Genomic DNA, 57,671 nt, shown 5'->3' on the forward strand with positions numbered 1-57,671 from the left:
GACGTCGCTCAAGTCGTTCGACTTCATGGCATTGATTCCCGTGGTCGAGGGCGCCGGCGGAATCATACGCGACTGGGATGGGCGGCCCCTCACGCCGGACTCCGACGGACGCGTGATCGCCGCAGCGAACGAGAGCCTGCTCAAACACGCCCTGACTGTCCTGAAGCAATAGCCGCGAGAGGCGGCTGGGACCGGCGCCGGCTCACACCAGCCGCAACCAGCTGTCCCAGCGCGGGTCATACATCACGTCGTGGGCGCGCATGTATTTCCAGACGCCGTACTTCTGGTAGTCGAAATCCCAGGTGTTGAGCTTGCGGTTGACGACCGCCCAGGAGGCCCATTTCATGTCCGCGAGCGCACGGTTGAGAATGACGCGCGCAATCATCTGCGGACGGACCTCGCCCAGATATTGCTCGATGAGGGCTTCCGTCAGCTTCTCATCAAAGAACATTTCGGCAAACAGCACGCCGAGCTCGTAGCTGCGCTCATTGTTGGAGGCAAATTCGTAGTCGATCAGCTTCATCGGCCTGGGCGCGCCGGTTTCGGCCGAAATGAGGAAATTCCCCGGCATGGGGTCGTTGAAGCACGGTACGAGGTCGAGGCCCGACGCCAGGAAGGCTGACTTGGCCTGATTGTAGCGATGCATCAGCCAGGGCATGTCCTGCGGGAAATGCGACCCCAGTTCTTTGCCCTGCTCGATATGTTCCTCGATCATGTCGAAGATCGTCTTGGTCTGGCCGAGCTTGGGGCCGCCATGCAAACGGCGATAGAGATCGAGAACGTCGGACTGGATCGCGGAATCACCGAAATCCGCATTGGTGCAGGCGCGATAGCCCTCCAGAAATTCGCTGATCTCCAGCCCGTCCGCCGCATCGAAGAAGATGACCTCCGGCCCGACACCCATGGCATGGGCATTGCGCGCGGCCTCGTTGGCGGTGGCGCGATTGATGAACATTTCCGAGCCCTCGCCCGGCACTTTGACGAAATAGCGGCGCGCGTCGCCAGAAATCTCGACCAACCAGTTCTGGTTCGATAGGCCGCCGACCAGCGGCGCATAGGCGCCCTCCTTGCCGCGCCATTGCGGGACGCGAGCGATTGCGGCTTCGACGTTGCGTTCGTGACGCGTGGTCCCCTCACCAACCTTTCTGCGAACAGTCATGCGATCCTCCGAAGCATCTCGCCAAAGCGGGGCTCCCGAACCACCATGCGGCAACGCAAGAAGCGCCAGCTGGCGAATTTGTAGAACTCCAGCGTATTGCGCGCCGATTTGGCGGCGAGCAGCGCGCCGATCAATCCCCAGCGCAGATCATCAGCCACGCCATAAATCCGCGCACGGTTGAATGCCCCCTCCTCGAACGTCCCGGTGCTGCGGGTAAAGACGTCGCGCGCCTCAGGCTCCTGTGCACAGGCCTCGACGAGAAAGCTGCCAATATCCTCCAACGGATCGGTCGTTGTCGCGCGATCCCAGTCGATCAGACGAACCTCGCCCGCGTCGCAGATCAGGATATTCGAAACATTGCCGTCGCCGTGGATCGGCACCGCTTTGATCTCCAGCGTCCGGAAGGCGTCGGCCGCAAAGCGCAACTCCTTGACCAGCCATTCGGCATCCGACGGCAACTGGGCTTTCGCGGCCGCCGCTGCAGCATAGAAATGCTCGATCTCGTCAAAGACACTCTTGCGACGTGGCAGCGGTGGTCCGGATTGAAACAGACGCATCGCCGTCATGACGGCGTCGACGATGCCGGGCTCGAGCATCCGTTCCAATGTACCGACCCGCCAGCCCTGGTTGAGATCCTCCATCACCAGAAGGCCGGCCCTCGGGTCAGCCATCAGCACTTTGGGCCCGATGCCGAGATCGGATGCGCGCTGCGCCGCCTCGAAGGCGCAGGCCACGTCGATATAGAGCTCCGCGTCACGATTCATGCTCTTGATAAAGATGCTTTCGTCATCGCCCTTCCTGGTGGCGCGCCAGGGAAAGCCGTCGACACCTCGCCAGCTTGGCGAAGCCAGGATCGGGATGGCAGGTTCGATCACGATGTCTGCGGACCCCCATCCGGGGAGCCCGGCAACGCAATTCCGGATAGTGGCCAGTTCCGTTCCAGATTGACTCATGGCGACTTATGATCTCTTGCGGTTGCCGTTCAGCCGACCTTCGTGTCCGCCAAATTTGACCAAGACAGATGCAAAAGGGATGCCTCGCGCTCCACCAAATCATGCCGTTGAAGCAGCGGCTCTACCCCAGCGCGGGCTATTTTCGCTATCCGGACAGTGATCCGGGACGCTAGCCATTGAGGCCTACATGTCTGCTGAAGAATTGATCGGGATGAGCCTTGCCGAGCTGACAGAGGCTTACGCCTCGCGCGCGCTATCGCCGGTCGACGTGCTGCGGGCCACCCTCAGCCATTCCCAGAACGTCAATACCGCAATCAACGCCCTGTTCTGCTTCCGCCCGGAGCACGCCATGGCCAGCGCGCAACACTCTGAAGCGCGATGGAAGGCCGGAGCTGCGCTAGGTCCGCTCGATGGCGTTCCAATGACCGTCAAGGACAGCGTCGCCATGGTCGGCTGGCCCTACTTTCACGGTATCGGGGCCAACCGCTCCCTGCCGCCCTCAAACTACGATTCACCACCGGCGATCGCATTGCGCGAAGCCGGCGCGGTGATCTTTGCAAAAACCACGATGCCCGATTGTGGCCTGATGGCGTCAGGCATCAGTTCGCTGCACGGCATCACCCGCAACCCCTGGGGGCTTGCCTGGAACACCGGCGGCTCGTCGGCCGGCGCCGCCGCGTCGATCGCGGCCGGCGCCGGATATGTCTCCGTCGGCACGGACATCGCGGGCTCCGTTCGCCTTCCCGCCGCACATTGCGGCCTCGCCGGACTAAAGCCCACCCACGGACGTGTGCCGCATCTGCCGGCCGATACCATGCGCATGGCCGGTCCCATGGGCCGCAGCGTCGACGACATCGCGCGCCTGCTGACCGTGCTGACGCGGCAGGACGAGCGCGACACCTGGAGCCTCCCTGCCGACGGCGTGCGCTATCACGAGCGCCTCGGGCGCGATGTGAAGGGATTGAAGATCGGCGTCCTCACCGACATGGGCTTTGGCATGAAGCCCGAGGTGATCGTACGCGAGACCGTCGAGACGACCGGAAGGCTGCTGGCCGGCGCAGGTGCCATCGTTGAGCCGTTCGTCTCGCCGCTCGATCATGACGCCTACGAAGCCATCGACCTGTTCCTTCAGGTCCGTGGCTATCTCGAATACAAGTCCCTCCCTCAGCACAGCGATGCTCCAAGCGACATCAATCCCTATGTTCGCGCGTGGAGCCTGGGGGGAGCCAAGCACTCGGGTACGGACCTTTACCAGGCACTGGGGCGGATCGCCAAGATGAAGGCGGCGCTGCTGGCGGCGTTCGAAGGCTGGGACTATGTCATCTCACCGACGCTGCCGGTGGTGAATTTTCCGGCCGAAGAGCCAGGCGTCTCTCGCGAGATGCCGCTGGAGCACACGCTCTTCACTGCCATGTTCAACCAGACCTGCCAGCCCGCCTCCACGGTCTGCATGGCGTTTGATTCCCGGCATCTGCCGATCGGTGTCCAGGTCATCGGCCACCGCTTCGACGATCTCGGCGTGCTGCAGGTGACCAAGGCGCTGGAGGATATGCGCGCCGTCGCGATGGATTGGCCGTTCAAGCCCCGGCCCTGAGCCGGGGCTCCCATGGCCGGACAACAAAAATATCGAAAACAACCCCATGCACAGTAGACAACCGTCGGTGCGACCTTGCGGATTTTGCGAACCCATTTGACACGTCGGGCAAAACACCGGCACAATGCCATCATTGCACGAAACTAGTCTCTAGGCGGCCGCCTGCGCCTGATCGCCATCGAGAAGGTGGCAGGCCGCGAAGCGCCCGGGCGAATGCTCGACGAGCCTCGGCGTCTCCACCCGGCAGCGGCCGAATGCCTTCGGACAGCGCGAGGCAAAGCTGCAACCCGCCGGGATGTCGATCGGGCTGGGCGGCTCGCCTTCCAGCAGGAAATCGGAGGGATCAAACAGCTTCTGCTCCAGCGTCGGGGCCGCCGACAGCAACGCCTTGGTATAGGGATGCTGCGGATCGAAAAACAGATCGTGGTTGTCGGCAATCTCGACCATCTCGCCAAGATACATCACTGCGATCCGCGTGCAGACCTTCCGCACCATCGCCAGATCGTGCGAGATGAAGACGTAGGTGAGGTCGTTCTTTTCCTGCAATTTCGAGAACAGCTCGATCAGCCTTCCTTGCTCGCGCTGGTCCAGTGCCGACAAGGTCTCGTCGAGGATCAGAAGCTTGGGATCGAGAATCAGGGCTCGTGCGATCGAAATGCGCTGGCGCTCGCCGGTCGAGAGCGCGTTCGGCAGTTGATCGTACAGTTCGGCGGCGAGACCGACTTCGGCCATCGCCGAGATCACCCGCTTTCGCAAATCGGCGCGCTTGATACTGCCACGGATCAGGAGGCTTTCCTCGATCATGCGGCCGACCGTGGTACGCGGCGGCAAGGCATTGTAGGGATCTTGCAAAAGAAGCTGGAACTCGTTGCGCTTGCGGATCAGGTCTCGCGATGACAGCGCACCGAGCGAGGTCCCGTTCAAGACGATACTGCCGCTGTCGGGCGTCTCCAGCCACGCCAGCAGACGAGTCAGCGTCGACTTGCCGCAGCCGGACTCCCCGACAATCCCGAAATTCTCGCGCGGCATGATGTCGAGCGTCACGCCGCGCACGGCCTGCACGTTGCTGTAGGTGTTGAACGTACCGCGCTTGCGGGCACGATAGGTGCGATGGACATTCTCCACCCTCATCAACGGGGCTTCGCCTTGAGCCCGATGGCGGGCAAGCGGGCCCTCCGCCGTCTCCCACATCCGCGGCACGCTCGCGATGGCCTTGCGCGTGTAGTCGGATAGCGGTGAAGTCAGCAGTTCGGCGAACGCCTGTTGCTCGACGAACTGACCCTGGTGCAGCACGGCCGTTCGATCGCCGAACTGACCGAGTGTCGGCAAGGAGGAGGACAAATAGATCGTCGCCATCTTGTGGCGCGTGCAGAGGTCATGGAGCAGCGCCACGATCTGCGCGGCAATGGTGACGTCCAGCGGCTGGGTCACATTGTCGGCGATGAGCACGGCGGGTTCGGCGCAAATAGCATCCACGATCATCGCGCGCTGCATCATGCCGCCGGAGAATTTCGACGGGTAGTCCCAGTAGCGTTCCTTTGGCGATGGAATGCGGACCTCGCCGAGCAGCTGCATGACCCTGTCGCGGCATTCGCGCCCGTTCCATTCAGGCCTGACGCTGTGCAGCTTCTCCGCGATCTGGACCCCGACCGGTATGGTCGGATCGAGCGAACTCTGCGGCTTGGAGCCGATATAGGCGATGTCACGCCCGATCCGGACTTCGCGCGCTCCGGCGCCGAGGATGTCGTGTCCAGCGAAGGCGACCCGTCCCGCGCGATATTCCAGGCTCTCCGGCAACCAGTTCGCCAGCGCACGGCTGAGCACCGTCTTGCCCGCACCGCTCTCCCCGTAGATGCCGAAAATCTCCGACGTGCTGAGGCTGAAGCTGATGTGATCCAGAATTGGAGCCGCGCCCGGCGTCGTGGCACCGACCGTCAAATCGTCGATTTCGAGAATGCGCGAGAGATCCATCTCAGAGACCTCCATAGATGCGGTTGCGCGCCTTTTCCAGCGCCGAGCCCATGAGATTGATCGAGGTGAGCGCGACGGCGAGGAAGATGCCCGGGATGGTCCCGATCCACCAGGCATTGAGCAGATATTTGCGGGAATCGGCGATGATGCTGCCAAAGCTTGGGGTCGGCGGCTGAATGCCGAGCCCAAGGAAGCCCAGGATCGCTTCGAAGATCATCATGCGGGCTACATCGAGCACCGCAACGAACGCGATCGGCGGCAGGATGTTGGGCGCTGCGAACAGCAGCAGGATTCGCCAATCCCCTGCCCCAAGCACACGCAAGCCGCGCACATATTCCTTGCCGCGTTCGGCGACCGCGGCACTGCGGGCCACTCGGGCGTAGAGCGGCCAACCGGACAGCGCCAGCACGATGATGATCGTCGGGACAGTCGGCCGCGATACACCCAGAATCGTGATGGCCAGGATGATCATCGGAATCGAGAGCTGGGCGTCCGTGATCCGCATGATGATGGTGTCCCACCACTTGCCCTTGAAGCCCGCGAACAGGCCGAGACCGCAGCCGATGACGAAGATCAGGAGCACCGTGACGATGCCGACCAGCAGCGAATAGCGCAGCCCGATCAGGCTGCGCATCAGGATGTCACGGCCGAGCTGATCCGTGCCCAGCACGTGATCCCAGGTCCATTTGTCGCCCAGATAGACCGGCGCCAGAAATTTGTCCTTCACCACCATCTTGGTGGCGCTGACCGAGGACACCTCGGGATAGATCGCGGACGCGAGCAGCAGAGCGATGAAGACGAAGAAACCGACCTTGAAGCTCGTCATGCCCCAGGCTGCAGCCAGGATCCGCCGATTGACGGACCGGATGCGGGCCAATCGAGGCTCGGGCTCCGCAGCAATGACCGTGGTGGCCGTCATGGTCAGATCTCCACGCGAGGATCGATGAGATAGGCGACCAAATCCACGATGATATTGATGAAGACAAACACCGCGCTGGTCGTAATGGCGATGCCCTGGATGACCGGAAAATCACGCCCGACGACGGAGACGACGGTCAAATTGCCGAGGCCCGGATAATCGAAGATGTATTCGATCACCAGCACGCCGCCGATCAGGGTCGAAAGCTGGATACCGAGCAGGTTGACCAGCGGCACGGCGGCATTGCGCAGCGCATGGGAATAGACGATGCGGCGGCGCGACAGGCCGCGAACCCGGGCTTCATCGATGAACGACGCCTGCATCACCTCGCCGAGTGACGTCGTCAGCGTCCGGATGATGAAGGGCGCGATCTCCACCGCCAGCACCAAGGCCGGCAGAATGACATAGGAGAAGCCCTGGTAGCCGAGCGCCGGAAGCAGCTTCAGTTTGATCGACAGGAACAGGATCAGGACGATCGCGAGCCAGAAATTCGGGATCGACACGAACAGCGACTGCATGCCGAACGCCAGGGCGTTCTGCCATCGATGCTGATGCAACCCACCGGCTATTCCGACCGGAAACGAGATCAACAGCGCGAACAACAAGGCCATACCGCCCAACTGCAGCGTGAACGGTAAGCGTTCGAGAATAAGGTCGGTCACGAGCGCCATGTCCGACTTCGTCGGATCGACATATTGTCCGCCGGCAGCAATCATGCCGCTACGCGGCCGAAGATAGGATTGTCCGAGGTCGCCCTGGAGCAGACCGCGCATATAGCGGCCGTATTGAACGATGATGGGATCGCGCAGCCCCATCTTGGTCGCCACCCTCTCGACCACATCGGGCGGCGCCATGCCGCCGACGATCAGACGGACGGGGTCGCCCGGAACCACGCGCAACAGCGTAAAGATGATCAACGAGGTGATGAAGACGATCAGGAGGCCCTGCGCGATCCGCTTGACCAGGAATTCCAGGATCAACATCAGGAAGAGCTACCCTTGCATTCGTTGGGCGTTCCGGCAGGCAGGGTTGTCTGGCCTGCACCCGACCAGGGAAAACCGGCTGGTCGGACAAGTCCGACCAGCACCTGACCTCAGAAAAACAGGCAGGTCGGACAAGTCCGACCTGCCTGAGCAATCATCATGCCAGTGTGGCTTTGGTCATGTCCTGCATGCCGTTCGGGTAGATGTAGAGGCCGTCGAGCTTCTTGCTGTAGGCGTGGATGAAGACCGACGTGAACAACGCAAGTGCCGGCGCCTTCCTGGCGATGGTCGGCAGCGTCTCGGTCTGGAGGATCTTCTTGCGCTCTTCGATAGAGGTGGCGTTGCGCTCCTTGTCGAGCACCGCGTCGATGTCCTTGTCGACGATGCCGGTAATGCGCTTCGACGACGAGTGGAAGTGGGTGCGCAGCACCAGATCCGGCTCGGGCGAACCCGTGCACCAGCCGCAGTCGATCATGTTGCCTTCGCCACCGCCCGGCTTGTCATAGAGCAGATTGCCCCAAGCCGCGACTTCGAGGGTCTGGAGATTGACCTTGAAACCCTGTTCCTGAAGCATGCCGGTGATCAGTTCGGCATATTCCTTGGTCTTCGGATAGAACCCGACCGAGGTGTAATAGGTGAGTTCTGGAAGCCCCTGGCCCTTCGGGAAGCCGGCTTCCGCCAGCAGCTTCTGGGCCTTGGCTGGATCGAATTCTGGATAATCGGCGACCTCCGCATAGCCGAACTTCACCGGCGAGATATGCGCCTTGGAGTAGGTTCCGGAGACGCCGAGCACCTCCAGCACCTGCTTGCGGTCGATGGAGTGGCATGCCGCCAGCCGGATGCGCGGATCGTCGAACGGCTTCTTGGAGCAGCGGAAGAACAGATACTTGTTCTCGACCGACACCGCCTTGTGGATGTTGAATCGAGCATCCTTGGAAATCGTCTCGACCTGCTCCTGCTCCAGCCGCTCGATGATGTCCGCCGAGCCATTCAGCAACGACAGCGTCCGCGTCGTGGTGTCGCCGACGAAATGATATTCGACGCCGGGAATCTTCGGCGCGCCGAGGAAGAAATCGGCGTTGGCGGTGAGAACGGTCGTGTCGCCCTTCTGCTCGACGTATTTGTACGGCCCGGTGCCGTTCATGCGAGCCGACAACTGCGCCTTGTTGGCAACGTCCTTGGCAGACATGATCGGCAGGAAGGAGGAGAGATAATAGTAGAGCGCCGCCGGATAGCCGTGCGCCTTGGTATTGATGCGGCAGGTGAAATCATCGACGACGTCGACGGTGACGAGACCCGGATACCACTGCGCCGGCCGGTCGGGCTGGCAGCCATACTCGTAGGTCGCCTTGACGTCAGCTGCCGTGAACGGCGTGCCGTCATGAAACTTGACGCCCTTCCGAAGCTTGACTTCCATCGTCGAAGCATCGATCGGCGTCATGGACTCAGCCAATTCGAAGATCAATTCATCCGGCTTATCCGGCCGCATCGGCGCCCGCGTCAGATAGCCGAAGACGAATCCCTCGACGATCAACTGACCCAGATTGGTGTGCGTGGTCGGATCCCAATTGCCAGACAGCGCTTCGGCGCCAAGAAAGCGCAGCGCCTTGCCTTCAGCCGCAAAAGCGGAATTTACCAGAAAGTCCGGGTTGACCCGTCCGAAGCCGAACGCTGCGGCACCGGCAAGCCCCCCTAACATCACGTCTCTACGGTTGATCATGTCATATCCCTCGATGATTCTGGCAATGCTGAAACTGCTGCCGAGGGCGCGGGCACTCAGCCGTTTCGATCGTCTCGCGCCACTTGCCTCAACTTGCAAAGCGTAGACCAAAGGTCACGCCTGCCCGATTCCTGCTGCTCCACGATTCCGTTGCTGACACTCCCGAATGCGACGATTGCGCACGGCGTCTCCTGATCACCCAGAGCGCACCGCCCAACTCCGAGGCAGCCGCGCCTCTCCACTGTGCAGGACAGGAATGATGGAAGCTCGGAACAACGGTCCGGAGACGGTGAACCTATAATTCCCTTGTTTCGAAACGAGCGGAATCCCCGGCCTTGAAAAAACAGGAGTCCCTGACCCGCCACATCATTCGCGGCATCATTTCAGACCTCGACGGCGTGGCTTATCGAGGAGACACCGCGATCCCGAGTTCGGTAAGAGCGTTTCGCGTCTGGCATGAACAGGGCGTGCCGTATGCGTTCGTCACCAATAATTCGACAAAATCTGCCGCACAGTTTGCGGCGAAGCTGACCAGCATCGGCATTCCGGCAGAACCACGGCAGGTCTTCAACACCATCTCGGCAGCGATGGCCCTGCTCGCAAGACGCTGGCCGCAAGGCACTCCGGTCTTTGCGATCGGCGAACAGCCGTTGCTCGCAGCCATTGAAGCAGCCGGCTATGATCTGACCTCTGCGGACCCAGAAGTCGTGGTGCTCGGCTTCGATTCGACGCTCGACTACGCCAAGCTGCGGACAGCTATACGAGCCGCCTTGGCGGGAGCAGTGATCATTGCGACCAATCCCGACGTCCTCACGCCCGTGCACGATGGATATGACCCTTGCGTCGGCGTGCTGACCGCCGCGGTGGTCGCTGCGGTACCAAGTGTGACGCCGGTCGTTGTCGGCAAGCCACATCCGTTCCTGATCGAGCGGGCGCTCGAGTATCTCGGCACCGCAAAGCACGAAACGATCATGATCGGCGACCAGGTCGCGACCGACATCGCGGCCGGTAACGCCGCCGGCCTGCGGTCTATCCTGCTCGCCAGCGACGTGCCGTTCAATGCGGCCACAAGCATCGTCCCCGATCGCATCGTCTCGAGCCTTCTTGATCTCCTCGATGCCACTTCCGAGAGGGCCGGCTCACTCTCATGATGACTCCGAGCTTGATCGAGAGCATGCAGACCGAGCTCGGCGCAGCCTTGCCGCTCTGGGATCTCTCGTCACAATCGACGGTCTCCTTCCTCAGCCATTCCGAGAACACGACGTTTCTGGCGCAGGAACCGGCATCTGGACGGAGGCTGGTGCTGCGCGTGCAGCGGATCGGCTACCACACGCCCGCCGAGATCAGGTCCGAGCTCGCCTGGATCGATGCGCTGATAGCGGAGGACATTGTCGTCACGCCTCGCCCGGTCGCCGATGGTAAGGGGCGATCGCTATGTCCGATCATCCTGAACGGCTCGCCGCGACAGATTGCGGCGTTCGAGTTTCTCGGCGGCAAGGAGCCCGATCCATCAGACGATCTCGTCGCCTGGTTCGGCAAACTTGGAGTGATCAGCGCCAGGCTTCACGCGCACAGCCGCCGATGGAGGAGGCCGCCGGACTTTCAGCGCAAGGTCTGGGACTTTCACGCCATGGGCAACCGACCGTTGTGGGGCGATTGGCAGTCGGGCCTTGGTCTTCGCGACGATGGCCGAAAATTGCTGCAGAGGGTCGCCTGCGCACTCGAGCAACGTCTCGATACCTACGGAAACACAGGCGACCGATTTGGCCTCGTCCACGCTGATCTCCGATTGGCCAATCTTCTCGTCGACGGTGCGCGTCTCGGCGTAATCGACTTCGACGATTGCGGCTTCTCATGGTTCTTCTACGACTTTGCCGCCGCCGTCAGCTTCATGGAGCATGAGCCGATCGTGACCGAACTCCAGGCATCATGGCTCGACGGGTATCGCGCGATCGCGCCTGTTTCGCGCGAAGACGAACTCATGCTGCCCGTTTTCGTGATGCTCCGGCGCATGCTGCTGACGGCATGGATCGCGTCGCATTCGGACACCGAGACCGCACGACGGTTGGGAACGGATTACACCGATGGAACCGTCGCGATGGGCGAGCGATTCCTGCAAGCGCTCTGATGGCCGCCCGCGACGAGACCGGGTCGCTTGTCTTCTTCTCCAGCCTTTCCTTCGCCAGCACCTCAACCATGTCGGATAAGCTGCGAAGATGCACCTCCCGCCGACCTGGCGCGGCGCTATCGCGTACTTCAGAAGGCCTGCTCTCATTGGCTGATGCCGAAGAGTGGGCGAGACAAGCCGTCAATCTACGGACTAATGATCGCCTTGATGATTCCATCTCGCCGCGCGACCTGTTGCTCGAACGCGGCAGGTGTTTCGTCGAGCGAGAAGCGATGCGTGGCCAGCGGCGCAAGCTTGACCTGCCCCCCCTGCGCAAGCGCGATGGCCCGCGGATAGACCTCCGGCATGCGGCGTGAGAATTTGATCGACAAGCCTTTCCGGCGCGATTCGGCGCCGCTCAGGATGTACTGGTTGTTCTCGGGAATGCCGACGAGAACGACCCGGCCACCGATACGGGCGCAGCGCGCCGCATGCTCGAAGCCGTGCGAGGAGTCGGTCGCCTCGATCACCAGATCTACGCCGCGGCCTTCGGTGACGTCCCCAACCCCGGCGTAGCTGCGGCACGCCACATCCGCGCCGAGGTCGCACGCAATCGCGGTACGCTGCTCGACCGGGTCAATCGCGATGATCTTTCCGGCACCGGCGAGCCGCGCGAGTTGCACCAGCAACAATCCCACCGGCCCGCAGCCAAGCACCACCACGGTTTCCAGAAGTCGCGGACGCGCCAGATCCATGGCATGGATCGCAACGCCGAGCGTCTCCAGGATCGCTGCGCCGGCCGGGTCGATGCTGTCAGGCACCAAATGCACGGCGGATCTGGGCACGCAAACGAATTCGGCCATGGCGCCGTTGTGTGGCGCATAGCCGAGGAACCTCACGTTGGGGCACAGATTGGTGTGACCGCGGCGGCACCACTCACAATGGCCGCAGGGAATGGAAGGGTCGACCGCCACCAGCACATCAGTCGACAGTCCCGCCTTGCGCGCCGAGTCCGGCGTGAGGACGCCCGAGAATTCATGGCCCAGGACGAACGGCCTGACCTGCGTCGGGCCGGTCGTTCCGCCCTCGAGGTAGGAATGCAAGTCGCTGCCGCAGACGCCGACAGCCTTGACGCGAACGATGAGGTCGTCCTCCGCGACCGGCCTCGGTTCGGGGATATCGAGGATGCGGATATCGCGAATGTCCTGAAGCACCGCAGCGCGCATGTCGACGCCATCCCTCTCTGAGCAATTGTCTTGGTTACATTACATATGTCACCTCGACGTGACAAATGCTTTTGCGCACTCCGGAGCGCAGGTGGGCGGTCACGCCGGCATCAGCGTCGAAAGCGCGGGTCCAATGTTCGTTTGCGAAAAGAGCGGCTATTTCTGCTTGTCGATCAGTTTTAGCGCGGCGACGGCGGCGTTCTCGTCCGTCACCAGCACCTTGCCGATCCGGCCGCGCAGCACCGCGGCGATGATCGGCGCCTTGTTGAGACCCCCGGCGATTAGCATCGAGGTCGGCACGCGCGCCAGCTTCTCGAGCGGAAGCGCGATGGCACGGCTGTTGATGCCGTGATCGATGGGCCGGCCGGACTTATCGAGAAATTGTGCGAGCACGTCGCCGACGGCGCCCGCGGCCCGTAGATGCTCCGCACGTACGTCCGGCGGCAGCCCGTGCCGCACCAGCAGCGAGCGCGGCGTCAGATCTCCCATGCTCAATAGCGCAAGATCGATCCGCTCGACGCTCTTCAGCACCTCCTGATAGACCTCCTGGGCCAGGAAAGTATCGCGCGAGCGCCGGCTGCTGGCAAAAATGGGCGCGGCCAGATAGCTGCACTGGGCGTGCAGCCGGCGCGCGAGCTCGCCCGCGATTTCGAAGGTGTTGAGCTCGAGTCCGCGCGACAGCCCGCCCATCATCGAGACGATGGAGAGATCGGGATAGTCCGCGGGCGTGACGTAACGGATGGTCTCGCGCAGAGTCGCGCCCCAGCCGATACCGATGATGCGCGGGCGCTTCTGTTCGAGGAATTTCGACAGATACGCTCCGGCTGCCATCCCGATCAGGCTTCCGACCTGCTCGGGATTCTCCGGGCTCGGGATGACGACCGCGTCCTCGAGGCCGCATTCACGACGCAACCGGTGCTCCAGCTCCGTGCAGCTCGCAAAGGCGGAATTGAGACGGATGCTGACGATGCCCGTCTGCCGTGCATCCGACAGCATGCGATTGACGCGGGCGCGGGTCAGCCCCAGCCGCTCGCCGATCTCGGCCTGGGTCAAGTTCTCCATATAGTAGAGCCAGGCGACCCGCAGGATGGTTTGATCGGTCACGGCGCAGCCCCCGCAGCAGCCTAAAGCATGGTCAGACGTCGGATCATTTGAGGCGATCCTTCATCATTCGTCAAATGCGAGGCCGTGCGGGCGTTCGTCATGCGGCCTTCGCCCCCGGCGCGCCGTCCTCGACCACAAATGTCGTCAGCCGGCGCACGGCGCTCCTGGCGTCCCTGACGTCGTCGAGCGCCTCGAAACCCACGGTGCAATGCCGGGCGTCGAGCTCGACGGTCGCATAGCCGCGCCTGTCGCCGCGCGCATAGACGAGATGCGGATTCTCCGCCAATGCCTTGCGCACACTGCTCTCGCTCGGCCCGTCCGAGGTGATGGAGGTGCCGACGAACTCGGTCGCAATGGTCGGGCCATCGGGCCGGGCAAAATCATGCTTCAGATCGGCGGCAAAGAAAGCGTGGCGGTCGCCACCGATCACGATCGGGTTGCGGCGATGCGCAGCGAGCGAATCAAGCAGACGACGGCGGGCGTTGGGGTAGCCGTCCCAGCCGTCCATCCAGAAATGCGCGCCATCGTCCCCTTCCCGCTTGTCCTGCGCCATCAATGTCTGCTGCGCGACGATCGTCCAGCGACCTCGAGACTCGCGCAGGCGCGCATCGAGCCATTGTTCCTGTGTTTGGCCCAGCATCGTCCGCGTTTCGTCCGTCCGGCCCGCACAGTCAGTCACCCAGGTCGGACGCCCGTTTCCGACGCAGGCCGATGCCGAACGATATTGCCGGTCGTCGAGCAGCAGCACGTCGAGCATGTCGCCGAAGCGATAGTGCTCGTAGATCGTGGCATCCACGCCACGTGGGCGCGCTGTGGGCGGTAACGGCATGTGCTCGTAATAGGCCTGATAGGCCGCGGCACGGATCTTCAGGAACCGCGCGGTGTCGCGCACCGTGTAGGAACGATCATTGGCATAGTCGTCCATCACCTCATGGTCATCCCATACCGAAAGCCAGGGGAAGGCGGCGTGCGCGGCCTGCAGGTCGGGATCGCTCTTGTAGAGCGCGTAGCGGTTGCGGAATTCCTCGAGCGTTGTCGGGATGCCGACGCCGTGCTGGCGGACGTGGTGCGATCCCCAGGATTTCTCATAGATGTAATCACCGAGATGAACGACAAGATCGAGATCGCGCGCGGCCATGTCGCGGTAGGCGGCAAAATAGCCCTGCTCGTATTGCTGGCAGGATGCGAAGGCAAAACGGAACGGGCGCGCGGACTCGGCCGGCGCGGTTCGGGTCCGTCCGACCGGGCTAAGCGCTGGACCGGCGCGGAAGCGGTACCAGTAGACGCGATCGGGCCGCAATCCCGTCGCCTCGGCATGCACGGAATGCGCAAGCTCTGCTGTCGTCCGCACGACACCGCTGGAGGCGATCCGCGAGAAGGCCTCGTCATCGGCGACCTGCCATTCGACATCCACCGGAGCGTCGCCCATGCCGCCGCTGTCGAGAGGTTGTGGCGCAAGGCGGGTCCACAGGATGACGCGATCCGGCCGCGGACACCCGGACGCAACACCGAGCGTGAAAGGATCTGCGCTGAAAGAGATCGGCGCTCCTCGTATGAACCCGGCGGGCGCAGCGAAGGTGACGCTCGCCAGCGATCCCATGAGAAAGCGGCGGCGGGGAATCATGAATGCGCCGGCACGGTTTCAAGCTTGCGACGAATGCTCACAGCGAGATCAGGCCGATCGGTGGTAATCTGCCGCACCGGTTGGGCAAGCCAGTAGGCGATATCCTCCGGCTCATTGGTCACCCATGCACCGAGACGCCCGGATCCGAGCACGTTGAGGGCCAGCGGCAATGTGAGCCCCAGGAGCGATTTTTCGACCGCGACAATGCAGCCGGGAATGGCGGCAAATTGTGCCAGCGCGGACGCGATTCCGCCCATCATCTCCGCCGAACGGCGGTCGAGCGAGGCAAGCACCCGCGCCTCCGGCCACAGCCGGCGCACGGTCGTGATCACGCCGGGCACGAAGCAGGTGATGACAGTGCGCTGTTCCAGGCCCCGCCCCCTGATCTCGTCGATCAGCCGGGCCTCAAGGCCCGCATAGGAATTGCCGAGCGCGTCCGTCTTGATCTCGATGTGGAGCTCAAGCGTCGTTTCGCTGAACACGTCGAGCACCTCGCCGAGGGTCGGAATGCATTCGTCGCCGGCATCGCGAAGGCGCGTCGCCGTCAACCGTCTCAGGCTGCGCTCGCCAACCGGCCCGCTATCCAAGGTGGTGCGGTCGAGCAGCGGATCATGGATCACGACAAGCCCGCCATCCGCGCTCTGATGGACGTCGAATTCGACCGCATCTACGCCCTCCTTGCACAGGTTACGGAAGCCCGTAAGGCTGTTCTCCGGCCAAAGATTGCGCGCGCCGCGATGCCCGGCGATGAAAACCATGATCAATTCCTACTTGCTACTGTCGATAAGACCCTTGATGAACCAGCGCTGCAACAGCAGGACGACCAGCGCCGGCGGCAACATCGTGAGGAGCGCGCCGCTCATGGCGATATTCCAGGCCGGCTCGCTGTCGGAGCGGGGGATCAGGCCCTTCAGTGCAATGACGGCCGTTGCCATATCCTTATCGGTCGTGAACAGCAGCGGCCAGAGATATTGATTCCACCCGAACAGGAACAGGATGATGGCGAGCGCCACCATGTTCGGCACGGACAGCGGCAACAGGATGCTCCAGAAGAAATGCAGCGGCGATGCGCCGTCCAGCCTCGCCGCCTCGCACAGCTCGTCCGGGACCGTCAGGAAGAACTGGCGAAACAGGAAAGTGGCGGTGGCCGAGGCGATCAGCGGCAGGATCAACCCGGGATAGGTGTTGACCATGTTCCATTCGAGCGTGATCGCGACCTCGTGACCGCTGATCCAGCCCCACAGGTCCGCCAGATGCAGAATGTCGGCAAGCCATTGCAGCAGCAGCGCCGCATTGGCCACGGCCTCGAAAGTCGGCACGATCCGAACCTCGATCGGCAGCATCAGCGAGACGAAGATGAGCCAGAACGCGAGCATCCGGTAGCGGAACCGGAAGTAGGTGATCGCGAACGCCGAGAGCAGCGATACCGCGATCTTGCCCGCGGTGATGCCGAGCGCCACGACGATCGAATTGGTGAAGGTGCGGCTGAAATTGCCCTTGCTCCAGGCCAGTTGCAGGTTGTCGAGGAACTGGCCACCCGGGAGCCATGGCAGCGGCACCTTCTGAACCTCGGCCACCGTGAGCGAGCCCGCCACGAACGCGAAATACAGGGGTACGCAGACGGTCAGCGCGCCGCCAATCAGGATCACGTGACAGACCATGTTGAGGATCGGCGAGCGCTCCACCATTCGGCTAGACTCCGTAATTGACCTTGCGGTCGAAGTAGCGGAATTGCAGCAGCGTGCAGATCAGCGCGAAGCTCATCAAAAGAACCGATTGCGCGGCCGAAGAGCCGAGGTCGAGATTGACGAAGCCATCGACGAAGACCTTGTAGACCAGAATGTTGGTTGCACCGGCCGGACCGCCTTTTGTGACTGCATCGATGATGGCGAAGGTTTCGAAGAAGCCATAGATGAAGTTCATCACGGTGAGGAAGAAGATGGTGGGCCCGAGCATCGGCAGCGCGATCGAGACGAAGCGGCGGATCGGACCGGCGCCATCCACCGCGGCAGTCTCCATCAGCGACACCGGCACCGCGAGCAAGCCCACGACCAGAAAGATATAGTCGTAGCAGACGTGCTTCCATGACGCGGCGAGCGTCACCAGGATCAGCGCATCGGTCGGATTGAGGTTGGGGTCCCATGCAATGCCGAACCCGTGCAGCACCTGCGCGAGCGGGCCGACCGCCGGATTGAACAGGAAGGCCCACAGGATGCCAGCGATCGCGGGCGCAATTGCGTAGGGCAACAGGATGATGGTGCGATAGACCGAACGGCCGCGCACAATCCTGTCAGTGGCAAAGGCAAGGACGAGCGCACTCCCCAACGTGAGCACATTCTGCGCCACCGTGAACCAGAACGTCACCGCGATCGACTGGCGGTACTCGCCGCTCGCGAACAGTGCCTTGAAATTGTCGAACCACACGAACTGGACGTTGTTCCCAAAGGGATCGCTGAGCAGGACGGATTGCATCAGCGCCCGCAGCGACGGGATGAAGAAGAAGAACAGCAGGATCAGCAATTGCGGCAGCAACAGCAGCGTCGGCAGGCCGGGGCCGTCGCCGAAATTGGCTCGCTTAAGGCCGGCCTCTTGCTCGCGCCGACGCACCTTTCCAGACGTTCGGGATCCGCCGGCCGCCGCGCCCGTCCCGGCCTTGGACTGGTGGCCCCCGTGCCTTCTCTGAAGCACGGGTGCGCGCGTATCACGCCATGGGATGGACAGGCGCAACGTCATGGACGCTCGGTTTCCGGTGTCTTCCCGGCATTGAGCTTTTCGAATTGCCGCAAGATCTCGTTGCCCCGCTTGACCGCATCATCCATCGCCTGCTGTGGCTGTTTCTGGCCGGCAAAGACTGCCTCCACCTCCTGGCGCTGGGCCAGCATCGTCTGCACGAAATTGCCGAAGCGGAAGCCGCGCGAGTTCTCGTTCGGCGTACCACGTGAAAGCTGTAGAACGGCAATCTCTCTGGTTGGATGATCCTTGTAGTAGCCACGCTCCCGCGCAAGCGCATAGGCACGGTTGGTTGCGGGAACGTAGCCGGTCGCGCCATGCCACCACACCTGGGTCTCCGGCTGGGCGAGGAAGTTCAGAAAGGCCGCGACGGCGTCATACCGCTCCTGGGTATGCCCCTTCATGACCCAGATGGCTGCGCCGCCGATGGTGCTGTTGAGAGGCGGATTGATGTCGCTCTCGTGCGGCAGGAAGGTGGCGCTCCAACTGATGGTCGCATTGCGCTCGATATTGCCGTGCGATGCGGTCGAATTGACGAAGGTCGAGCACCGTCCCGACGTGAACAACTGCTCGGGGCTGAAGCCCTGGCCCGCGATCTGCATCACACCGTCATTAAGCCACTTCTTCAATCGCGCGACTTGCGAGACCACCTTCGTCTTGTTGTAGACGAACTCGGTACCGAGCCCGTCAAAGCCGTTTGCGAGCGTCCCGTAAGGCTGGTTGTTGATGGCGCTGTAGTTCTCGAGAAGGCTCCAGTAGAAATCGCCGGGCAGCACCGTGCCGCATTCGCTGATCCCTTTGGACTTGATGGTGTAAAGCTGGCTCTCCAGCTCCTGCCAGGTATCGGCCGGCTTGTCGAAGCCGGCCTTCTGGAAGTGGTCCTTGTTGTACCAGAAGATCGGCGTCGACGAGTTGAAGGGCATTGCCGACATCCGCCCCTTGTAGCTCCAGAAGCTTGCCACTGGCTTGATGAAGTCTGAAAAGTCGATCTTGTAGTCCTTCTGCTCCACCAGGTCCTGCACCGGAACAATGGCGCCCGAGAGCAGCATCGTCATGTAGCCGCGCTCGGCAATCTGCACCATTTCCGGCGGCCGCTTCGCGCGGTAGGCGGCGATCACCCCGTTGGTCACCTCATCGTAGTTGCCCTTGGCGACCGCGACGACTGTGTACTTGTCCTGCGACGTGTTGAACTTCTCGACGAGCTCATTGAGCCGATCGGCCAGGACGCCGCTCATGGCGTGCCACCACTGCACCTCGACCCGCGCATGTGCCGGACCGGCGAATGCCAACGCGCCGAACAAGGCCGCAATGAATGCGACTTTCCTACCCATGGGCAGCCCTCCCTGAAGTCCCGACTTATACATTTGTATTTCTATCATGACATATGTGTCGAGATGATGAAAGGGGGAGTCATCCCCTACGACAGGCAGTCGGGAAACGGCGCATTTTCCCGCGACGTGAATGCCGGTCGCGGCGGGGCGGAGCGGTCCCGCACCAGGCGGTAGCGCGGCGTGACCATGCTTTGGACGCGGTCGAGTTGGTGAAGGGAGTTAAGAAGCGCTTCTAATGGCCCGGCCGACTTTCTGCAGGGCCTCAAAGGCTCCGAAGCGCCGATCGCTCCAGTCTGCCAAAGTCGCCTGGGGCTGATGGACTTCTCCCAAAACCGACATCGCCTGCATCGCCTCGCCGAGACTGGCATGGTCACCCGAAGCAACTGATCCAAGCATCGCGGAGCCGAGAAGGACGGCCTCCGGAGATGCCGACGCGGCGACCGTCAAACCCGTCGTATCGGCGAGCACCTGTCGCACGAGGCGACTCTTTGCGGCGCCGCCGCTGACCACGATCGTATCAACCTCGATGCCCTTTTCCTGCTGGGCCCGAACGATCTGCCGGGCCCCGTAACCAAGACCGCACAATCCTGCAAGGTAAAGCGCCAGCAGGCTCTCTAGATCCGCGCGCATGTCAAGCCCGGCAATCAGTGCACGCGCGTCAGGATCCGCGAACGGCGCGCGATTGCCAAGGAATTCGGGGACGACATGAAGCTCGCCGACCAATTCCGGAATCATGTCGGCACCGCCGCGTGATTCGACTTCAGCGGCAAGCCAATCGGCAAGCGTCTGCTGCTTCTGACGTGCAGCATGTGTCGCCTGCGCGGAATGCGGATGCATCTGCAACAGATGCTCAATCGCAGCGCCGGCAGCCGACTGCCCACCTTCGTTGAGCCAAAGCCCCGGCACCATGGCGGAGAAATAGGGTCCCCAAACACCAGGAACGAAGGACGGTTGCGTCGTGGTTGACATGGTACAGGCGGACGTTCCGAAGACATACGCCATGCGCGTGAGCACCGTGCCGGCCGTACCGCGTGCGCCCACCGTACCAACACCGCCGGCGTGTGCATCGATGAGGCCTGCGGCAACGGGCATTCCGGCCGTGAGACCGACATCAGCCGCTGCCTCCGCAGTCAGACCCGCCGCCAGTCTTGTTCCGCCGGGTACGATCTCGGTGCCGATCCTGCTGAACTGCTCGTCCGCCAGCACACCGAGGCCAACCGACCGGAAAAAATTGCCATCCCAGCGGTTTTCGTGGCCCAGATAGGTCCACTTGCACGTCACGGTACAAATGGAGCGAGACAGGCTCCCAGTCGCACGCCAAGTCAGAAAGTCAGTCAAGTCCATGAACTGCCACGCACGGGAAAACGTCTCGGGCATGTTTTCGGCGAGCCACAACAGTTTTGGTGTCTCCATCTCGGGTGAGATGGTTCCGCCGGCATACTCAAGGACTTTCTCGCCTGTCTGGTTGATCCGGCGGGCCTGATCGGCTGCACGGTGATCCATCCAGACGATGACGTTGCGAGCAGGATCGCCGGATGGGCCGACGGGCAGTGGCTCGCCCCCCTCGCCCAGCACCACCAGCGAGCAGGTCGCGTCAAAGCCGATGCCGGCGATGCTATCCGGCGCGATGCCGGCCTGCCCCACCGCGCCACGCACGCTGCGGCATACGGCATGCCAGATATCCTCGCTCGACTGCTCGACGATGTCTCCGGCCTCCTGCCAAAGTGCAACAGGAGCTCGATCACTCGCAATGAGTCTGCCCGAGCGATCGAACACTCCGGCTCTTGCGCTGCCCGTGCCGACATCGACGCCAAGAAAATAGCGGTCAGCGAATTCTTTGGTCATGAGGCCACATCCAGATCGCCGATCGGAAGATGCTATAGATCGTTGCTCTGCGGCAGAATGACGAGGTCGCGGATGGTGACGTTTCTCGGACGCGTCAACATGAACAGCACCGCCTGCGCGACTTCCACCGGCTGCATCAAGCCGCCGGCCGCCATTTCTTCCTCGATCTTCTCTTTGGGCCAGTCTTTGATGAGCGCGGTCACAACCGGACCTGGCGCAACGGCGCCGACACGCAAGCCATATTTGGCGACCTGTCGGCGTACGGTGTGCACGAATGCCTGCACAGCGTGCTTGGAGGCAGTATAGATCGGCTCCCAGACGACAGGGACAAGACCTGCGATCGAACTGGTGACGATGATGTCGCCGCTCTTGCGCTCGACCATGTGCGGCAGCACCGCATGGATCGACCGGAAGAGCGCATTGACGTTCAGGTTGAGCATGCGGTCCCAGGCATCGGGGTCGCCGCCAAGCACCTCGCCGCCGACATAGGCGCCTGCATTCGCATGGAAGATGTCCAGTTGACCTGCCTTCTCCAGCACCTGCGACATCATGGTTCCCATGCTTTCGGGATCGGTGAGGTCGATACGTAACGGAATCGCCTGGTCGCCCAGCTCGACGCTAGCGCTGCTCAGCGCCTCCTCTGCCCGATCGATCAGCACCACCCGCGCGCCCGCCCCGATCAACGTTCTGGCGCATTCGAGACCGATGCCCGACGCGGCGCCGGTGATCGCGGCGACTTTTCCTGCAAGTTCCTGGGCCACGGCTGGTCCTTCTTGTGAGAGTTATTCAAGCTCGGCCATGGGACAGGCGTGAGCGCCGTGCCAGCGAATCGACGATGACCGCAATGGCAAGTACCGCGCCCGTGATCATGTACCGTAGCGACGAGGAGAGATCGAGCAGCGTGAGGCCGCTCGCGATGGACTGGATGACGATGATGCCGAGGAGTGCAGAATAGGCGCTGCCGCGGCCGCCAAATAGGCTCGTGCCGCCGATGACCGCGGCTGCGATCGCGTTGAGGTTGACATCCCCGGTCCCGGCCTGCTGGCTGGAAGATGCCAGCCGCGCTGCGGCAAGAATGCCGCCAGCGGCTGCCAGCGTGGAGCACAGCATGAACGCGGTCGAATAGACCCGGCGAACGTTAATGCCCGCCCGACGGGCCGCCTCGCGATTGCCGCCGACCGCAGACATCGAGCGGCCCCATTTGGTCCGCGTCAACGCGTAGTTCATGACCACGCACAGGCCGACGAACAGACCGAACATCCACGGAACGCCGCGCCCGAGGTTGAGATAATAGACGATGAATTCGAGTACGATGGTAACCAGCAGCGCCTTCAGCACCATGCGGCCAGACGAACTGGCCGATAGCCCAGCCTGCCGCCGGCGTGCGGCCGTCCGGTAGCCGGTCACGAACACAACCAGGCTCGCGGCCGCCGCCAGCACATAGGATACGATCGGCGGCATGACGAGCATCTGCCCGAAATTGACCAGCGGCGATCCGTAGGGAAGATTGATCGAGCCTGAAGAACCGAGCAGATACAATTGCAGGCCGAGCCACGCCAGCAGGCCCGCCAGCGTCGAGACGAAGCTCGGCATCCCCAAACGATTGAACAGAAACGCGTAGAGCGCACCGATGGCGGCGCCCAGTACCAACGCCGTGACGATCGCGACGGCCACCGGCCAATCCTGATCGACCCAAAGCACGCCCACAAGCGCCGAAGAGAACCCGCTCACCGAACCAACCGAGAGGTCGATTTCGCCGACCATCAGGATACAGACGATGCCCAGCGAGATGACCCCCACCGTCGAACAATCGAACAGCAAATTGACCAGATTGTTCGGCGCCAGAAAAACGGGGTTGAGACTCTCGAATGCCGTGCAGATGACGATGAGCCCGACGACCACCGGCAGCGAGCCGAGGTCGCCCGACCGCACGCGGTCCACAAAGGCGCTGAACATGGTCCCAGGTGTGTCCGTGTGCTTGACCCGCTCGTCATTGCGGTCGAGCGGCCGCGCCGTCGAAACCCGTTGCGTGTCGCCGGTCATCGCCGCTGCTCCGGCGATTGATGGGCGCGACGCCGGCTGGCGCGGCGCGAGACCGAGTTTTCGTCCGCGCCGGTAATTGCAGTGACGAGGTCCTGGTTGGAGGCGTCGGGTTCGAATTCGCCGTTGTTGCGGCCGAGGCGCAGCACCACGATCCGGTCGGCGACCGCGCGTACGTCCTCCATGTTGTGGCTGATCATGATGACGCCGAGGCCGCGGGCGCGAACGCGCTCGACGAGGTCGAGCACCTCGGCGGTTTGGGCAACGCCAAGTGCGGCGGTCGGCTCGTCGAGCAGGATGAGCTTCGGCTCGGTTAGCAGTGAACGCGCGATCGCCACGGTCTGGCGCTGTCCGCCGGAGAGCGACGCAACGGGCTCACGCACGCTCGGGATCCGCGCCGACAGTTCGCTGAGCAACGTCCAGGCGCGGAGCTCCATGGAAACCTCGTCGAGCCGCATTGGATTGAGTTCACGGCCGAGGAAGATATTTGCGACTACATCAAGATTCTCGCAGAGCGCCAGGTCCTGGAATACGGTGGCGATACCGAGACCGAGCGCCGCGGCCGGATCGGATAGGACAACATGTTCGCCATCGAAGGCGATCGTTCCAGAGGTGGGCTGATGCACGCCGGCAAGAATTTTCACGAGCGTCGACTTTCCTGCGCCGTTATCGCCCACAAGCGCCACGACCTCGCCAGCATGCACGTCGAGATCGACGTCGGTAAGGGCGGACACAGCGCCGAAATGCTTGGAAATTCCGCGAAGACTGAGAACAGGCTTGCGCAGTCCGCCCTGCGGGTGATCGACATCCGAGATCGTGGTCATTTCCAAGCCCGTGCCCTGGTCGGTCATCCCGGCCGCCGGAGCGGCCGGGACAGACGCAGTTACTGTGTTATGCCAAGTTTCTTGCAGCCGGCGGCATATCGGCCCGTACAGAGCTGATCGGCCGTCTGGATCTTCTTGTCGACGATCTCCGCCTTCAGGTTTTCCTGGGTGACGACCGCCGGCACAAACAGCTTCGACGGCGCATTAAAGAGCGTGGTTTCCGCGTTGGGCGTCTCGCCGGAGAGGAATTTCACCGCCGCTTGGGCAGCCGCAGCGGCCACGATCTCGCTGGGTTTGGAAATCGTGTTGTACTGATCGCCGGCGATGACGAGCTGAAGCGCGGCAATCGTCGCATCGTTGCCCGTAACCGGCGGTACCGGATCGACGCCTGCGGCCTTGAAGGCGGCAATTGCACCACCGCCCGTGCCGTCATTGGCGGCCACTACGCCGAGGATCTTCTTGCCGAAGCGGGTGACCTGGCCGCTCGCCCATTGCTGCGCCTTCGGCGGCGCCCAGTCCGGCGTGTCGTATTCGGCAAGAATTGGATAGCCGCTCTGATCAAGACCTGCGTGGATACCCTTCTTGATGAGTCCCGCAGCGGCATCGGTCGGCGATCCATTGATTTCAAGCACGCCCTCCCCCTCCTTCGCCGTGATCTTGGCCGCCTTCAGATGCTTGATGAGCGATTCAGAGATGGCCTTCCCGATGGCTTCGTTGTCGAAGGAGACGTAGAAATCGACCTTGGCGTCGGGAACCGGCCGGTCATAGGCAATGACCTTGATGCCCTGCGACTGCGCCATCTTGACCAGGGAGGCCGCGGCGGTCGAGTCGACCGGGTCGAGCACGATCACCTTGGCGCCCTGCGAAATCACCGAATTGAACTGCTGTTGCTGCCGTGCGGCATCTGCGCTGGCATTCTGGTAGATCACCTTGCAACTGTCGCAGAGTTTCTTCATCTCTGCCGCAAAGCCCGGATAGTCGTGTTGCTCGTAGCGGGTGGAGGCCTGGTCCGGCATGAGGAAGGCAACGGTCGCGTTCTTCACCTCTGCGGCCTGCGAAAACGGGACGGTTGTGCCGAGCAGCGACAAGGCCAAGGCAATTGTGGCCGCATCTTTCGGAGCGAACTTTTTCATTTCGGATTTCCTTTCCGGAACTGGGTGTTAGAGTGCCGTCATTGATCCTTTGAAGACAGGCCTTCGCTGCTTCCGTCGCCGACGGCGCAATGAGCGCCGGTGCTCCGAAGCCGCGCAGAATCCTGGACAGACGATTCCTGTCGCGGACTGCCATCGGCATGTCCGCGTCATTCTTCCGCAATGGTCCTCCTCCTTTGCTCCTCCCGGCTAGGCGGCGCGCGCCGCATCGATGTTGTGCGCCAACAATCGTCTGAAGCGCGAAGGCGGCATGCCTTTTTCGGCCAGAAACTGACGGTTGAAATTGGAGAGATTGTTGAAGCCGACCTCGAAGCAGATGTCGGTGATGGAAGCCTGCTCGTCGCTCATCAAGATCTGGCAGGCGAGATTGATGCGCAGCCGTTTGACGTATTGCACCAGTGACATGCCCGTGTGCCGGCGGAACGAGCGCGAAAATGCGCTTTGCGACTGACCGGCGATCGCTGCGAGCTCCGTTTCACCGAAAGGTTGCGTCAGGTTCTTGCGGATGAAGGCAAGTGCCTTGTTCATGCCCGCAGACATGTAGCCAGACGGATCGGGCAGATAGTTTGGGCTGGAGAGCGGACGCGCCTTTCGGGCGCGACCAAGTACCCCCAAGATCATCATGAACAGCTCGATCCGGCGCACGCCGTTCGCCGTCACGATCTCCTCCATGAGTGGGGCGAGCGCGTCGCTCGTGCTGCGGGTGAAAAGCGCGCCGCGCCGGGAGAATTCCAGCAACGCGGCAAGGCCCGAAAGCTCGGGCATGACCTTCATCAGGTCGCCGATGAATTCTTCGCTGAACTGAAGGATGCGCCCGCGCAGCGGGATGGTGCACTCCGCCGGCAGATCGCTCACCCAATTATGCGGCAGGTTGGGGCCGGTGAGAACGAGATTACCCGGCTCGAATTCGCCGATAAAGTCGCCGACGAAATAACGTCCGCTGGTGGCCACAACCTGATGGAGCTCGTATTCGGGATGGAAATGCCAGCGGACCGTGTGGAATGGGTAGCCGTGCGACCACGCCTTGAACGACTCGCCGCGCCGTATCTGGACAACTTCCAGGTCCGGTTCCATATCCCCTCCCTTCAGGCCGGTGCGGCTTGCAATGATCCGCCCCTGTTCCCTTATCGGCTGAATTTTGCTCAGCGCTTCCTCTTGCCGGGAGAGTAACGACCGGTACTTGGGCACGCCACCACGATTTCAATGTGCAACTGATACTTTTTTGATGCGCAACACCCGGCTCGACTCCGTAGCGCCCGACCGGACGATAGGCGTGGTGAGGCGACTGATCGCTAGTCTAGTGGACCCAGCTTCCGCTGCCCCCGTTATGCGTCGATGACAAGATCGGAAAGTGGGACGGCCTGGCATGTCAGGCAATGCCCCTCATCCAACTCCGCACAATCGACGAAATGACGAACCTCGCCGGTCTTTATCGGCACGGCACAGCTTTCGCATTGTCCGACACGGCAGCCGCTTGGAAGCGTAAGCCCGGCGCCTTCGGCTGCCGCGAGGATGCTGGTGAGCGGCGCCTGCGGCGACCATGTCAGCGTGCGGCCAGAGCGTGCGAAATGGATTTGACGCGGCACGAGGTCATCGAGCGCGGATGGCGCGGGCGAACGGAAACGTTCCCTGAAGATCTCGAAGGCAGGCACGCCACGCGCCTGGAGGCCTACGCTCACCTCTTCCATCATCGCATCGGATGCGCACATGTAGAAGCGCGCACGCTTGTGCAACAATTCCGGATCGATATCCGACACGGTGAACCGACCTTGCCGGTCAAACCGGTCGCCGCTTCGCGGCCGACTCAAATGCATGACCAGGGTCAGGTTCGGCAGCCTCTGCCGCAGCGCTTCAAGCCGATGCTGGAACGGTCTGCTCAGGCCATCGCGGCAGCCATAATGCAGCGTCACGCGCGGCTCGTCGGCGGCCCCCTCCAGCGTTTCGAGATAGGACAGGAATGGTGTGATGCCGATGCCGCCGGCGATCAGAACGACCGGAAATTCGTTGCGTAGCGGCAGGACGAAACCGCCTTTCGGTGACTGTAATTCGACGACGTCGCCAAGCGCGAGCGCATGCGCGATCGCCGTCGAGACCCGCCCGCCCTCGATGTGCCTGACGCCGATGTCGTAGGCCTCGGGTGACACGACCGCGGCTCCGGTGAGCGAATAGGAGCGGATCGCCTCGCCCATCCGGACGCTGACATATTGGCCCGGCCGGAAAGCCGGAAGTGAGCCACCGTCGACGGGCCGCAATGTCAGCCCGACCACATCGGAACATTCCTCGCGACGCTCCGCGACGGCGAATGACCGCCAGCCCTGCCAGGACGTACTCACCTCAGGTGCGACATCGCAGGCAAAAGAGCGCAGCGCCAGCGCGCCGCTCAAGGGATCGCGGCCATCTTCGGCGATGATGGCGTTGAAGCTCGCGCCGACAGGCTGTGTCTCGTCCGGGCGATAGCCCGGAAGGCCAAGATCCGGCGCCGGCTGCCACCAGCCATAATCGCTCGCCACCACATCCTGCGCGAGCGCATCATTAAAGGTGGCCCGCATCCGGATCGTGCCGATGCGGCTGCTCACGCGCATCCAGTCACCTTCCTGGATACGCCTGCGGCGGGCGAGTTCAGGATGAATCGCTGCCGTCGGCTCCACGCGCTTGCGACGCAGCGCATTGATGCCCCGATGCTGGCTATGGCAGAAATAGCCGCTATTGGCGGAGAACAGCGTCAGCGGAAACGCCTCGTCGCGCTGCTCGGCTGGTTCGATGAAGAGCGGTACCGCGGGATAGCCATGGCGATGCAGCAGTTCCGAATAGAGCTCGGCCTTGCCGGTTTGTGTGGCGAATCCGGTCGTCTCGTATTTGCGATGGAGATGCTCGAGCGGCACGCGAATGCCCTCCGGCCTGGCCCGTAGCGCTTCGAGGTCGAGTCCGAGCGGCGCGAGCAGATGCTCGAACCCCTTCTCGACATCGCCGTCGAAGAACAGCTCGCCCATGCCGAGCCGTTTGGCGAGCTGGAACACGATCCACATATCCGAACGGGCCTCGCCCTGCCGCGGAATCATCTGCGGGCGCAGCTGCACCAGTTCCTGCGCCTCGGGCGAAATCTCGAAGCCCAGGCGCAGCGCCTCGTGCTCCCAGGGACTCGAGACCGGCAGCACGATGTCGGCCATCTCGGCGGTCGGGTTCAGGAACAGATCGCAATGGACCTGGAAGTCGAGCGCCTTCAGCGCCTTCCGTCCACGCTCTGGCGCCGGATGCGACACGAGAAGATTGGAGCCGAACGCGAACAGCGCGCGCACGCGGTAAGGCTTGCCGGTCAGGGCCGCGTCATAGAAATCGCTGGAGGTGATCCAGCCGTCGGTCGGCGGGCCGAGCGGGCGCTCCGAGAGGCCGAGCGTGCGTGCTCTCGTCTCCGGCGGGATCATCGCGATGGAATGCAACGAGGGCACCGGAAGGCTGGGCATCCGGACATTGCCGCCCGGCGCATCGAAGCAGCCGGTCAGTGCATAGAGCGTTGCGACGGCGCGTTCGGTCTGTGAGGCATTGGTGTGCTGTCCGAGCCCGGTCCAGCCGTGATAACAGACCGATGCCGCAGCCGAGATCGTGGCCGCGAGTTGCTCGACCTGCGCCGCCGGAATGCCGGTGATGCGCTCGACCATCGCGGGATCGTAAGGCTCGGCCGCCGCGACATAGTGATCGAAACCTGTGCGGCAGGCGATGGGGCCGTCGGGCCCGATGACTTCGAAGCTTCCTTCGAGCGCAGCCGCAGCGAGCCCGTCCGCGGCGAGCACCGCACGACCTGCGGCCTTGTCCCAGACCAGGAAGCCGTCACCTGCCAGGCCAATATCGCCGGCGCGCAGAAAACATCCATCGCTGTTGCGGACCAGGAAGGCAGCATTGGTCCAGTGCCGTACGAACTCGGCGTCGAAGGCGCGGTTGACGATCAACCAGCGTGCCAGGCCAAGCGCCAGCGCGGCATCGGTGCCGGGGCGGATCCGCAGCCACAGATCGGCGTCGCGCGCCGAGCCGGTCCGGCGCGGGTCGATCACCGCAAGCTTGGCGCCCCGCGCCCGCGCGGCGCTGATCGCCTCCGCCTGGGCCAGCCAGACATTGGCGGGGTTGTGGCCCCAGAGCAGAATCAGTTCGGAATTGCGATAGTCCGCTGTCGGCAGGCCACAGCCGAAGGTGAAGGCGTGGGCGTGGTCCTTGTGCCAGTTGCAGATCTCGGTGGAGAAACAATTGTTGGGGCTGCCGAAGCCACGGACGAAGCGCTGGATCCAGTCCAGGCTGTCGGATGTCGAGGACGAGGACCCCGACGTCACGGCGAACGCGATCGATTCCGGCCCGGTCTCCTCCCGGTAGCGCCCAAGCCGCTCGGCGATCTCGCTCAGTGCCTCGTCCCAGGATATTGGCACGAAGCCCGGATCGGTGGCGCCCTTCGGCGCGGTGCGGCGCAACGGCGTCTTCAGGCGCCGGGCTGAGTGCGCGATCTCCGGAGCGGCCCTGCCCTTTGGACACAACGCCTTGCCGGTTGGATGAGCCGGATTCGGCCGCACAGCGACCAGCCTGTCATTCTCGACCACGTTGATGGTGCCGCAGCGGGAGCGGCACAGCGTGCAGAAGCCAGGCTTTTCCTGCTCGGACATCGTCAGGCTTTCGTTGTCGCGCGCCCTCACTCGGGAGACCGTACGAGAGAACTCGGATTGGCCAGCAGGCTCGCGGCCGCGAGATCCTCGATCGCCGCGCCGACCGATTTGAACAGGGTGATCTCGTTGCGGTCAAGGCGACCCGACTTCGTGCCATTCGTCAGTTCATGGAGATCGCCGCAGATGCTGTCGGCGCTCCAGCTTCCGGCGGCGATGGGTTGCAGCAGGTCTCCCGCCTCGGCGAGTGCGCCGGCATAGGTATCGACGAAGACGCGGCTGCGCAAAACGGCTTCATCGTCGCTTTCGCGCATCTGCGGCCTGAAAGCACCGACGAGGTCGACATGGGTTCCCGGCCGCAGCATTGCCCCTTTGACGAGAGGTTCGGTCGAGGTCGTGGCGCAGGTGACGATGTCAGCCTGCGGCAATGCCTCGGCAAGGTCGGCCGCACCGGCCGCGTTGACGCCCTGCCGGGCAAGCGTATCGGCCAGGGCCAGCGCGCGCTGAGGATTGCGTCCCCAGACCAGCACCTTCTCGATCGGCCGTATGGCGCGGTGGGCTGCGACGAGGTGAGGTGCGAGATGGCCGGTTCCGACGACAAGCAGCGTGCGGCTGTCGGCGCGCGACAGATAGTCGGATGCCAGTGCCGAGGCGGCCGCAGTGCGCCGGTTGGTCAGGGCTTCACCGTCGATCATGGCGCGCGGCTGGCCGGTCTGGCCATCGAGCAGGAAATAGAGCGACGACACCGCTCCGAGACCGCGTTCGGCATTCTGCGGAAACACCGTGACAAGCTTGACGCCGAGTGCTTCGCCGCGGATCCAGGCCGGCATCGTCAGGAGACTGGCGGGCGCACCGTCAACGCCGACCTCATAGGCCTGCCGCAACGGCATCGGCTCGCCGTCGCGCCTGAAAGCTTCACGCAATGCCTCGATCAACCTGGGAAAGGCAAGCGCGGCATGGACGTCGGCAGCGGAGTAACTGCGCATCATCGATATCATTCCGTCCTAATCATGAAAGCGCGCTGATGCCGGTGCAAATCCAGATGACTTCGGCATCCTCCTTGCTCAACGACACGATGGCGTGGCCCATCTTGCTGTCGAAATAGGTGCTGTCACCTACCTCGAGCGTGACGGGGGCATAGAATTCCGTGAACACCCGGACGGTACCGGACAGAACGCACAAGAACTCCTCGCCCTCGTGACGCACCCAGCCGGGGAAATCGTCCAGGCTGCGCGCCCTGATCCGCGCCTTGAACGGCAGGATGTGTTTTTGCGAAAGGTCGGTCGCCAACACCTCGTAGTCGTAGGTGTCGGTCGGGTGCGGCTTGCCCTCGCCGTTTCGGGTGACGCTGCGGCGGCCAAAGGGCGCGCTCTGGCGACGCTGGTCGAACAGCTCGACGATGTCGAGATCGACCCCCCGCGTGATCTTCTGAAGCACGTCATAGGTCGGCGACATCTGGCCGTTCTCGATCTTCGACAAGGTCGAACGCGCAACCCCCGATCGCTCGCTCACCTCTTTCAAGGTCAACCCCTTGTCGGTCCGTGCGCGCTTCAGTCTGTGACCGAGGTCGTCGTTTCTCTCGGCCGGCGCGACGTCGGCCGAGAAACGCGCGGGCACGATCTCAGCGGCCGCGGTCTCCCTCAGCGACGGTCGCGTCGCAGTCTTCTTCATCGCGGCTCTCTCCCTTTTATTGCGTATGTGCGGCCCCGGCGGCGCGGCCCGCCGGGGCTTTACCTCACTTCTTTACGAGGGGGCATTCACTCTGGGCAAGAGACTGGAAGGCCTGCTCCCCAGGGACGGTGGCCACGACATTATAGTAGTCCCATGACTGCTTCGATTCGGAAGGTTTCTTGACCTGGACCAGCAGCATGTCGTGGACCATGCGGCCATCCTCGCGCACCTTGCCGCCCTTGGCGAAGAAGTCGTCCACGGGTAACTCGCGCATCTTGGCAGCCACAGCCTTGGCTTCATCGGTGCCGGCGGCCTGGATCGCCTCGAGATAGTGCCGGATCGAGGAATAGACGCCGGCCTGCGGCGCGGTCGGCATGACCTTACGCACCTCGAAGAAGCGCTTGGCAAAAGCGCGCGTCTCGTCGTTCTGGTCCCAATAGAAGCCCTCGATGAACGAGATCCCCTGAGCGGTCGACAGGCCGAGGGCGTGGACGTCGGTGATGAACACCACCGGCGCGGAGACGGCCTGGCCACCCGCGATGATGCCGAACTCATTGGCTTGCTTGATCGCGGTCGTCATGTCCTTGCCGGCGGTGGCGAGAACAATGACCTTGGCTTTCGACGCCTGCGCCGGCAGCAGAAACGCCGAGAGATCGTTCGCGCCGAAAGGATGGCGGATAGTGCCCAGAACCTTGCCGCCGTTCGCCTTGATCGCCTCGCTCGCGATCTTCTCGAGCGAATGCCCGAACGCGAAGTCGGCGGTAATGATGAAGAACGTATCGTTGCCCTTGTCGATCAGGGCCTTCATCGGTCCCACCGCGTTGGAATAATTGTCGTAGACCCACTGAAAGCCGGTCGGCGAGCACTGCTTGCCGGTCAGATCCGTCGTGCCGGGAGACGAGAACAGCGCGACACGATTGGTGTCGCGCGTCAACTGCTGCACCGCGAGCGCGATCGCGCTGTTGGTGACGTCCGAGATCGCATCGACCTTCTCGTTCTCGATCCAGCGCCGGGCGATGCCGACGCCGATGTCGGCCTTCTGCTGATGATCGGCGCCGATGATCTCGATGGGCTTGCCGAGAACCTTGCCGCCGAAGTCCGCCGCCGCCATCTGCGCCGCCAGGAGCGAGCCCGGCCCGTTCAGGTCGGAGTACTGGCCGGACATGTCGGTCAGCACGCCGATCTTGACCACATCGTCGCTGACCTGGGCCACGGCCTGACCGCCGACGGCGACCGAACCGAGGCAAAGCGCGGCCGCGATCCCGCGTAGGAGTTTGGAACACGTCTGTTGCATGATCTATTCCCTGTTATCAGATCCGCTCTTCCGAGCGGGCTTGGCCCGGTCCTGTCCTGCTCCGCCGGATGGCGAAGCCTTTGTTCAAAATGTCTCAGCTCACTCCTGTGGCGCGACCGCCACCTCGCGGAGCGCGGCGGGCGCCGCCGCCGGTGTCCGGCGCAGGCGATGCCCGAGCTCGATCAATTCGCCGACGATGCCGCGCCGGAAGGCGAGCACGCAGAGCACGAAGATCAGGCCGTGAATGACGGTGACCCATTGCCCGAATGCCGCCAGATAGTTCTGCATCGCGACGACGATGAAGGCGCCGACGAGCGGGCCGTAGAGCGTGCCGACGCCACCGAGAAACGTCATCAGCAGCACTTCGCCCGACATCGACCAGTGCACGTCAGTGAGGCTGGCGAGCTGGCTGACGATCGCCTTGGTCGAACCCGCAAGCCCCGCCAGAGCCGCCGAGAGCACAAAGGCCACGAGCTTGTAGCGATTGGTTTCAAAGCCGAGCGACTGGGCACGCACGTCATGATCGCTGATTGCCTTCAACACGCGCCCGAACGGCGACCCCACCAGCCGCATGATCAAGAAGAACCCGCCGAGGAATATCACCAGCACGAAGCCGTAGAGATTTGCCGGCTGCGAAAGGTCGATCAGGCCGAACAGCATGCCACGCGGAATTGCCTGTAAGCCGTCCTCGCCGCCGGTGAAGCGCGCCTGGAGCGCCACGAAATAGACCATCTGCGCGAACGCAAGCGTCACCATCGCGAAGTAGATGCCGCTGCGACGAATAGCGAGCCAGCCGGTGACGAAGCCGAGCATGGCCGCCGTTGCAGTCCCGGCCAGGATCGCAAGTTCGGGAGATAGCCCCCAGATCTTGGCGGCATGGCCGCAGACATAGCCGGCCGAGCCCAGGAACATCGAGTGGCCGAAGGAGACGAGGCGCCCGTATCCGGCGACCAGATTGAAGGCGCAGGCGAACAACGCGAAAATCATCGCCTTCATCATGAAGCCGGGATAGACGACGAGCGGCGCGGCCGCGAGGCAGCCGGCGAGAGCCAGGAAGATCAGCGTCTGCGTACGCATTGACGGCGCCGTCGCCGAGAGGCCGGACTGCGGTTGGCCCTGCGCCGCCTCGAGCTTCGAGCCGAACAACCCCGCCGGACGGATCAGCAGCACCACCGCCATGACGACAAAGACAACCGTCGTCGAGGCTTCGGGATAGAAGGCTTTGGTCAGGCCCTCGATGATGCCAACGAGGAATCCGGTCACGATCGCGCCCATGATCGAGCCCATGCCGCCGATCACCACCACCGCAAAGACGACGATCAAGAGATCTGCGCCCATCAGAGGACTGACCTGGTAGACCGGCGCGGCCAGCACGCCCGCCAGCGCGGCGAGCCCGACACCGGCGCCGTAGGTCAGTGTGATCATGCGCGGGACGCGGATTCCGAACGCTTGAACCAGCATCGGGTTTTCGGTCGCCGCGCGCAGATAGGCGCCAAGCTTGGTGCGCTCGATGACGTACCAGGTGCCGAGGCAGATCACGACAGAGGTTACGATCACCCAGGCCCGGTAGTTCGGCAGGAACATGAAGCCGAGATTGCGGCCTCCAGTCAGCGCCTCTGGAATCGTATAGGGCTGGCCGGAGGATCCGAACCAGTTGCTGAAGGCGCCCTGCACCATCAGCGCGAGACCGAAGGTGAGCAGCATGCCGTAGAGATGGTCGAGCTTGTAAAGGCGCCGCAGCAGCAACACCTCGATCACGATGCTGATCGCACCGACGATGAGCGGCGCCAGGATCAGCGCCCACCAATAGCCGACGCCGAGATAATTGAGCAGAAGCCACGCGCCCATCGCGCCGATCATGTACTGCGCACCATGTGCGAAGTTCACGATGTTCATCATTCCGAAGATCACCGCCAGCCCGAGGCTCAGCATGGCGTAGAAGGCGCCGTTGATGAGCCCGAGCAGGAGCTGGCCATAGAGGACTGCGGAAGGGACGCCGAGGATCGTGGTCATGATGCCCTTTAAAGTCCGAGATAGCTCTTGAGCGCGCCCGATCTACCTTCGAACTCCGCGCCCGGAATTTCCTCGACGACGCGGCCGAGCTCCACGATGTAGTGCCGGTCGGCGAGGCCGGCGGCGAAGCCGACATTCTGCTCGACCAGCAGGATGGTGAAGCCGAGCGCCTTCAGTTCGGTGATCGTCCGGCCGATCTGGCGGATGATCACGGGAGCGAGCCCCTCGGTCGGCTCGTCGAGCAGCAGGATGCGCGCGCCGGTGTGCAGAATGCGCCCGAGCGCCAGCATCTGCTGCTCGCCGCCGGACAGCTTGGTGCCCTGGCTGTCGAGACGCTCCTTCAGATTGGGAAACAGCGTGAGGATCTGCGCGATCGTCATGCCGCCGGCCGCGACCTTCGGTGGCAGCAGCAGGTTTTCGCGCACGCTCAGGCTCGCGAAGATGCCGCGCTCCTCCGGGCAGAAGGCGATGCCCTTGCGCGCGATGTCGTAAGGCGCAGCGCCAATGAGTTCGTCACCGTCGAGCGCGATCGAGCCCGAGCGCTTGTCCAGCAGCCCCATGATCGCCTTCAGTGTCGTGGTCTTTCCGGCACCATTGCGGCCGAGCAGCGTCACCACTTCGCCGGTGCGGACACTGAAATCCATTCCATGCAGGACTTTGGACTCGCCGTACCAGGCCCGGAGGTTGCCGACCGCAAGGCTCTCACTCATTGTGCCTGCCCCGTATAGGCAGCCATCACGTCGGCGCGCGAGGACACTTCGGCATAGCTTCCTTGCGCTAGCACTTCGCCGCGCACCATCACGGTGATGGTGTCGGCGAGTTCGGCGACCACATTCATGTTGTGCTCGACCAGCAAGACCGTGCGGCCCTTGCCGGCCTCGCGGATCAATTGCGTCACTCGCCCGATATCTTCATGACCGAGGCCCGCCATCGGTTCATCGAGCAGCAGCACGCTGGGCTCCAGCGCGAGCGTCGTCGCCAGTTCGAGCACGCGCTTGCGGCCATAGGAAAGACTGCCCGCCATCGTCCCGGCATAATCGGACAGGCCGAAGCGCTCGAGCAACGCGTCGGCGCGCTCCAGCACGCCACGATGATGCGAAATCCGGCCGAGCAGATTCCAGGCGAGACCATGCTCGCGCAGCAGCGTGAGCTCGATATTCTCGCGCACGGTCAGTCCGGCGAAGACCGCGGAGATCTGGAAGGAGCGCACCACGCTGCGCTTGGCCATCGCCGGCATGCTGAGGCGGGTAACGTCCTGGCCATCGTGCAGGATCGTGCCGGCCGAAGGCGGAAGGAATTTCGTCAGAAGGTTGAACAGGGTGGTCTTGCCGGCCCCGTTGGGGCCGATCACGGCGTGCATGCTGTTCCGGGCAAGGCGGAAGTTGACGCCGTTGACGGCGAAGAAGCCGCCGAACTCGCGGCTCAGGCCGCGGGTCTCCAGAGCGTAAACGGCGCTGTCCGTCATGCTTTTGCCTGCTGACGCCTGGATCGCAGATTGGAGAAACGCGCTTGGACCAGACCGCGGGCCCATCCTTGATCAAAAGTTTCCTATCGTCAACTTATTTCCTATAGGATCACTTTGCCGCAATTCTGAATTTCGGGTCTACAGCCGCGCCTCGATCAGATGGACGAACTGCGCCCCGACCTCGTACAGCGCGGTCCTCGCGCTCCGGAAATTGGGCTTGATCGGCGACGATGCCGGAAGCGGCAGGTCCTTCTCGTCGAGTTGTCCGAGCGCGTAGAGGGCGAGCAAACGCCCGAACGTCGTACCGGGCGCAATGCCGCGCCCGTTGTAGCCGCTAAAGCCGAACACGTTTTCAGCGAGCTTGTGGAAGCGCGGCAGGTGATCGTCAGTCATGCCGATCAGGCCGTACCACTCCGCTTCGAACCTGACGTCACCGATTTGCGGGAAAAGCTTCTTGAGCGCCCGTCGCGCCCAGGATCGATGAACCGCAGCACCCGTCCCTCGGAGCGCGCCGCAACTTCCGAACACGAGGCGGCCGGCGCGATCGAAGCGAAACGAACTCAGCACCTCATTGGTGTCCCAGGCACCTTGCCGTTCGGGAAGAATGGATGCGCGAACGTTGTCGGACAACGGCTGGGTGGCGAAGTTGAAATAGGGCAGATGGATCTGCTCCGTTCTGACTTCGGACCAGGGCCCCGTCGCATAGGCGTCCGTCGCCACGATGACGCGATCGGCGATGACGTGGCCGCCCGCAGTGTGCAGCTTCCACTTTCCATCAATCTGCTCGGCCGAGGTGACCGCGCTGCGCGTGAATATCTTGGCGCCGGCGTTCAGGGCGGCGCAGGCGAGGCCCCGTGCATAGGCCAGCGGCTGAATCGTACCCGCGCGCCGATCCCACAACGATCCTGCATAGGCCGACGAGCCAATTTTCGTGGCGGTGTCGGCAGCGTTCAGCAACTCGACCGGCGCACCGCGACGGCTCCACTGCGCCACACGCTGCTCCAGCTCCCTCAACCCTTTGAGCCCGACGGCGCAATGGAGCGTGCCGGCACGCTCCACCTCGCATTCGATGCGGTGGCGCTCGATCAGATCGAACACCAATTTCGGGGCGTCGCCCAGCAATGCGAGCAGACGCTCGCCGTAATCGCCACCGAGCACATCGCCAAGGACGTCCGGCATCACCCACATACCGGCATTGACCAGGCCGACGTTCCGGCCGGCCCCGCCAAAGCCGATCTCCACCGCCTCGAGCAGCGCGACATTGGCGCCCGCCTCAGCGAGATGGAGCGCAGCCGACAGACCGGTATACCCGCCGCCGACGACGGCCGCGTCGACCCTGATCGATCCGTTCAGTCCGCTCGTTTCCGGGGCCGGTGGCGCGGTCAACTCCCAAAGACCGTGGGATCTGGCGTTGTCTAGCATCGGCTCCGACGTCCTCGTCTGTTACCGCCCGCAGGGTCGAGTTGTCCGAGTCGCGTTGACTGGATCATTCCAATTCAGCAAGTGAGATGCCGACCATTGCAGGGGCGCCGAATACCTGGACTGCGGGTCCGGGCGGTAATCTAGCGTTGCCAGTTGCGCCGGGCCAAGTCATGTTTGGTCAAGACCTCATTCGGTCGGAGAATGATGTGCAAAGCCCCCGTCGTTTCTTACCCTCGCTTCCCCTGCTGGCCGCCTTTGAAGCGGCGGCGCGGACCGGGAGCATCACAGCCGCAGCCAGGGAGCTGTCGCTGACGCAGAGCGCGGTGAGCCGCCAGGTCAAGGCTCTGGAGGAGCAGCTCGAGGTCGAGCTGTTTCATCGCGAGCGGCAGACCATCCGCCTGACCGTGGGTGGCGACGCCTATGCCCGCGAGATACGCGATGCGCTGCGAAAGATCAGCACCGCCTCGCTCAATCTGCGCGCCAATCCGTTCGGCGGCACGCTGACCCTCGCAATCCTTCCAACCTTCGGCACACGATGGCTGGCGCCGCGACTGCCCAAATTTCTCGCCGGCAACCCCGGCATCACCATCAATCTGGTCACGCGGTTGTCGAGCTTCGACTTCAGGCTGGAGCCCGTCGACGCCGCGATCCATTTCGGGCGCCCGGAATGGCAGGGGGGCGAACTGGCACTGCTCCGGTCGGAGACCGTGGTCCCCGCCTGCAGCCCAGAACTGCGAAGGCAATATGATTTCAAGGAAGCAAGCGATCTCCGGAAGGCCCCTCTCCTGCATTTGACGACGCGTCCGGACGCGTGGGAGCAATGGCTGACGCTGCACGGCGTCGACGCCTATGCCGTCCATGGCATGCTGCTGGATCAGTTCGCCACCGCATCGCAGGCGGCGATTTCCGGGCTCGGCATCGCCCTGCTTCCCGACTTCCTGATCGAGGAGGAGCTGAGCACCGGCAAGCTGGTGCGCGCCCTCGATCTGCCAATGAAAAGCGCCGAGGCCTACCATCTGGCCTGGCCGACCGATCGCGCGGCCCACCCGCCACTTGTTGCCTTCCGGGAATGGCTTCTCCTGGAAACGGCGCCGGACCGCTGATGGCTGCTCCCTGACAGGGGTGGGTGCGCTGGCTTATCGCACCCCTCTGCGCTTAACTCCCTATCATTCGCCATTGGAATGACTTGTTGAGCTTCTATCGTTTGAAAACGCCTGATCATTGTCCTTTCTACGAGGTGAGACATGACGCCGTTGAACGAATCCACTGACGGCGCCGTGGTCAATCGCTGACAGCCAGCCCCTCTGAAACAACGCCAGCCCCCGGAAAGAGCCACTCATGTCCGTCACGTTATCCAGTCAGACCGGAAAGCTCTCACTCAAGGCCGAGGTCGACGCGCTGCTGGTTGAACTCGGTGTCGATCCCGCCAGCTACGGCAATGGAACGCTGGTGGCGAAAACCCCGATCACCGGCGAGGCCGTGGCCCATGTCAGGGAAGTCGATGCCGCCGGCGCGACCTCCGTCATCGACAAGGCTCACGCGGCGTTCCTGCAATGGCGCCTTGTCCCTGCCCCCAAGCGCGGCGAACTCGTTCGGCTCCTTGGCGAAGAGCTTCGCACCAACAAGCGCGCGCTCGGCCGGCTCGTATCCATCGAGGCCGGCAAGATCGAGTCGGAAGGTCTCGGCGAAGTCCAGGAGATGATCGACATTTGCGACTACGCCGTGGGGCTTTCCCGCCAGCTCTACGGCCTGACGATCGCCACCGAACGCCACGAGCACCGCATGGCGGAGACCTGGCATCCGCTCGGCGTCACCGGAATCATCTCGGCGTTCAATTTCCCGGTTGCGGTCTGGGCCTGGAATGCCGCGCTGGCACTGGTCTGCGGCAACAGCATCGTCTGGAAACCCTCGGAGAAGACTCCTCTCACCGCGCTGGCGACGGACGCGCTGTTCGGACGTGCATTGAAGCACTTCAAGGCCGACGGCGGCTCGGCGCCTGAGGGGCTGTCGGCCGTGCTGATCGGAGGACGTGAAATCGGCGAGGCTCTCGTCAACAACGCCAGGGTCCCCCTGGTCTCGGCGACCGGCTCGACCGCGATGGGACGCGCCGTCGCTCCCAAGCTCGCGCAGCGCTTTGCCCGCGCCATACTGGAGCTCGGCGGCAACAATGCAGCGGTGGTCGCGCCGACCGCCGATCTCGACCTGACGCTGCGGGGCGTTGCCTTCGCGGCCATGGGGACGGCCGGCCAGCGCTGCACCACGCTGCGACGCCTGTTCGTTCACGAGAGCGTCTATGACAGCTTCGTGCCCCGGCTGAAGAAGGTCTATCAGTCCGTATCGGTCGGCAATCCCCTAACCGGCAATCTGGTCGGCCCTCTCATCGACGGCCTCGCCTATGAAGCGATGCAGCGTGCACTCAGCGAAGCCAAGGCCTCGGGTGCTGCCATCGTCGGCGGCGAGCGCGTCGCCGTCGCCGGTGCCGACGCAGCGTTCTATGTACGACCGGCGCTGGTCGAGATCGGCGGACAGACCGCAGCGGTCGAGCGCGAGACCTTTGCGCCGATCCTCTATGTCATGAAGTACAGCGACTTCGATGCGGTGATCGAATTGCACAATGCCGTTCCGCAAGGTCTGTCATCGTCGATCTTCACCAACGATCTGCGCGAAGCCGAAGCCTTCCTGTCGGCGCGAGGCTCCGATTGCGGCATCGCCAATGTGAACATCGGCCCTTCGGGCGCCGAGATCGGCGGTGCGTTCGGTGGCGAGAAGGAAACCGGCGGCGGGCGCGAATCCGGGTCGGATGCATGGAAGGCCTATATGCGCCGCGCCACCAACACCATCAATTTTGGCCGCACTCTGCCGCTCGCCCAGGGCGTCAGGTTCGACGTGGACTAAATACAAATGGGTGTGGAAAATCAGGCGGCTCTCTTCAGGCGCTTGAAGCGTTCCATCCGGAAGGGGGCAGGATCGACACAGGGTGTCGATCCGATCACCAGATCAGCCATCAGCGCGCCCGCACCAGGGCCAATGCCGAAACCGTGACCGGAGAAACCTGTCGCGAGATAGAAGCCCGGAACAGAGCCGACCGGCGCGATCACCGGTACAGCATCGGGCGTAACGTCCATGAGACCAGCCCACATCTTCGTGATCCTTGCGTCGCCGAACGCCGGGAAGGCCTCGCGCAGATGGCTCACGCCGCCCTGAGCGAACCGCCACGACGGATCTGGATCGAGAATGCGGACCTGCTCGAAAGGCGTAACCTCGTCACTATTCCAGCGTCGAGCCATCGACAACTCACGAAAGAACTGGCCGCCGACGCGAAGCGTCAGTTCATTCCAGCTCTTGATCAGCGTCGGCGTGTAGTCGCAGAACAAGCGGAAGCTGTCCGGCGTGATCGGGGCTATGTTTGCGTTGCGTTGGGCGACGGTAAAGCCGCCGTCCAGACGGCGACGGAAAGCGAAGTTGCCTGCACCGACGGCAAAATTCGGAACGCCGTCGACCGAGGACAGGCGGACGACGCTGCCAAGGATCTTCAGGACGGGAAGATCGATGCCCAGATTGCCGGCGAAGAGGCGCGACCAGGCTCCTCCCGCCAGAACCACAGACGAACAGCGGATCTCACCGCGTTCGGTCACGCAGCCGCTGACCCGGCCCGCCGATCGCTCGATGGAACGGACCGCACAATTGGTGAGGATATGCGCGCCCTTGGCGGCCGCTCCTCGCGCAATCGCCGGGGCCGCAATGAACGGCTCGGCCTTGCCATCGCTCGCCGTGTGCAACGCCGCGCGGAACGGCTTCGCCGCACCGGGAATCAGGGTCTCTAGCGCCTCGCCACTCACAAGGCGGGAATCGAGACCAAGCGGAATGGCGTGCTTCAACCACGCTTCATACATCGCAACGTCGGCATCGGTGTCGCAGAGATAGGCGATGCCGGCCTGTTGAAAACCCGTTTCGCCGTCGATGCGCGCGTTCATGCCGCGCCAGAGCCGAAGACTCTCGATGGCAAGCGGTAGCTCGGCGGGGTCACGCCCCATCTGGCGCACCCAGCCCCAGTTTCGCGACGACTGCTCCGCCCCGATCAATCCCTTCTCGCATAAGGCAACGCTGACGCCGCGCTCAACCAGCGAGAGCGCCGTCGATACGCCGATAATGCCTCCACCGATGATGACGACGTCCACCTTCGCGGGCAGTTCCTGCGGCGTGACGACGAGGTCGGGAATTATTCTGGACAAATTGTCCTCCTTCAAGACGAGCGCATGGACCCGTGCGCCGCTATTTCAGCGTCCCGGACGGTCGAGGAAATCGCGCAGGCGATACCAGCCGGCAAACAGCGGCACGAACCACGGCTTGCCCGAATAGAAGGGCACGGCTGTGAATGTCTCGCGGTCGAAGGCCGAGGGCATGTTCTGCTCACCGAGAATTTTGCGCGCTGTCTGGTAGCCGAGAAAGGTCATCAGCGCGACGCCGTTGCCGTTGCAACCAGCCGCGAAATCCGCGCCGTCGCGGGCGCCGAGATGGGCGATCTTGTCGACGGTCATGGCCACGCGCCCGCTCCAGGCATGAGTGATCTTCACGCCCGCAAGCTGCGGCCAAATGGCCAGCATGCGCGCATAAAGCCGCTTCGCGGCAAGCTTGTCGGGCATGTCGAAGATGCCCGGGCGTGAACCGAACAGAAGCCGCGTCCCGTCGGGCGACGGCCTGGCGTAGATCAAATCACGGCGCGTGTCGGACACCATGCGGGCCTGCGGAATGAGCTCGGCCAGGAGATCGGCCGGCAGCGGCGCGGTGGCAATCTGATAGCTCTTGACCGGCACGATGCGGCTGGCGAGGCTCGGTGTCGCATCGGCGGCGGTGTAACCGTTTGTGGTTGCGACGACGTGGGCAGCCCGAATGCTGCCGCGAGCGGTCGGCACGACTTTCTCTCCTCTCGCAGCATCCTGCACGACACCCGCACGCGCATGCGAGCGCAGCATGACGCCGGCGGCGCGCGCCCGGTCACGCAGCGCCTTGTGATACTTGCCCGGATGCAGACCGCCATATTGATCGATCACCATGCCGCCATGATAGTAGTCCGAACCGATCGCCGCCCGCTGATGCGCGCGGTCGAGGCAATGCACGGTCACGCCCGTCTTTTCCGCCAGGAGCGTGCCATGCCGCTTCAGCGTTTCGTAATCGCCCGTGGCGTGGGCGCCGAAAAAGCGGCCGGTGAGCGCAAGACCCGCATCCAGCTTCTCCGTCTCGACCAGCATCTTCAGATAATCGAAGCTTTCGTTGCTCTCGCCGATCAAGCGCGAGAAGAGCGCCGGATCGATCCCCTTGATCGCCCCACCAACCACCAGCTTCTGGCCACTCGACACCATGCCGCCCGAGCGCGTCGAGGCTCCCTCCCCGATCCGGTCACCGTCGATGACGACGACGGAGCGCCCGGCACGCGCCAGATGAGTCGCCGCATTCAACCCGGCATAGCCCGAGCCAATGACCACAACGTCGGCTCGCTCCGGCATCGGATCGAGATCGGTCTCCGGTTCCGCGGCCTCCCACCAGTAAGGCGTCTCCTTGAAGTCCTTGGCGTAGATGTCGTCAAAACGAGGCATGATGCATTGGGCCTTCCGGCCCACCTTTCATTGCACATGGGATGGCAGCACCGCGCAGCGCACGCCCAATCCCGACCAGTCGGCTGCATCGGGCCGGACCACACCCGTCCGCCCCGATGATGCGATCAGAGAACCTGACCGAGGAATTCGCGAGTGCGCGGGTCTCGCGGATTGTCAAAGAGTTCTGCAGGAGGCGCACTCTCCACGATCAGGCCATGATCGGTGAAACAAACGCGGTGCGAGACGTCCCGGGCGAACTTCATCTCGTGAGTCACGATAATGCAGGTGAGACCTTCCTCCACCAGTTCGCGGATCGCGAAGAGCACGTCCTTCACCGTTTCGGGATCGAGCGCAGCCGTCACCTCGTCGAACAGGATCACTTCCGGCTGCATCGCGAGTGCGCGGGCGATCGCCACGCGCTGCTGCTGGCCGCCGGAAAGCTGCCCCGGATAGCTGCCCGCCTTCTCCGAGAGCCGCACCTTCTTCAGGAGCTTGCGGGCTCGCTCCTCGACTTCGGCGCGATCGTGTCCGAGCACCTGGATCGGCGCCATCATGATGTTATCCAGTGCCGTGCGGTGCGGGAACAGATTGTACTGCTGGAACACCATCGCCACCTGATGGCGCAGCGCCCGCATCTGCTTTTCCGACCTCATTTCATGCACACGGTGTCCGCCGACCCGGACAAAGCCTTCGTCCACGGGAATCAGGCCGTTGATGCAGCGCAGAACGGTGGACTTTCCCGATCCGGAGGGGCCGATAATGCAGACTGCCTCGCCCTTCTGCACGAACATCGAAATGCCCTTGAGAACTGGGACGTCACCGAAGGACTTGCGGACGTTATCGAGCTCGATCAGCGCGTCGATGCGGTTCACAGGCTTTCTCCCTTCACCGCGCGCTCCCACCGACGCGCGACGGCAGCGATCGGATAGCAGTAGGCGATGAACAGGAAGAGGATGGTCAAATAGAAGTAGACGATCACCCGTTCGTTCTCCATGGCCAGCAAACTGTTCAGAATCGTCAGCACGTCCTGGATTCCGGTAACCGTGGCGAGCGCTGTCGCGATCATCAGCAGCGCGTAGAGATTCATCCAGCCTGGGATCATGCGCCGCAGCGCCTGTGGCATGATCACGTGGCGATAGATCTGGCCGGTGCCATAACCGAGCGAACGTGCCGCTTCCCACTGGCCGCTGTGAATGGACTGAACTGCACCCCGGATCACCTCGGAGAAATTCGCCGCCGTCGGCAACGCAAGGCCGATCACGGCCTTCACGAATGGCGGGAACGGAATGGTCGTGCCGAAGACGTGCATCTCGAACGGCAGGAAATAGAGCGTCGCAAAAAGTAGGACGAGCCAAGGTGAATTGCGCAGGAAATTCATCAGCAGAAAGGACGGGACCCGGATCGGTCCGAACCTGGCGAGCGTCGCAAGACCCATGATCGTACCGAGCACCGTCGCCAGTGCCATAGAGGCGATCGAGAGAATGATATTGAGGACAAAGCCGCCCGTGATCGGCCAGCCGGACGCCGAGCCGGTGAGAAGCAGAGGAAGCCGCACCAGCACGCGGCTCCAGTGCGCCGAGCCGCCCGCCGCGGCATCGACCGCGATCCAAACGACGACGCCAAGGGCGATCAGCATTAGAACGGCGCGCTTCTTTCCTTCATATGAGAGCACGGAGCCCACGATCAATGCTCCCTCCCGTAACCTGGGAAGGCCATGAAGGCTTCGAGTCTCGCCATTGCAAATGTGAGAATGGACACCAACACCACGTATATCAGGAGGACCAGAATCATGACCTCCAGCGTGCGAAACGTGTCATTGTAGATCTGTCCCGCATAGTACATCAGTTCCGGCACGGTGATGACGGATGCCTGCGACGTCGTCTTGAAGAGGTTGGTCAGGATGTTCGTCAGTCCCGGCAGGCAGATGCGCGTGGCGATCGGCGCCTCGATGCGCCAGAAGCGGGCCCATCGGCCGTACCCCAGTGAGCGCGCCGCATCGATGATCGACCGCGGCATGGTTTCGATGCCCGAGCGGAAGGCCTCGATCGCCAGCGCCCCACCGAAGAGACTGAGCGAAGTCGCAGCACAGGCAAAGGCACTGAGAAGCGGAACCGATAATCCCGTCGACGGATCGGTCACCCTGAGGCCGAGGGTTGAGAGGGTGAAATAGGCAAACAGCATCTGCAACAGCGGCGGCGTGTTGCGGAACACCTCTACGAATAACTCGATCAGGGCATCGAGCCAGAAGATCCGCAGCGTGAGCCCGAGGGCCCCGAGCATGCCGATGAGGATGGCGGCGCTCGATGAGAGCGCCGCCAGCTTCAGCGTGTTGACGACACCGGTCAGCAGCCATTGCTGGTACGCAGGATCCGCGAGCCAGGAATAGTCGAGACCGAACAAAGGCCGCTCCGTGTCCGTCAGTTCTTCTTCGCAGCCGCAGCCTTTGCCCGCGCCGCAATGTAGTCGGAGTGCGGCATGCCGAACTCGGTCTCCCACGCGATCAGCTTGCCTTCGGCCTCGGCCTTCCCGATGGCCTTGTCGACGGCTTCGTGGAATTCCGCGTCTCCCTTGCGGAGGCCGCCCGCCATCGGCTGGAATTCATAGGGTGCCACCGCGATCTTGTAGCTTGCCCAATCGGGCTCCTTGAGCTTCTGCTGAAGCGTCATGTCGTCAAAGACGAAGCCGATGCAACGATTGTCTTTCAACGCGCGATAGGCTTCCGGCTGGGTCTTGAAGGCCACGAGATTGATGCCGAACTCCTCGGTCATCTTCTTGTTGTAGTAGGAGCCCTGGATGCCGCAGATCGACTTGCCCCTCAGCTCTTCCCACTTTGAGATCGTCGCTTCCTTGGCCGCCAGCACAGACGGGCCGGCAGCGGAAACGTATTCCGTCGTGAAGTCGATGACCTTGCCGCGCTCGGCCGTGACGCCGAGCGTGGCGAAGATCGCATCGATGCGGCCGGCGGTCAGGAATTCGATGCGGTTGGAAGCGACGACAGGCACGAGCTCGATCTTGTCCTCGGAGCCAAGGAGCTCCTTGGCAACGTACTTCGCAAGCGAGACCTCGAAGCCGACGACGTCGCCCTTGTCGTTCAGATAGCCATAGGGCACGTAGTCATTCTTCACGCCGACGACGAGCTTGCCGCGTGCCTTGACGTTCTCAAGCGTGCCCGCCACGGCGGCGCCACCAACAAGGAAGGCAGCGAGCGCAAGCGCGGAAACACCCATCGTCCTTTTGAAGCCTGTCATCCTGTTCCTCTGGAAAAATCACGGCCTTCCAGCGCTTTTGCCACAGCGCCGCGTCAGCCATCAGCTGTTTGCGAATGGAGAAATCAGGTCGCTCAAAAAATATGCATCGTTCTCAAGCGACCTAATTTTCATCATTGGAGACACATCTTTCTCAATGTACAAGTTGCCAAGGTCACTTTTTTCATAATGTGAGATTCCATGCCGGCGATCGCCCAACCGCCATCCGGCGGAGCCCAGTTGCTCGACCGGACCGTCATCCTGCTGGATCTGGTCGCCGATGGCGGCGTCGAGGGCCTGTCGCTCAAGGACCTGGCGGCCCGCTCCGGGCTCAACACCGCCACCTGTCACCGCATCCTCAATACGCTGGTCGGTCACAAGCTGCTTGCCCGCGACGACAAGAAACGGCGCTACAGGCTGGGTGCACGCATGGCGATCTATGGCGTCCGCGCCGCGCGCGGCCCCGGCATCATCAGCCGCTGCGAGGTCGCGCTGTCCCGGCTCAGGCGCCGCACCGGCGACACGACCCACCTGATGGCCCGCTTCAACCACGATTCCGTTTGTCTCGACCGGCGCGACGGCGAATGCATCGTGCCGACGCTGACGGGATCGATCGGCGGCTTCGTGCCCCTCGGCGTGGGCCCCGGCTCGATCGCGATGCTCGCATTCCTCGACGAGGACGAGCAGGACTACATCATCCGCGCCAACCTCGGGCGCTACGCGTCCTATCGCAACCTCACCGAGGACAAGGTTCGACAGCTGATCGCCGACACCCGCCACCGTGGTTACGCGGTGGACGTGGGCGAACTCATTCCCGGCATTGCCGGAGTTGGATTGCCGATCATGAAGCCGAGCGAAAAGCCGGGCGCGGCGCTCAGTTTCACGCTGCTCTGCGCCAAGCTGAGGCCAGGCGTCCTCGAACAGTACGGCGCCCTCCTGAAGGAGGAAATCGACGCGATCGTCGGTCAGTAGGAAGGATCAGGGGCGCGTGGACCAGCTCGAAACAAGTTAGCGGATCTCGTTCACGTAGTGATGATGCGCAGTCGTGGCGCGGTGCTCGCTCAGAAGCGCAAGCGCACCGGCTTGATCGTACGCCTCCTCGTGGATCACCAGAACGGCGTTCGGCGAAGCTAGCGCAAGTAGACGCCGATCCTCCTTGTCGGCGAGCTCTGCCAGGAGCTTCTCGCGTACCGCCGCAATGCGAATGCCGTAGGCGTCGAGCAGATGGAGATAGAGCAGCGCAGGCACGCTCGCCGCCTTGCGCGGGAAATCAGGCACGCGGCGCGCAATGAGCCGTATTCGTGAATGCATCACCGGCACGCGGCCAATACGTCGGATGCGATGAAGACAGAGCAGCGGCTCACCAACAGCTTCCGTGAAGAGCACCGCCTCCTCTGCATCTGCCGGCCGCAGCACCACGGACAAGACTTCGGGCACGGAACGCTGGAGGCTGCCGTCTTCGCCATGAAGTCGGAAATACTGGAAGAAAAAGCGCAGGCTGTGTTGCGGCGCGCGGCCGGTCACGACCGTCCCGGTCTTGCGCCGACGCACCAGCATCCCGTCGGCCGTCAGGTCTGCGAGCGCACGGCGGATGGTGCCGACAGCAACTCCGTATCGCGCAGCAAGCGCAACTTCGCCGGGAAGCACCGTGCCCGGAGATAGTTCGCCCACCAGGATCGCCTCGGCGATCTGCCGCTTGACGTGCTCGTACAACGGAACCGGCAGGCTCGATGGACCGCTCGCCGCTGCTTTTGCCTGTTTACCGGTCACGCCTGCCTCATTCTTTGGAATTGACAGCAATCGGCTTCGCCTATTTCTTTATAGAATATAGAAATGAGCCGCCGCAAATGGTTTCTCCACCACCAGGCCCAGGACAGGCCAGCCCGACGCTGGCCCACGGTTTCGCCGAGATCGAGCGTACAGCTGAATGTGCGATCGACGATCTTGCGCGGATGGTGGCAATCGACACGACGTTCCCGCCCGGCGCGGGATACGAAGCGTTTGCCGGCTTGATGGAGAGTGCTGTTGCGGCGCTCGGCCTGGACTGCCAACGCGTCGATGTCCCCGAACATTTGTGGCGCGTGGCGGGCGGCCCGGCGCAAGGGCGCAGAACCAATCTCATCGCGCGCCGCCGCTCGGACAAGCCGGTGCTCGGGCTGTATTTTCATGTCGACACCGTACCGGCAGCGCCCGGCTGGACCTCCAATCCATTCCAGTTGACGCGCGAGGGCGATCGCCTGATCGGCCTCGGCGCCGCCGACATGAAGGGCACCATCGCGGCCGTGCTGCTCGCGCTGCGCGCCGCCGACACGATCGGCCTTCCACTCGGCTACGACCCGATGCTGCTGCTTTGCACCGACGAGGAAGGCGGACTCTATCCCGGCGTACGCTATCTGGCGGAGCAAGGTTTGCTCGAAGGCCACGTTCTCAACTTCAATGGCGCCGCGGCGCCGCGCATCTGGGCCGGCTGCTTTGGCCTCTTCACGCTTCTGGTGCGCGTCCGCGGCAGGACGGTTCACGCAAGCGAAGCCAGGACCGCTGGCTCAAGCGCCAACGCTATCGAGGTTGCACTGCCGATCCTCAATGCGCTTGCAGCATTGAAACCAGAAATCGCCGCGCGGACGTCCGCCCTACCTGCACCGCCGCATGCGACACATCCGCTCGCGGCCCAGCTTGATATTTCCGCAGCCCATGGCGGCCAATGCGGTGGCCAGATTCCATCGCTCTTTGAAGTTCTCGTCTGTCGGCGCTATGCGCCCGAGGAAGACTTTCAGGCCGCGCGTGCCGAAATCGAGAACGCCGTCCTTGCGGCGGCCCCCGGAGCCGACGTCGACGTGGTTCTCACCGGCCACCTCATGCCGACATCCGACCCGACAGGTCCGCACTGGTCGCGCTGGCAAGAGGCGCTGTCGGCTGGGTTCGGATATGCACCGGACGATTTCGCCAAATGGGGTGCGACGAGCTGTTCCGATTTCGGCTGGGTGCAACAGACCGGAATGCAGGAGATCCTGCTGACCGGCCTCGGCCGGCCGGAAAGCCGCGTTCACGCGCCCGGCGAATTCACCACGCTTGCCGACATCGTCGCGCTGGCGAAATCGGTCCTTGCCTATCTGTCCGCGGAATTCCGTCCCGCTCTGTCTCCCGAAACACTCACCGCCCGCTAACTCAAGGAGCACGCATCCATGCTGTCCGTCAGTCGTCGTCTTTTCCTTGCGGGAACCGCGATCGGCCTCGCCGGTCTGCCCAGGATCGCCTTCGCCGAAACCCCGAAGCGCGGCGGCGTGCTCCGGATGTCGGTCGACCAGGCAGCATCGGTCATCCATCCGATGCTGGCGCGCGTGAACCCGGAATATCTGGTCACCGAACTGCTCTACTCCAACCTCACCCGGCTGAAGCCGGACATGACCGTCGAGCCCGACCTCGCAATCTCCTGGGAGCCGAATGAGACAAGCACGGAGTGGATCTTCAAGCTGCGCCCTGGCGTGACGTTCCACGACGGTTCACCACTCACCTCTGAGGATGTCGTCGCCACCATCAATGCCATCCTCGATCCGAAGACCGCCTCCCCCGGCAGAACCAATGTTGGTCCAATCAAGGACGTCGCGGCGGTCGATCCGTTGACCGTCAAGTTCACGCTGTCCGGCGCCTACGCTGATCTGCCGGTAGCTCTGACCTATCTTAACGCGCGTATCGTTCCGGCGAAGATCATTGCCGGCGACCTCGCGAGCCTTTCGACCACCGCCAACGGCACCGGCCCATTCAAGCTGGCATCCTACGAGCCCGATCGCCGGATCGTCGTCGAACGTAACCCCGCTTATTATGATCCGGCACGGCCCTACCTCGACCGCATCGAACTGCTCGTCTATCCGGACCGCACCGCCGAAGCGTCCGCAATGATCTCCGGTGAGATCGATTTGCTGCTCACGACCACGCCGGGTGAATATGAGCGCCTCGTCAAGGCCGATGGCGTCAAGGCCCTGCGTACCCCATCCGGCCAGTTCCTGAATATCAACCTTGGATGCGACCAGAAACCGTTCAACGACGTGCGCGTTCGCCAGGCCCTGGCATTGGCGGTCGATCGCGAGGCAACCGTGGGCTTCGTCGCGAGCGGCTATGGCACGCCGGGCAACGACACGCCGCTGAGCTCCGCCTACCACTTCTACAAGAACATTCCGCTGAAGAAGCCCGACATCGCCAAGGCGAAAAAGCTCCTGGCCGACGCGGGCTATCCCAACGGTATCGATTTGACGCTGGTCGCATCCGACAAACCGTCAACCCGCACGCAGCTCGGCGTCGCGGTCCGCGAGATGGCCGCCGCAGCCGGCTTCCGCATCAACGTGCAGACCATGCCGCATGCCACCTATCTCGACCAGGTCTGGAAGAAAGGCAATTTCTACGTCGGCTTCTACAACATGCAGCCGACCGCCGACGCCATCTTCAACCTGCTCTACACGTCGAACGCAGCCTGGAACGAGACCCGCTGGAACAACGCGGACTTCGACACAGTCATCAGTGCAGCCCGCGTCGAGACCGATGAAGCCAAGCGCACGGCACTCTACGCCAAGGCACAGGACATGATGAACGCCGACGTCCCCTCAGTGATCTCGGCATTCTTCGACCTGCTCGCGGCACAACGGGCCTACGTCGACGGCTACGTCCTGCATCCGCGCGGATCGGTATTCCGGCTCGACATGGTCTCGCTCGGCGCCGGCGCGCCGAAGCGCGCCTGACACCGGAGACGCTCGGGTGACGCTGGCCTGGTTTGCGCGCCGTTTGATGCTGATGGTCTACACCGTCATCGTGGTCTCGATGCTGGTGTTCGCCATCACGCAGATTCTGCCGGCGGACGCCGCCCAGTCGCTGCTCGGCGAAAACGCGACGCCCGAAGTGCTGGCCGCGCTCCGGGAAAGGCTCGGGCTCGGCGATCCGGCCTGGCTGCAATATGCGCGCTGGGCCCGCCACGTCTTCACCGGCGATTTCGGCATCTCGATGCGCACGAGCCTGCCGGTCGGCCCGGAAATGCTGGCGGCCCTGTCGCGCTCGCTGCTGCTTGCCGTGTCGGCCATCCTGGTCACGCTGGCTGTTGCCGTGCCGCTCGGCGTAGTCGCGGCGCTGCGGCAAGGAAGGCTCACCGACACGGGCGTCAGCCTCATTGCCTATCTCGGGGTCTCGCTGCCGGAATTCGTCACCGCGACGCTGCTTGCCCTTCTGCTGGCCGATACGTTGCACTGGCTGCCGGCAACCGGCTACGTCTCCCCGCTGGAAGATTTCGGCGGCGGCATCCGTCATCTGGCGCTGCCGGTGCTCACTGTCTCGGTGATCCTCGTCGCGCACGTCATGCGCATGATGCGCTCCGAGACGCTCGACGTGCTGAAATCGGACTATATCCGCGCCGCGCGCTTGAAGGGCCTGCCGGAACGCACCGTGCTGTTTCGCCACGCCCTGCGCAACGCGCTGTTGCCGGTCGTCACCATCATCGCGCTCGACGTCGGCTACCTGCTCGGCGGCATCATCGTGATCGAGGAGATCTTCGCCATTCCCGGCATCGGACGGGCGCTGATGGTCGCCATCACCACGCGCGACCTGCCGTCGATCCAGGCCGGCGCGTTGATCATGGCCGCGACCTATGCCGTCACCAACACGTTCGCCGACATGGCCTATGCGTTTCTCGACCGGCGGATCCGCTATGACTGAGCTGTTCATCCGCCTGATACGAAGACCACAGGGTTTTGTCGGCATCGTGCTCTTGGCGCTGATCGTGGCCGCCTGCCTGTTCGGGCCCGCATTGGCGCCCTATGCGCCGGAGAAGATCGATTTTCTCGGCCGGTTTCGCGCACCCGGCTGGCAGAACTGGCTTGGGGCCGATCAATTCGGCCGCGACATCCTGAGCCGCCTGATGGTCGGCGCGCGTTCGACCGTGCCGCTCGCTTTCATCGCCACCGTCGTCGGCAGCGCAGCCGGCGCGATCATCGGCATTGGCTCGGCCTATCTCGGCGGACGAACCGACGAGGCAATCATGCGCACCAACGACGCCGTGATGGCGATCCCAGGCCTCCTGATGGCCCTGCTGCTGGTCTCAACGCTCGGCAACGGCGCCGGCAATGCCGTCATTGCCATCGCGGTGGCCTTTGCGCCCGGCATGGCCCGGGTGACCCGCTCGGCCGCGCTCAACGTACGCAATCAGGACTACGTCAAGGCCGCCATCGCGCGTGGCGAGGGAGCGCCCTGGATTATCTTCCGCGAGATGTTGCCGAACGTCATGGCGCCGATCGTGATCGAATCCACCATCCGCGTATCCTTCGCCGTCATGCTGTTCGCAACGCTGAGCTTTCTCGGCGTCGGCGCCCAGCCGCCCGCATCCGAATGGGGGCTCATGGTGGCGGACGCGCGCCAATACATGCATCAGGCACCATGGGGATTGATTGCGCCCTCGGCCGCGATCGCGCTTACCGCCATTGCCTTCAACCTGGTCGGCGACGGTCTTCGCGACGCTCTCAATCCGAAGGACGAGCGGTGACCTCAGCGCTTTCGATCCGGAGCTACACGCTCGACTATATCACGTCCGCCGGGCCGGTACGCGTGCTGCACGACATCTCGTTGCAGATCGCGCCGGGCGAGGTGCTGGGCCTCGTCGGGGAATCCGGGTCAGGCAAGAGCTCGCTTGCCTGGGCACTGATGCGCCATCTGCCCGACAACGCGCGCGAAGTCGCAGGCTCGCTGCAGCTGGGCGATGTCGACCTTCAGCGGCTGAGCCCGCGCGAGCTCACCGAGATCCGAGGACGCCGTCTCGGGATGGTGTTTCAGGATCCTTCGACATCGCTCAATCCGACGCTCACCATCGGAACGCAAATCACGGAAGCGCTGATACGGCATCGCAGCCTCAATCCGCGCGATGCCGGTGAACTCGCCATCGAGCTGCTCGGCCACGTCGATCTCAACAATCCCGCTGCGGTGATGCGGCGTTATCCGCATGAAATCTCCGGCGGGGAAAAGCAGCGCGTCGTCATTGCCACCGCCTTTGGTTGCCGACCCGACGTCATTCTCTTCGACGAGCCGACCACGGCACTCGACGTCATCACCGGTGCGCGCATCCTCGAACTGTTCGCGCGACTGCGCCGGGAGACGGGCGTTGCCGCGCTCTATATTTCCCACGATCTTGCGCTTGTGACGCGCGTCGCCGACCGGGTCGCGGTTCTGGAGCGCGGCCGCCTGGTCGAGCAGGCGCCGGCGGCCGACATCTTCCGTGCGCCGCGCCATGCCAACACGCGCGCACTTGTGGACGCCGTGCCCAGACCGGAACGTCGTCTTGTCCATGACAAGCCGCGTAACCAGGTCCTTCTCGCGGCCTCCGAGATCGAAGTCCAATATGGCAGCGGCGGACTGTTCCGCGACGCGCCGCCCCCGGCCACGAAAAAGATCGGGCTCGAGATTCGTGGCGGCGAGATCCTCGGTCTCGTCGGCGAGTCCGGCTCTGGCAAGTCTTCGATGGCGCGCGCCCTAACCGGGCTTGCGCGCTTCTCGGGCAAGATCTCCTTCGACGAGCACGAGATCCACGGCATGCGCGACATGAACGCCGCTTACCGCCGCGACGTGCAGATCATTTTCCAGCATCCGGATTCCTCGCTCAATCCGCGTCACAGGATCGACGAGATCCTGTCGCGTCCTCTCAAGCTCTACGGCGGCCATCTTGCGGATATTCCCCGCCTGCTCGACCAGGTGCGCCTGCCCCAATCCTACGCCAACCGCTGGCCGCATCAGCTTTCAGGCGGCGAGAAGCAGCGCATCGCCATCGCGCGCGCCTTCGCCGCGCGGCCGAAGCTCGTGATCTGCGACGAGATCACCGCGCCGCTGGACGTCTCCGTGCAGGCCCAGATCGTCGAATTGCTGCTGGCGCTACGCGAGGAAACCGGAACCGCCTTTCTCTTCATCACCCACGATCTCAACCTCATCCGTCAAATCGCCCACCGCATCGCCGTGATGCGCCGGGGTGAAGTGGTCGACCTTCTGCCCGTCGAAGATTTCGATGCAGACCACGTTCATCCCTACACCCGCGAACTGATGGCTGCGTCCCCCGTGCCGGTCGGCTGACGACAAGGATTTCCTTTCATGGATCACAACACCAAAGCACTTCTCGCCGGGATCGACGTGCCCGCCGCCCTCGATCTTCTGTCCCGCATGGTGCAGCACAAGAGTTACTCCAGGTCGGACGGCGAGAAGCAGCTCGCAGCCTTCATGGCTGGCCGCATGCGCGAGATCGGCCTCGAGACCGAGCTCACTGCCTTCGGCAGTGAGGGACGCGTCAACGCCGTTGGCCGCTGGAAGGGCAGCGGCGGTGGCAAGAGTCTGATGTTCAACGGCCATCTCGACACCAACCCGGTGACCGAGGGCTGGACCGTCGACCCCTGGGCAGGCAAGGTCGACGACGACTTCATCTACGGCATCGGCGTTTCCAACATGAAGGCCGGCGATGCCGCCTACTTCTGCGCGGTCAAGACGCTGATCGACGCCGGCGTCAAACTCAGCGGCGACGTCATCCTCACCTATGTGGTCGGCGAGCTGCAAGGCGGCGTCGGCACCTACTCGCTCGTCGAGCAAGGACTACGCGCCGACTATTTCATCAATTCCGAGCCGACCGATCTGAAAGCCATGACGATGCACGCCGCGGCCTTCATGTTCATCATCGAGTTGACAGGCAATACGCGTCATCTGTCCAAGCGCGAAGAGGCGGTCGATGCGATCACGGCCGCGTGCGACCTCATTCCGCGCCTCAATGCGATGAAATTCTCGGGCGCGCTCTCGCCGGAGCATGAACGGATCAATCGCGTCCATGTCGGCGTCGTCCACGGCGCGCTCGGCCGCGAGCTGCACGAATGGCGCACGCCCCAGGTCGCGGACTTCGTGCGGATCAAGGGATCGGGCCGCTACGCACCGGGCCAGACAGAGGCCGGTGCGCTGGCCGACATGCGTCGCGAGCTCGACGCGCTCCAGGCACGGTTTCCCGGCCTCAAGGCCGAGATCATGTCGGAGGACCGCTCCGGCGTTCCAACCATGCCGCCTTTCGAAGTGGCACGCACGAGCCCGATCGTCGAGGCCGTCAACCGCGCTTATCGCGCGGTACGCGGAGAGGAGCAGCCGACCGGCGCCGTTGCCCCAAGCTGCTTCTACGGGACCGATGCTGGTCATCTGCACTATTTCGGCGGGATGGAAGGCATCGTCTGCGGCCCCGGCGGCCGCTACAACACCATGCCCGACGAGCGGGTCGATATCGTCGACTTCATCGACATGATCCGCATCTACATGCTGGCCATTCTGGAGATCTGCGGATAGCGGGCGCCGAAACGCGCGCGCCCGATCCCGCGAAGGATGAATGACGATGTTGTTTCCGATCGACGAATATGAGGCGCGCGTTAGGCGCGTGCGCGAGCGCATGGCCGCCCGCGAGCTCGATGTCCTCATCATCGACCAGAGCGAGTTCCTTGCCTACGTCACCGGCTTCTTGATCTCGGAAAACATGTACCGGGCCTGCGTCCTCCCGCGCGACGGGGAACCGATCATGATACTTCGCGCCGTCGACCTTGGCCCGTTCACCGAGAGCTCGTGGCTGTCGCGCTCCGTTGCCTTCGCCGATTGGGAAGCCCCGATCCGGGTGCTCGCCGACACCATCCGTAGCCTTGGCTATGCGACAGGCCGCGTGGGGCTCGACGAGGACTCCTATTGCATGCCGCTCTCCCGCTTCAAGCAGCTCTCGGCGCAACTGCCAGACGCGCGCTTTGTCGACTTCTCCGGCGTGATGGCCGAGCTCCGCGCCAGGAAGAGCACGAGGGAGATCGCCGTGCTCCGGCGAGCTGCCGCGATCGGCGACCTCGGCATCGATGCAGCTCTGAAAGCCTCCGGCGAAGGCCGGTCGGCCCGCGGCGCGGCAGCAGCCGTCTATCAGGTCTTCATGCAGGAAGGTGCGGACGCCGCACGCGCGGGGATCATTACCGCCGGCGTCGGCAACGCGTTCCTGCATGGCGGACTGACCAAGCAGCCGCTGGCCAAGGGCGATATCCTGCATATGGAGCTGTTGCCCTATATTGACGGCTACAGCGCCCGGCTGATGCGCTCGGCCGTGATCGGAGAAATCGACCCGCGCCGGTCGCATCTCGCCGGGCGGCTTATCGATATCCAGGACCGGCAGTTCGAGGCGATCAAGCCTGGAGCCGACGCCGCCGAGGTCGACGCTCTGGCGCGAAACGCCATGCTCGCCGACGGACTACGGCCCGACTACCCCAACATCACCGGCTATTCGCTCGGCTGCTATCCGCTCCATAGCCCGCGCACCAGCGACTTCTCGCGCATCTTCCTACCCACGGCCCATTGGACGCTGGAGGAAGGGATGGTGTTCCACATGTACGTCTCCGCCGACGGCATCGCGATCAGCGAGACAGTGCTCGTCACCGAGACCGGGCATGAGTGTCTGACGCGCTCGCCGCGGCAAGTGTTTGAGGTCTGAGCAACCGCACGACCGGAAGCCGGGGTCCGAGAGAGCCTTACCAACACACTGCATGATTTGCTCAGTTGGTCGCCAGGGCCGCGCGATGCTTGGTGAACGGACCACACGTTCGAGTTCCGACGATTGAGATTGCTCCGTCAGCGCTGTCGTTTGCCTTGGAGCGGCAAGGGCGAAATGCTGACTCAGGTCGAGCGCATTTCGAAGGAGATCATTCTGGCCGCGGGCTTGCGTCCTGAGCTGACCTTCACGTCATTTGGCCGACATGGCGGGACCACCGAGGCGAGCACGTCCGGGCTCACCGAAACGCAGCTGATGAAGAAGGTCCTGAAGGGAATCGAACCCTCGTATTCAGCTTGGAAGGCTCCGGAATACTGTAATGTCTTCAAAAGCCATTCCGGCATTTCGCAGCTATTTGGGCTCTTGAGATCACTACGGAATTTCTCTTTGTCGGAATGGCGGTTACCGCCGCCGCGTTTGCGGCTTCCATTGCACGGGAGCCAACCCATCGTGAACGCATCCGAATGACCGCCAACTATCCGAAATGCTCGATC

The 57,671-nt window shown here is 63.2% G+C and carries 50 protein-coding genes and 1 pseudogene (2 of these 51 cut by a window edge); 15 read left to right on the top strand and 36 right to left on the bottom strand.

The window, feature by feature from the left end; translation table 11 throughout:
* Positions 1-172: the 3' end of an inositol monophosphatase family protein gene (locus BM118_RS33320; protein WP_092191260.1), read on the top strand. 620 nt of this gene lie to the left of the window's left edge; the window shows 172 of its 792 coding nt (coding positions 621-792); its start codon lies beyond the left edge, outside the window; its stop codon occupies positions 170-172.
* 30 nt (positions 173-202) lie between these two features.
* On the opposite strand, the gene BM118_RS33325 is transcribed toward BM118_RS33320, so the two are convergent.
* Together BM118_RS33325 and BM118_RS33330 are read right to left on the bottom strand one after the other, a co-directional pair.
* Positions 203-1,159 (bottom strand): choline/ethanolamine kinase family protein, encoded by a 957-nt coding sequence (locus BM118_RS33325; protein WP_092191262.1) that lies wholly within the window; start codon positions 1,157-1,159, stop codon positions 203-205.
* Positions 1,156-2,034: a phosphotransferase gene (locus tag BM118_RS33330; RefSeq protein ID WP_244550293.1), complete on the bottom strand. Its 879-nt coding sequence runs from the start codon at positions 2,032-2,034 to the stop codon at positions 1,156-1,158. The genes BM118_RS33325 and BM118_RS33330 overlap by 4 nt, the downstream gene beginning before the upstream one ends.
* Positions 2,035-2,299: 265 nt before the next feature.
* On the opposite strand from BM118_RS33330, the gene BM118_RS33335 reads away from it, so the two are divergent.
* Entirely contained in the window at positions 2,300-3,706 is a 1,407-nt protein-coding gene (locus BM118_RS33335) for an amidase (protein WP_092191265.1), read from the top strand.
* A 150-nt stretch (positions 3,707-3,856) separates the two neighbouring features.
* Here BM118_RS33335 and BM118_RS33340 read toward each other — a convergent pair whose 3' ends face one another.
* From BM118_RS33340 to BM118_RS33355, 4 genes are all read right to left on the bottom strand, one after another.
* Positions 3,857-5,677, bottom strand: coding sequence for an ABC transporter ATP-binding protein (locus BM118_RS33340; protein WP_092191267.1), 1,821 nt, complete (start codon positions 5,675-5,677; stop codon positions 3,857-3,859).
* A 1-nt stretch (position 5,678) separates the two neighbouring features.
* Positions 5,679-6,596, bottom strand: a complete 918-nt coding sequence (locus tag BM118_RS33345; protein WP_092191269.1) for an ABC transporter permease — start codon at positions 6,594-6,596, stop codon at positions 5,679-5,681.
* Positions 6,597-6,598: 2 nt separating this feature from the next.
* On the bottom strand, positions 6,599-7,579 hold the full coding sequence (locus BM118_RS33350) for an ABC transporter permease (protein WP_092191271.1): 981 nt from the start codon (positions 7,577-7,579) through the stop codon (positions 6,599-6,601).
* A gap of 157 nt (positions 7,580-7,736) precedes the next feature.
* On the bottom strand, positions 7,737-9,299 hold the full coding sequence (locus BM118_RS33355; RefSeq protein ID WP_092191273.1) for an ABC transporter substrate-binding protein: 1,563 nt from the start codon (positions 9,297-9,299) through the stop codon (positions 7,737-7,739).
* Positions 9,300-9,634: 335 nt separating this feature from the next.
* Here BM118_RS33355 and BM118_RS33360 point away from each other — a divergent pair, with 335 nt between their 5' ends.
* Together BM118_RS33360 and BM118_RS33365 are read left to right on the top strand one after the other, a co-directional pair.
* Positions 9,635-10,450 carry an HAD-IIA family hydrolase gene (locus BM118_RS33360; RefSeq protein ID WP_092191275.1) on the top strand — a complete coding sequence of 272 codons (816 nt, stop codon included), beginning with the start codon at positions 9,635-9,637 and terminating at the stop codon, positions 10,448-10,450.
* Between the two features lie 23 nt (positions 10,451-10,473).
* Entirely contained in the window at positions 10,474-11,427 is a 954-nt protein-coding gene (locus tag BM118_RS33365; protein WP_244550302.1) for a phosphotransferase enzyme family protein, read from the top strand.
* Between the two features lie 185 nt (positions 11,428-11,612).
* Here BM118_RS33365 and BM118_RS33370 read toward each other — a convergent pair whose 3' ends face one another.
* The 22 genes and pseudogenes from BM118_RS33370 to BM118_RS33470 form a co-directional block, all read right to left on the bottom strand.
* Complete coding sequence (locus tag BM118_RS33370) at positions 11,613-12,632, bottom strand: zinc-dependent alcohol dehydrogenase (RefSeq protein WP_092191279.1); 1,020 nt, start codon at positions 12,630-12,632, stop codon at positions 11,613-11,615.
* A 156-nt stretch (positions 12,633-12,788) separates the two neighbouring features.
* The gene (locus BM118_RS33375) at positions 12,789-13,736 is read right to left on the bottom strand and encodes a sugar-binding transcriptional regulator (protein ID WP_210189071.1); all 948 of its coding nucleotides are present in this window, start codon (positions 13,734-13,736) and stop codon (positions 12,789-12,791) included.
* 97 nt (positions 13,737-13,833) lie between these two features.
* Positions 13,834-15,360, bottom strand: a complete 1,527-nt coding sequence (locus BM118_RS33380) for an alkaline phosphatase D family protein (RefSeq protein WP_092191281.1) — start codon at positions 15,358-15,360, stop codon at positions 13,834-13,836.
* Positions 15,357-16,118 (bottom strand): glycerophosphodiester phosphodiesterase family protein, encoded by a 762-nt coding sequence (locus BM118_RS33385; protein ID WP_092191283.1) that lies wholly within the window; start codon positions 16,116-16,118, stop codon positions 15,357-15,359. The genes BM118_RS33380 and BM118_RS33385 overlap by 4 nt, the downstream gene beginning before the upstream one ends.
* Positions 16,119-16,127: 9 nt before the next feature.
* The gene (locus BM118_RS33390) at positions 16,128-17,048 is read right to left on the bottom strand and encodes an ABC transporter permease subunit (RefSeq protein WP_092191285.1); all 921 of its coding nucleotides are present in this window, start codon (positions 17,046-17,048) and stop codon (positions 16,128-16,130) included.
* Between the two features lie 4 nt (positions 17,049-17,052).
* On the bottom strand, positions 17,053-17,967 hold the full coding sequence (locus BM118_RS33395) for an ABC transporter permease subunit (RefSeq protein ID WP_244550294.1): 915 nt from the start codon (positions 17,965-17,967) through the stop codon (positions 17,053-17,055).
* Between the two features lie 122 nt (positions 17,968-18,089).
* Positions 18,090-19,421, bottom strand: a complete 1,332-nt coding sequence (locus BM118_RS33400) for an extracellular solute-binding protein (RefSeq protein WP_092191289.1) — start codon at positions 19,419-19,421, stop codon at positions 18,090-18,092.
* A gap of 219 nt (positions 19,422-19,640) precedes the next feature.
* A complete protein-coding gene (locus tag BM118_RS33405; protein ID WP_092191291.1) occupies positions 19,641-21,266 on the bottom strand; it encodes an FGGY-family carbohydrate kinase in 1,626 nt (541 codons plus the stop codon).
* A gap of 32 nt (positions 21,267-21,298) precedes the next feature.
* Positions 21,299-22,027 (bottom strand): SDR family oxidoreductase, encoded by a 729-nt coding sequence (locus tag BM118_RS33410; RefSeq protein ID WP_092191293.1) that lies wholly within the window; start codon positions 22,025-22,027, stop codon positions 21,299-21,301.
* Between the two features lie 25 nt (positions 22,028-22,052).
* On the bottom strand, positions 22,053-23,309 hold the full coding sequence (locus tag BM118_RS33415; RefSeq protein WP_092191295.1) for a sugar ABC transporter permease: 1,257 nt from the start codon (positions 23,307-23,309) through the stop codon (positions 22,053-22,055).
* Positions 23,306-24,130, bottom strand: coding sequence for an ATP-binding cassette domain-containing protein (locus BM118_RS33420; protein ID WP_092191297.1), 825 nt, complete (start codon positions 24,128-24,130; stop codon positions 23,306-23,308). Before BM118_RS33420 ends, BM118_RS33415 begins: the two co-directional genes overlap by 4 nt.
* Positions 24,131-24,189: 59 nt before the next feature.
* Positions 24,190-25,263, bottom strand: a complete 1,074-nt coding sequence (locus BM118_RS33425) for an ABC transporter substrate-binding protein (RefSeq protein ID WP_092191299.1) — start codon at positions 25,261-25,263, stop codon at positions 24,190-24,192.
* A 207-nt stretch (positions 25,264-25,470) separates the two neighbouring features.
* A complete protein-coding gene (locus tag BM118_RS33430; protein ID WP_092191301.1) occupies positions 25,471-26,355 on the bottom strand; it encodes an AraC family transcriptional regulator in 885 nt (294 codons plus the stop codon).
* A 251-nt stretch (positions 26,356-26,606) separates the two neighbouring features.
* On the bottom strand, positions 26,607-29,924 hold the full coding sequence (locus BM118_RS33435) for a molybdopterin-dependent oxidoreductase (protein WP_092191591.1): 3,318 nt from the start codon (positions 29,922-29,924) through the stop codon (positions 26,607-26,609).
* A gap of 26 nt (positions 29,925-29,950) precedes the next feature.
* Positions 29,951-30,910, bottom strand: coding sequence for a bifunctional Delta(1)-pyrroline-2-carboxylate/Delta(1)-piperideine-2-carboxylate reductase (locus BM118_RS33440; RefSeq protein ID WP_349529666.1), 960 nt, complete (start codon positions 30,908-30,910; stop codon positions 29,951-29,953).
* Between the two features lie 19 nt (positions 30,911-30,929).
* Entirely contained in the window at positions 30,930-31,592 is a 663-nt protein-coding gene (locus BM118_RS33445; protein ID WP_092191303.1) for a helix-turn-helix domain-containing protein, read from the bottom strand.
* A gap of 64 nt (positions 31,593-31,656) precedes the next feature.
* Positions 31,657-32,886, bottom strand: a complete 1,230-nt coding sequence (locus BM118_RS33450; RefSeq protein ID WP_092191305.1) for an ABC transporter substrate-binding protein — start codon at positions 32,884-32,886, stop codon at positions 31,657-31,659.
* Positions 32,887-32,985: 99 nt separating this feature from the next.
* Complete coding sequence (locus BM118_RS42685; RefSeq protein WP_349529717.1) at positions 32,986-33,963, bottom strand: branched-chain amino acid ABC transporter permease; 978 nt, start codon at positions 33,961-33,963, stop codon at positions 32,986-32,988.
* Between the two features lie 60 nt (positions 33,964-34,023).
* Positions 34,024-34,899: pseudogene (locus BM118_RS42690) on the bottom strand (branched-chain amino acid ABC transporter permease); the annotation flags it as partial.
* A gap of 8 nt (positions 34,900-34,907) precedes the next feature.
* Entirely contained in the window at positions 34,908-35,609 is a 702-nt protein-coding gene (locus tag BM118_RS33460; protein ID WP_092191309.1) for an ABC transporter ATP-binding protein, read from the bottom strand.
* Positions 35,606-36,364, bottom strand: coding sequence for an ABC transporter ATP-binding protein (locus BM118_RS33465; protein ID WP_092191310.1), 759 nt, complete (start codon positions 36,362-36,364; stop codon positions 35,606-35,608). The genes BM118_RS33460 and BM118_RS33465 overlap by 4 nt, the downstream gene beginning before the upstream one ends.
* A 138-nt stretch (positions 36,365-36,502) precedes the next feature.
* Positions 36,503-37,786 carry an NAD(P)/FAD-dependent oxidoreductase gene (locus BM118_RS33470; protein WP_092191312.1) on the bottom strand — a complete coding sequence of 428 codons (1,284 nt, stop codon included), beginning with the start codon at positions 37,784-37,786 and terminating at the stop codon, positions 36,503-36,505.
* Positions 37,787-37,956: 170 nt separating this feature from the next.
* Between BM118_RS33470 and BM118_RS33475 the strand changes: the two genes are divergently transcribed.
* Together BM118_RS33475 and amaB are read left to right on the top strand one after the other, a co-directional pair.
* A complete protein-coding gene (locus tag BM118_RS33475; RefSeq protein WP_210189073.1) occupies positions 37,957-38,889 on the top strand; it encodes a LysR family transcriptional regulator in 933 nt (310 codons plus the stop codon).
* Between the two features lie 235 nt (positions 38,890-39,124).
* The gene (amaB, locus tag BM118_RS33480; RefSeq protein WP_092191316.1) at positions 39,125-40,681 is read left to right on the top strand and encodes an L-piperidine-6-carboxylate dehydrogenase; all 1,557 of its coding nucleotides are present in this window, start codon (positions 39,125-39,127) and stop codon (positions 40,679-40,681) included.
* Positions 40,682-40,701: 20 nt separating this feature from the next.
* On the opposite strand, the gene BM118_RS33485 is transcribed toward amaB, so the two are convergent.
* The 6 genes from BM118_RS33485 to BM118_RS33510 all read right to left on the bottom strand — a co-directional run bounded on the left by BM118_RS33485 (position 40,702) and on the right by BM118_RS33510 (position 46,628).
* Positions 40,702-42,018 (bottom strand): NAD(P)/FAD-dependent oxidoreductase, encoded by a 1,317-nt coding sequence (locus BM118_RS33485; protein ID WP_092191595.1) that lies wholly within the window; start codon positions 42,016-42,018, stop codon positions 40,702-40,704.
* Between the two features lie 45 nt (positions 42,019-42,063).
* Positions 42,064-43,380 (bottom strand): NAD(P)/FAD-dependent oxidoreductase, encoded by a 1,317-nt coding sequence (locus BM118_RS33490; protein WP_092191597.1) that lies wholly within the window; start codon positions 43,378-43,380, stop codon positions 42,064-42,066.
* 125 nt (positions 43,381-43,505) lie between these two features.
* Complete coding sequence (locus BM118_RS33495; RefSeq protein ID WP_092191318.1) at positions 43,506-44,252, bottom strand: amino acid ABC transporter ATP-binding protein; 747 nt, start codon at positions 44,250-44,252, stop codon at positions 43,506-43,508.
* On the bottom strand, positions 44,249-45,016 hold the full coding sequence (locus BM118_RS33500; protein WP_244550295.1) for an amino acid ABC transporter permease: 768 nt from the start codon (positions 45,014-45,016) through the stop codon (positions 44,249-44,251). The genes BM118_RS33495 and BM118_RS33500 overlap by 4 nt, the downstream gene beginning before the upstream one ends.
* 47 nt (positions 45,017-45,063) lie before the next feature.
* Positions 45,064-45,780: an amino acid ABC transporter permease gene (locus BM118_RS33505; protein WP_092191320.1), complete on the bottom strand. Its 717-nt coding sequence runs from the start codon at positions 45,778-45,780 to the stop codon at positions 45,064-45,066.
* A gap of 17 nt (positions 45,781-45,797) precedes the next feature.
* Positions 45,798-46,628: a transporter substrate-binding domain-containing protein gene (locus BM118_RS33510; RefSeq protein ID WP_092191322.1), complete on the bottom strand. Its 831-nt coding sequence runs from the start codon at positions 46,626-46,628 to the stop codon at positions 45,798-45,800.
* A gap of 198 nt (positions 46,629-46,826) precedes the next feature.
* Here BM118_RS33510 and BM118_RS33515 point away from each other — a divergent pair, with 198 nt between their 5' ends.
* Positions 46,827-47,597 carry an IclR family transcriptional regulator gene (locus tag BM118_RS33515; protein ID WP_092191324.1) on the top strand — a complete coding sequence of 257 codons (771 nt, stop codon included), beginning with the start codon at positions 46,827-46,829 and terminating at the stop codon, positions 47,595-47,597.
* Between the two features lie 36 nt (positions 47,598-47,633).
* Here BM118_RS33515 and BM118_RS33520 read toward each other — a convergent pair whose 3' ends face one another.
* Positions 47,634-48,395, bottom strand: coding sequence for a GntR family transcriptional regulator (locus BM118_RS33520; protein WP_092191601.1), 762 nt, complete (start codon positions 48,393-48,395; stop codon positions 47,634-47,636).
* Positions 48,396-48,472: 77 nt separating this feature from the next.
* Here BM118_RS33520 and BM118_RS33525 point away from each other — a divergent pair, with 77 nt between their 5' ends.
* The 8 genes from BM118_RS33525 (at position 48,473) to BM118_RS33560 (ending at position 57,645) form a co-directional block, all read left to right on the top strand.
* The gene (locus tag BM118_RS33525) at positions 48,473-49,789 is read left to right on the top strand and encodes a M20 family metallopeptidase (protein WP_092191326.1); all 1,317 of its coding nucleotides are present in this window, start codon (positions 48,473-48,475) and stop codon (positions 49,787-49,789) included.
* Positions 49,790-49,807: 18 nt separating this feature from the next.
* Positions 49,808-51,355, top strand: a complete 1,548-nt coding sequence (locus BM118_RS33530; protein ID WP_092191328.1) for an ABC transporter substrate-binding protein — start codon at positions 49,808-49,810, stop codon at positions 51,353-51,355.
* A gap of 16 nt (positions 51,356-51,371) precedes the next feature.
* Positions 51,372-52,319 (top strand): ABC transporter permease, encoded by a 948-nt coding sequence (locus BM118_RS33535; RefSeq protein ID WP_092191330.1) that lies wholly within the window; start codon positions 51,372-51,374, stop codon positions 52,317-52,319.
* Positions 52,312-53,142, top strand: a complete 831-nt coding sequence (locus BM118_RS33540) for an ABC transporter permease (RefSeq protein WP_092191332.1) — start codon at positions 52,312-52,314, stop codon at positions 53,140-53,142. Before BM118_RS33535 ends, BM118_RS33540 begins: the two co-directional genes overlap by 8 nt.
* The gene (gene nikE / locus BM118_RS33545) at positions 53,139-54,713 is read left to right on the top strand and encodes a nickel ABC transporter ATP-binding protein NikE (protein ID WP_177234919.1); all 1,575 of its coding nucleotides are present in this window, start codon (positions 53,139-53,141) and stop codon (positions 54,711-54,713) included. Before BM118_RS33540 ends, nikE begins: the two co-directional genes overlap by 4 nt.
* Before the next feature lie 18 nt (positions 54,714-54,731).
* A complete protein-coding gene (locus tag BM118_RS33550; RefSeq protein ID WP_092191336.1) occupies positions 54,732-55,952 on the top strand; it encodes a M20 family metallopeptidase in 1,221 nt (406 codons plus the stop codon).
* A 40-nt stretch (positions 55,953-55,992) separates the two neighbouring features.
* Positions 55,993-57,120, top strand: a complete 1,128-nt coding sequence (locus BM118_RS33555; RefSeq protein WP_177234920.1) for a M24 family metallopeptidase — start codon at positions 55,993-55,995, stop codon at positions 57,118-57,120.
* 174 nt (positions 57,121-57,294) lie between these two features.
* Positions 57,295-57,645: a hypothetical protein gene (locus BM118_RS33560; protein WP_177234914.1), complete on the top strand. Its 351-nt coding sequence runs from the start codon at positions 57,295-57,297 to the stop codon at positions 57,643-57,645.
* 7 nt (positions 57,646-57,652) lie between these two features.
* Here the strand turns inward: BM118_RS33560 and BM118_RS33565 are convergent, their stop codons facing one another.
* On the bottom strand, positions 57,653-57,671 hold the 3' end of the coding sequence (locus BM118_RS33565) for a LysR family transcriptional regulator (RefSeq protein ID WP_092191340.1). The gene runs 845 nt beyond the window's last position; only the last 19 of its 864 coding nucleotides appear in the window; its start codon lies off the right edge, out of view; it ends in the stop codon at positions 57,653-57,655.

This window comes from Bradyrhizobium sp. cf659, assembly GCF_900113725.1.
Taxonomy (GTDB): domain Bacteria; phylum Pseudomonadota; class Alphaproteobacteria; order Rhizobiales; family Xanthobacteraceae; genus Bradyrhizobium.

Excerpts from the sequence above, each read along its gene's own strand:
- BM118_RS33325 (WP_092191262.1), bottom strand. The coding sequence starts at position 1,159 with ATGACTGTTCGCAGAAAGGTTGGTGAGGGGACCACGCGTCACGAACGC.
- BM118_RS33335 (WP_092191265.1), top strand. The coding sequence starts at position 2,300 with ATGTCTGCTGAAGAATTGATCGGGATGAGCCTTGCCGAGCTGACAGAG.
- BM118_RS33340 (WP_092191267.1), bottom strand. The coding sequence starts at position 5,677 with ATGGATCTCTCGCGCATTCTCGAAATCGACGATTTGACGGTCGGTGCC.
- BM118_RS33345 (WP_092191269.1), bottom strand. The coding sequence starts at position 6,596 with ATGACGGCCACCACGGTCATTGCTGCGGAGCCCGAGCCTCGATTGGCC.
- BM118_RS33350 (WP_092191271.1), bottom strand. The coding sequence starts at position 7,579 with ATGTTGATCCTGGAATTCCTGGTCAAGCGGATCGCGCAGGGCCTCCTG.
- BM118_RS33355 (WP_092191273.1), bottom strand. The coding sequence starts at position 9,299 with ATGATCAACCGTAGAGACGTGATGTTAGGGGGGCTTGCCGGTGCCGCA.
- BM118_RS33365 (WP_244550302.1), top strand. The coding sequence starts at position 10,474 with ATGCAGACCGAGCTCGGCGCAGCCTTGCCGCTCTGGGATCTCTCGTCA.
- BM118_RS33370 (WP_092191279.1), bottom strand. The coding sequence starts at position 12,632 with ATGCGCGCTGCGGTGCTTCAGGACATTCGCGATATCCGCATCCTCGAT.
- BM118_RS33380 (WP_092191281.1), bottom strand. The coding sequence starts at position 15,360 with ATGATTCCCCGCCGCCGCTTTCTCATGGGATCGCTGGCGAGCGTCACC.
- BM118_RS33385 (WP_092191283.1), bottom strand. The coding sequence starts at position 16,118 with ATGGTTTTCATCGCCGGGCATCGCGGCGCGCGCAATCTTTGGCCGGAG.
- BM118_RS33390 (WP_092191285.1), bottom strand. The coding sequence starts at position 17,048 with ATGGTGGAGCGCTCGCCGATCCTCAACATGGTCTGTCACGTGATCCTG.
- BM118_RS33400 (WP_092191289.1), bottom strand. The coding sequence starts at position 19,421 with ATGGGTAGGAAAGTCGCATTCATTGCGGCCTTGTTCGGCGCGTTGGCA.
- BM118_RS33405 (WP_092191291.1), bottom strand. The coding sequence starts at position 21,266 with ATGACCAAAGAATTCGCTGACCGCTATTTTCTTGGCGTCGATGTCGGC.
- BM118_RS33415 (WP_092191295.1), bottom strand. The coding sequence starts at position 23,309 with ATGACCGGCGACACGCAACGGGTTTCGACGGCGCGGCCGCTCGACCGC.
- BM118_RS33420 (WP_092191297.1), bottom strand. The coding sequence starts at position 24,130 with ATGACCACGATCTCGGATGTCGATCACCCGCAGGGCGGACTGCGCAAG.
- BM118_RS33425 (WP_092191299.1), bottom strand. The coding sequence starts at position 25,263 with ATGAAAAAGTTCGCTCCGAAAGATGCGGCCACAATTGCCTTGGCCTTG.
- BM118_RS33430 (WP_092191301.1), bottom strand. The coding sequence starts at position 26,355 with ATGGAACCGGACCTGGAAGTTGTCCAGATACGGCGCGGCGAGTCGTTC.
- BM118_RS33435 (WP_092191591.1), bottom strand. The coding sequence starts at position 29,924 with ATGTCCGAGCAGGAAAAGCCTGGCTTCTGCACGCTGTGCCGCTCCCGC.
- BM118_RS33440 (WP_349529666.1), bottom strand. The coding sequence starts at position 30,910 with ATGATGCGCAGTTACTCCGCTGCCGACGTCCATGCCGCGCTTGCCTTT.
- BM118_RS33445 (WP_092191303.1), bottom strand. The coding sequence starts at position 31,592 with ATGAAGAAGACTGCGACGCGACCGTCGCTGAGGGAGACCGCGGCCGCT.
- BM118_RS33450 (WP_092191305.1), bottom strand. The coding sequence starts at position 32,886 with ATGCAACAGACGTGTTCCAAACTCCTACGCGGGATCGCGGCCGCGCTT.
- BM118_RS42685 (WP_349529717.1), bottom strand. The coding sequence starts at position 33,963 with ATGCGTACGCAGACGCTGATCTTCCTGGCTCTCGCCGGCTGCCTCGCG.
- BM118_RS33460 (WP_092191309.1), bottom strand. The coding sequence starts at position 35,609 with ATGAGTGAGAGCCTTGCGGTCGGCAACCTCCGGGCCTGGTACGGCGAG.
- BM118_RS33465 (WP_092191310.1), bottom strand. The coding sequence starts at position 36,364 with ATGACGGACAGCGCCGTTTACGCTCTGGAGACCCGCGGCCTGAGCCGC.
- BM118_RS33470 (WP_092191312.1), bottom strand. The coding sequence starts at position 37,786 with ATGCTAGACAACGCCAGATCCCACGGTCTTTGGGAGTTGACCGCGCCA.
- BM118_RS33475 (WP_210189073.1), top strand. The coding sequence starts at position 37,957 with ATGTTTGGTCAAGACCTCATTCGGTCGGAGAATGATGTGCAAAGCCCC.
- amaB (WP_092191316.1), top strand. The coding sequence starts at position 39,125 with ATGTCCGTCACGTTATCCAGTCAGACCGGAAAGCTCTCACTCAAGGCC.
- BM118_RS33490 (WP_092191597.1), bottom strand. The coding sequence starts at position 43,380 with ATGCCTCGTTTTGACGACATCTACGCCAAGGACTTCAAGGAGACGCCT.
- BM118_RS33500 (WP_244550295.1), bottom strand. The coding sequence starts at position 45,016 with ATGCTGATCGCCCTTGGCGTCGTCGTTTGGATCGCGGTCGATGCCGCG.
- BM118_RS33510 (WP_092191322.1), bottom strand. The coding sequence starts at position 46,628 with ATGACAGGCTTCAAAAGGACGATGGGTGTTTCCGCGCTTGCGCTCGCT.
- BM118_RS33515 (WP_092191324.1), top strand. The coding sequence starts at position 46,827 with ATGCCGGCGATCGCCCAACCGCCATCCGGCGGAGCCCAGTTGCTCGAC.
- BM118_RS33525 (WP_092191326.1), top strand. The coding sequence starts at position 48,473 with ATGGTTTCTCCACCACCAGGCCCAGGACAGGCCAGCCCGACGCTGGCC.
- BM118_RS33530 (WP_092191328.1), top strand. The coding sequence starts at position 49,808 with ATGCTGTCCGTCAGTCGTCGTCTTTTCCTTGCGGGAACCGCGATCGGC.
- BM118_RS33540 (WP_092191332.1), top strand. The coding sequence starts at position 52,312 with ATGACTGAGCTGTTCATCCGCCTGATACGAAGACCACAGGGTTTTGTC.
- BM118_RS33550 (WP_092191336.1), top strand. The coding sequence starts at position 54,732 with ATGGATCACAACACCAAAGCACTTCTCGCCGGGATCGACGTGCCCGCC.
- BM118_RS33555 (WP_177234920.1), top strand. The coding sequence starts at position 55,993 with ATGACGATGTTGTTTCCGATCGACGAATATGAGGCGCGCGTTAGGCGC.
- BM118_RS33560 (WP_177234914.1), top strand. The coding sequence starts at position 57,295 with ATGCTGACTCAGGTCGAGCGCATTTCGAAGGAGATCATTCTGGCCGCG.